The organism is Gardnerella sp. DNF00476 (genome assembly GCF_049262735.1).
In the GTDB taxonomy this organism is placed as follows: Bacteria; Actinomycetota; Actinomycetes; order Actinomycetales; family Bifidobacteriaceae; genus Bifidobacterium; species Bifidobacterium vaginale.
Genome location: NZ_CP058401.1, coordinates 1,384,114 through 1,441,784 on the forward strand (window position 1 = coordinate 1,384,114; position 57,671 = coordinate 1,441,784).

The window sequence follows — 57,671 nt, forward strand, 5'->3', positions numbered from 1 at the left end:
AACTAGAAAGTTTCGGCTTAAAAGTAGAGCCGTGGCAGATTATAACTTCTTCTGTTGTTGCAGCAAGAATGGTTGCTCGCTACGTTCCGAGAAATTCTAATGTTTTAGTGCTTGGAGCCGATCATCTCGTACAAGAGGTTCGTAGTGCTGGTCTTAATCCAGTAAAGTCTTGTAAAGACAATCCAAAAGCTGTTATCCAAGGCTGGTATCCGCAAATGACTTGGCAAGAAATGGCACAAGTCGCTTTCGCAGTAGAGCATGGAGCTAAGTATTTTGTTACTAATCGCGATTTAACAATTCCACGTGAGTTCGGTATAGCTCCTGGATGCGGTTCTATGATTCAAGCTGTAGTAAATGCAACTGGAGTTGAGCCTATTGCTTCTGCTGGAAAACCCGAGTGCGCAATGTATGACGAAGCGAGATTGTTGGTTGCTGCAAATGCAAATCACAATGATGAAGATGTTAAAGAATATGCAGAAAAAGATGAGTTTGGGAATCCTGTAATAAGTATTTCGCGCTCGCTAGCCGTAGGAGACCGATTGGATACAGACATCGAAGCTGGTACCAGAGGGGGATATGAGTCTCTTCTAGTGCTTACTGGTGTCACCAATCCGCGTATGTTGCTTGAGGCTCCAAAACACTTGCGACCAAGCTTTGTTTCTAAGGATTTAAGAGGACTAAACGAGGCTCATGAGTCTCCAAAGCGTGTTGACGACGTTACATTTGTATGCGGAACTTCTAGAGCACAAATTGTTTGTAACTCTATTGAAGTAAACAATCCTAATGATTGCAACGCTTTACGTGCTGCTTGTGCGCTCGCTTGGTGTTTAAAGGATAGTGGAAAATCGCTTGAAGACTACATTCTTCCAGAGTTTTCTTTATGAATATATGAGTTTGCATATGTGTGTATGAGGATTTTTCAATGTCTGACGGAGATGATTTAGTTCAGCGATTAGATTGTGAACTTGTAAATCGCGGATTAGTGAAAAGTAGAACGACAGCTCAGCGTTTAATTAAGTCTGGGTTAGTAAAAGTAGATAATCGAATTGTTTATAAATCATCATTTTTAGTGGAAAAAGCGCAAGAAATAAGTTTTGATGAATCAAAAAAAGAAAATTCTTGTCTTAAATATGTTTCTAGAGGAGCACTCAAATTAGAAGGTGCGTTCTCTTTATTTGAAGATTTAGGATTAAAAGTTTATTCAAATACTAAAGCGCTAGATATTGGTGCTTCAACTGGCGGTTTTTGCGATTATTTGTTGCAAAATGGCGTTAATCGCGTTATTGCTTTAGACGTTGGACACGGTCAATTGCACCCAAAGATCGTAAGCGATCCGCGCGTTATCGAAATGAGTGGCGTAAATATTAGAAATGTTTACGCGCAAGATCTGCCTTACAAGCCTAATCTTATAGTCTCAGATGTTTCTTTTATATCTCTTACTTTTGTTATTCCAGTAATCGCGCGTATTGCGCAAAACAACGCGAATATTGTTCTTCTTGTAAAGCCACAATTTGAAGTTGGTAAAGGAAATCTTGGAAAAGGCGGAATTGTAACAGATAAAGACCTAAGACTTAAAGCATTAGAAAATATTAAAGAATGCGCTAAAAATAGTGGTTTAAAAGTTGTTTCAACTCATGAATCTCCTATAGAAGGAACTCATGGAAATATTGAATATCTTCTTTATGCGCAATTTAATAGTTAAAAATAATTATTTGATAAATATTTTTTACATAAGCAGTACAATGCGCAATATGTAGTGCAACAATTACAATATTTATTGTTATTTGCAAAACCACAAAGGGGCTGTGTTATGCCAGAACTTTTAGTAGATGATGATGCTTCTTATGCTCGTCGCGCTCTGGTAGTTACGCATGCGCGTCTTGATAGTCACAGTGCCGTTGTAAATCAAGTTACCACGCAGCTTAGTAGTGCTGGTTTTCATGTAGATGTGTTTCATAGTGCTGCCGTATCTGATTTTGCGCAAAAAACAGCACATGTTATTGATGAAAACACAGAGATTGTTGTTGTGCTTGGTGGAGATGGCACAATGCTTCAAGCTGCAGAATTGGTGCATTGCACTCCTGTTCCAATCATAGGTATAAATCTTGGTCATGTTGGATTTTTGGCGGAATTTGAAAGCTTCCAAATAGATGAGGCTATTAGAAGAATTGCTCAAAAAGATTACTTTTTAGAGCATAGGATGGAAGCTCATGTAGATGTTTGGCTTCCTGGAGCGAGTGAGCCTTTAAGTGATTGGGCGCTTAACGATATTACTTTAGATAGGGCAGATCGCGGTAGAATGGTGGAGCTTTCGATTCGCGTTGATAATGTTGAAATGTCGTCTTTTGGCTGCGATGGTGTTATTGTTTCTACTCCTACTGGTTCTACTGCGTACGCATTTTCGGCAGGAGGTCCAATCATGTGGCCAAACGTTGAGGCTTTGCAACTGGTTCCTTTGGCTGCACACGCGCTTTTTTCTAGACCATTGATTATCGGAGCAGGTTCAACTTTTACTATTGATATTTTGGAAGATTCAGCTTCTGGTGGTTGGATTTGTTGTGATGGTAGGCGTCAAAGGGCTTTACCGCAAGGCTCTAGGATTCAAATTCGTCAGTCCAAAGATGAGCTGTTTTTAGCGCGTCTTTCTGGTGTTCCATTTACGCAAAGATTAGTTACTAAGTTTGATTTGCCTGTAGTTGGTTGGCGCGAAAATCGTCGTAAAAAGTCTTCCAAACCTAAGGAATATGAGGCTAATCTGCATAATGAAACCGATAGGAATTATGAAGATGTTCCAAATGTCTCAAATAACTACCATAACCCTAATAGCTTAAACTCGTAGGGGGCATCCTTGCTTGAAGAATTAGAAATTCGTAATTTAGGACCAATCTCTCACGCGGTTATTACTCCCTCATATGGAATGACTGCTATTACTGGAGAAACAGGGGCTGGAAAATCTATGCTTCTAAGCGCTATAAGACTTATATCTGGAGGAAAAGCTGATTCTTCTAGAATTGCATCTTTTGCGTCAGAATCATGGGCGCAAGGCGTTTTTTCTGTTTCAAAGTCAGGAATTGTTTCTAATCTTTTGCAAGAATCTGGGATAGATGTTGAAGAATCTGAAGGCGATGATTCTAAAATAGATGTTTATGTATCTCGTACTGTTCCAAAATCTGGTAGGTCTAGGGCGGTAGTATCTGGTTGTTCTGTTCCTAAGACTTTGCTGGATAAAATTTGTTCGCAAACAATAACAATTCATGGGCAAAGTGATCAGTTGCGTATAGCAACAAGTGCAAAACAGCGTGAGTTCTTGGACTCAATTTCTTGTGATTCAAAAGAATTACAAGAATATTCTGTGGCATTTAAAGAATGGCAGGATTCTGTTGAATCTTATAACAGGCTTATAAATCAAGAATCTTCTTCTAGGCAGCGTGCAGATTATTTGCGAGAATCGCTAGAAAAAATTCGCCAAATCGATCCAAAACGGAATGAAGATGAAGAGCTTAAAGCTAAAAGAGATCGCATAGAAAACGCTGCTCAAATCGTTGGAGCTATTAGCGAAGCAATTTCTTCGTTAGACGCAAGTCAAATTGACTACGGCGCAATAGATTCCGTTGACGCATTACATTTGGTTGACAATGCATCTAAGGCAATTCGCTCGATTCGAGTTGATGGAGATTATAGCGCGATTGCAAATCAACTTGACAATATTTCTTCCCAAATTTCCGACATTGTTATGCAGCTCGCTCAGCAATTAGATGTTGATGAGAGTCAGGAAGATTTAGACGCTATTAACAATCGTATTCACGATTTAAGCGATTTAACACGCAGATGGGGTCCACAGATCGACGATGTTTTAGAGTGGGCTAAAAAGGCACAATTTGAGCTTGAAGATTTAGATGATTCACCTGAGGCTATTGATCGCGCTAAAAAAGCCTGTGATAAGTATTATTCTAATGCCAAAAATTTAGCAGATAAACTTTATGATTTGCGCAAAAGTGCAGCAGAAAAGTTTAGTTTTGAAGTTAGTAAAGAGCTTGAATCTTTGGCTATGCAAGATGCTCAGCTTTTAATCAAAGTTAATAGGCGTAAAGTAGATGAAACTGGAGTAGTTGACTTAGATTCTCATGGTTTAGACAACGTTGAGTTTCTTTTTAAGCCTTTCCCGTCGTCTGATTATTTGCCAATGGGTAGCAGTGCTTCAGGTGGAGAGTTAAGTAGACTTATGTTAGCTATGGAGTTGGTTGCGGCAAAATTCAATAACAGCGACTCTCATTCTATGACTTTTATTTTCGACGAGGTTGATGCGGGAGTTGGAGGAGTTGCAGCAGTGGAATTAGGCAAACGCTTAGCTCAACTTGCTAAAAGTTCTCAGGTGATTGTTGTAACGCATTTGGCTCAAGTTGCTTCTTTTGCTGATGTTCAATTTGTGGTTAGAAAAAGTTTTAGTGATTCATCGGTTTCTGGTGATTCTTCTAATGATTTTAACTCTTCATTAGTCGTAGATACTACTGTTACTAAGTTGGATGATTCACAGCGTGAGCAGGAAATAGCCAGAATGCTTTCTGGAAGTCAGTCGCAAGCTTCTTTAGAGCATGCTAGAGAATTGTTAAAAACAAGCAAAATTTAATCTAAAATCTGAATCTAATTCAAAGTAATTTTTATAAAACAGGATTAATATCAGGATTAATAATATGAGCGAAAATGTGTTAGTTGATAATTCAAATTGTGCAGCAATTTTTGATTTTGATGGTACTTTGCTTTACTCTTTACATGTTTGGGATGATATAGACGAAAAGAGTTTTGCTAAACGCGGTATTAAAGTGCCTGATGATTTTGCTGATTCCACTGCAACAATGACTCCTCGAGAAGTGGCTGATTATGTTATTGCACGTTTTGGTTTTACGGATTCTCCCGAAGATTTAATGCAGGAATGGAATGATATGGCTAATGAAGCTTATTCTAATCAACTGCTTCTTAGAAAAGGTGCAAAAATTTACGTGGATTATTTGCATAAAACAGGTGCAAAATTAGTTCTTATGACTACTCTTTCTAAATCTTTATGCGAATCATCTTTAAAGCGAACAGAATTATGGCAATATTTTGATTTGATGATTTTTGGTGAAGATTTACAATCAGATGGGAAAAATAGTCCTCAAACTTATTTAGATTTGTCCAATAGAATAGGTGTAAAACCAGAGTATTGCACTGTTTTTGAGGATTCAGCTATAGCTTTAAAGTCGGCTCGTTTGGCTGGAATGAAAACTTGTGGTGTAGCGGATTTAGATAATAGTGATTTAAATCCAGAATTTAATAATTGTTGCACAGTTTTTTGTGATTTTGATTTCGCTCCAAAAGTGTTATGCAAAAAACTAAGTGAAAATCAAAATTAAGTTGAGGTTTCACATACCCCGGGTTTTGTCGCGTGCAAAATGCACACGGATGACCATCCATCTCGATTTGACGTTACCGCCAAACTCTAGCAGTCTACCCGAAGACTTAGGCGAGCAGCCCTTAAACACCTTCTACTTGACCTTGCTCCCAATGAGGCTTGCCATGCGGCTAACTGTTACCAGAAGCCCGGTGGTCTCTTACACCGCCGTTTCACCCTTACCTAAACAAAAGTTTAGGCGGTCTATTCTCTGTTGCGCTATCTCTCAGGTTGCCCTGGGCGGACGTTATCCGCCATTGTGCTCTACGGAGCCCGGAAGTTCCTCAGCTACTCCGAATGAACATTGCAGCCGCGGTCATCGTGAAACCTCAACCTTCCCAATTATAACAGACGTTTTAATTTTGCGCATATTTTGCGACTCGCTAGAAAATGGCGGCTTTTAGCGGATATAATGGATGTATCAGCGGCGCTGGTGCCGTTGACGTGTACACAAACCGATTTATATCGGATTACTTAAGGAGGTTCGCATGGAAATCGTCATCACCGGACGTCATACGCAGATTAAGCAAAGATTCCGTGACGTTGTGGAAAGCAAGATGAATCGTGTGACCGCCATTGCTCCAGATGCGCAGCGCATTCAGATTGTGCTTAACACTGAGGGCAATCCAAGGCAGGCAGATACTGCAAAAAGAGTTGAAATTACTGTAGTTGCAGGAAGTACGGTTATTCGCGCAGAAGCATCTAGCACAGACCAATACAGTGCATTGGATATGGCTCTTGATAAGTTGACGCTTCGTTTGCGCAGAACTCGCGATCGTCGTAAGGACCATCGTCGTGGATATGAGCAAATGGTTCCAGTTGATTTGGGTGTTGTAGAGCCAGAAGTTGAAACAACTGTTGAAGAAGTTGCACAAGAAGATGGAACGAATAGTGCAGATGCTGCGGTTGCTTCCGACTTGGGTCCTGGTGAATCAGTAGAGGTGAGTGTTGGAGATACTCCTATTGTGATTCGTCGCAAGCTTCATATTGCTGAGCCAATGAGCATTGACGAAGCGTTGTATGAAATGGAACTTATTGGTCATGATTTCTTCCTGTTCGTAAATAAGGAAACAATGAGACCTTCGGTTGTGTATCGTAGGCATGGATGGAGTTATGGTGTGTTTGAAATTGATACTCCAGAAAACGTTTCTAAAAAGAAGTAATAAAGAAGTAATAAAGCAAATAAGGGTAAAACATTATTAAATAGAAATTAACTCATATGAGTCAATGCCCGTCTAGTAAAAGTCTAGGCGGGCATTTTATGCGTAGTGTCAGACTCGCTATCTTATAAAAATCGCAGCCGTCGCGTAATATAGGCACAGTTTACGTCTATATTGGCTAGCCGAATAATAGACACGACCTAAGGGAGCTAAACGTGGTAGATATCGTCGATAAAGCCTTGCGCATGGGTGAAGGCCGTCAATTGAAGCGCCTTGAGAATGTTGCAAAGGCTGTGAATGCGCTAGAAGATGAGATTTCTGCGCTTTCCGATGAAGAGCTTAAAGGGCAAACGGCAAAATTCAAGCAGAAGTTAGACAATGGTGCAAAACTTGATGATTTAATGCCAGAAGCATTTGCTACAGTAAGAGAGGTTTCAAGGCGTACTCTTGGTCAGCGTCATTTTGACGTTCAGCTCATGGGCGGTGCAGCATTGCATTGGGGCAATATTGCAGAAATGAAGACTGGTGAAGGTAAAACACTTGTTGCAACACTGCCTAGCTATTTGAACGCTTTGGAAGGTAAGGGCGTTCATGTTGTTACTGTTAACGACTATCTTGCTAGCTATCAAAGTGAGCTTATGGGTCGTATTTACAGGTTCCTTGGCATGAGCGTTGGATGCATTATTACAGATCAGCAGCCTCCAGAGCGCAGGAAGCAATACAACGCAGATATTACTTACGGCACAAACAACGAGTTTGGTTTCGACTATTTGCGAGACAACATGGCTTGGGAAAAGGGCGATCTTGTTCAGCGTGGTCATCACTATGCAATCGTCGATGAGGTTGATTCCATTCTTATTGATGAGGCTCGTACGCCACTTATTATCTCGGGACCTGCCGAAGGTGATGTTACGCGTTGGTATCGCGAGTTTGCAAAGCTTGTTCTAAAGCTTGATCGCGATGTTGATTACAAAATTGATGAGAAGCGCAAGACTGCTGGTATTTTGGATCCAGGCATTGCAAAGATTGAAGATTATTTAGGTATTGATAATCTTTACGAGCCAAGCAACACTGCTTTGATTGGCTACTTGAACAATGCTTTGAAAGCTAAGGAATTGTTCCTTCTTGATCGCGATTATGTTGTTACTAATGGCGAAGTTTTGATTGTTGACGAGCACACTGGCCGTGTTCTTCCAGGTCGTCGTTATAGCGAAGGCTTGCATCAGGCGATTGAAGCTAAAGAGAATGTTGAAGTAAAAGCAGAAAATCAGACTTTTGCAACTATTACTTTGCAAAATTACTTCCGCATGTACGACAAGCTTGCTGGCATGACTGGTACTGCAGAAACGGAAGCTGCCGAGTTTATGGGAACATACAAGCTTGGCGTTCTTCCAATTCCTTCTAACCGTCCAGTTATTCGTATGGATAAGGATGATTTGATCTTCCGCACTAAGAAGGAAAAGCTTGCTGCGATTGTTCGAGACGTAGCTCAGCGTCATGCAAAGGGTCAGCCTGTTTTGCTTGGTACTGCATCGGTTGAATCTTCCGAAATCGTTTCTTCGCTTTTGGATGTTGCTCGTATTCCTCATCAAGTGTTGAATGCTAAGCAAAACGCTAAGGAAGCAGCTGTTGTTGCTGTTGCAGGTCGTAAGGGTGCTGTGACTGTTGCTACAAACATGGCAGGTCGTGGTACAGATATTATGCTTGGCGGAAACGTTGAGTTTTTGGCAGATGCAAAGCTTAAAGCAGAAGGCTATTCTCCAGACGATACTCCAGAGGAGTACGAGAAGCGTTGGCCAGGTGTTTTGGCAGAAGTTAAGGAACAAGTTAAAGACGAGCACGAAGAAGTTAAGAAGCTTGGTGGCTTATATGTTTTAGGCACTGAGCGCCACGAATCTCGTCGTATTGATAATCAGCTTAGAGGTCGTTCTGGCCGTCAGGGTGATCCTGGCGAATCGCGCTTCTACTTAAGCTTGGAAGATGACTTAATGCGTTTGTTCAACACTCAGCTTGTTGCGCGTGTTATGGCTAAGGGCTTGCCAGAAGGTGAACCAATCGAATCTAAGTATGTTTCTAATGGCGTGCGCACGGCTCAAAAGACTGTTGAGGCGCGTAACTTTGAAATGCGTAAGAACGTTTTGAAGTACGATGATGTTATGAATAAGCAGCGTACTGTTATTTATTCAGAACGTCAGATTGTTCTTAAAGGTGAAGATATTCATGAAGATATCTTGAAGTTTATTAAAGATACTGCCGATAGCTATGTTCGCGGAGCTATGAACGGTTCTGATAAGCCAAAGAACTGGGATTGGGAAGGTCTTAAAGACGCTGTTAATGCTGTTATGCCAATTATTTTGGATTGGGATCAGCTTCGCCTGCAGATTGAGTCTCTTAAGGGAGAAAAAGCTGTTGAAGCTTTGCGAGACACTATAGTGGATGGCGTTACTACTATTTACGCTGTGTTTGAAGAAAGAATGGGTTCTGATAACTTGCGCCAGTTTGAGCGTAGAGTTGTTCTTGCTGTTCTTGATCGAAAGTGGCGTGAACATCTTTATGAGATGGATTATTTGAAGGATGGTATTGGTTTGCGCGGTATGGGTCAGCGTGACCCTCTGGTTGAATATCAGCGTGAAGGTTTCCAGATGTATAACTCAATGATTGAGGCAATTAAGGAAGAGTCTATTCAGCTTCTATTCCGTATGAATCTCGAGCAGATTGTTGCGGAAACTGAAAACCAAGATGATTCTTATGTTGATGCCGATATTCAGCAAGCAGAACAAGAAGAAGATGAGCATTCTGGAATCGTTGGTCCTGCTCCTATGAGCCATGCTGATGGTGAAGTGCCATTGAGTAAGCGTCCAAAGGTTGAAGAATGGAAGACTCCTTGGGCTGATGGTCGTACCTTCCCAGGAACGAACAAAAATGATGAGTGCCCATGTGGCTCTGGCAGAAAGTACAAGTTATGCCATGGTCAGAATGAGGATTAAAATAATTTTAGTTTAAACGAAGATTAAATTTTAAGTTGTAATCTTTAAAAAATGAGGCTGGTGCTTTAACATCAGCCTCATTCTTTTGTATAAATGCACTTAAACTCGTGCGCCTTTTCCGTAGTCGTTGTAATCTTCACTAGAAGTATAATTTTTCTTTCTACTCATAAGTAAGCCTGCAGATCCAACAAGAAACAGAAAAGCGCTTATAGTACCTGAGTATGCTGCGAAATATGGCACTAAGACGCTAAGAATTACGCCCAAAATACCCAGAATAAGAATAGTCCATAAAACTATGAGGGTAATAGAAATATTCTTAAAATGTGGGTTTGGTGGAACAAAATCGTCTCCGTAAGAATCCATTGTTTCATCAACATCTAACCAACTGGTCTTAACGTTATCTCTTGGACCAGCATTATTGTATGACGCTATTTTAGTAAGTGGTTTTGTCGCCTGACTAATACGTTTTTTAAAGATTTTCGCACTTTTAGATTTCTCTATTTCTTTAAAATCTTCTGCATGATCTCTAATAAAATCAGACCAATTCTCATTAAAAGAATTATCGCCAAAAGAATCGTCATTATTGTTGTTTGAGTTTTTGTCCTCAGGGTGAGGGGAGTTGGTATTCTTAGAAGAAGTCATAAATTATACTGTAGCAAGTCTGCTTGATTGCGTAATGATTCGCTTTTAGTAACTCTTGCTAGAAGGGGTTTTTAGAATGTTGTATTGGTTCTTTGTAAAGGGGTTTGGATTTATTGCGCGTTTACGGATTAATCCTATTGCTCAAGGCGTTAACAACATTCCTAAAAAAGGTGGGGCTATTATTGCCGCAAATCATCTTGCCGTGATTGACGATGCACTTTTGCCTCTCACATGCCCTAGGATGATTCATTTTATGGGTAAAGCCGAGTATTTTGAAGGCAAAGGATTAAAGGGTCGCTTTAAAAAATGGTGGTTTACGTCCGTTGGCGTATTCCCAGTGGATCGTTCTGGAGGTTCTAAATCTCTTGGGGCATTGAATCATGCTCGTGCGATATTAGAAAATGGACAGCTTTTTGGAATTCATATTGAAGGAACTAGAAGTCCTGATGGAAGATTGTATAAGGGACATACTGGTGCAGCTCGCTTAGCTTTGGAAACAGGATGCCCGATTATTCCAGTTGCGATTATTGGTACTAGGGAATTGCAAAGGCATGGTCAGGTTATGCCTGCAAAGGGCTATACAAAGGCTATTTATGGCGAGCCTATTGAAGTTGAAAAAATGAATCCAGAAGATATTACGCACGATATTCTTCGTGAGCTTACCGATAGAGTAACCAAGACAATTCAAAAAATGAGCGGTCAAGAATATGTTGACGAATATGCTCAAACCGTTAAAAAGCGTATTATGGCAGAATCAGCGAAATAAGCTGATAAATTGTTTGTTGTAGATTATTTGAGTAAAAATATTTTGATTCAAACAACCTACAACATAACTCACAACATTTCATACAACATTTCATACAATGTGTGTGTAGCATTACCTACGTTATTTGTATAAATCAAATAACGGTTAATGTAACAACTGTTGGGTTTCCTCTTTCATCAAGAACACGAACTTGCGTACCAGGAGCTACAGACTGGAATCTTACCGTGTGCATAAAGTCTCCAAGCGGAGCGGAAACATTTACTTTTAGTCCTAGGGCTTCAAGAGCTTTTCGAGCGTCGTTAGCATTTTTATTGCGAACATCTGGCATAGTAACAGTTCTTGGACCTTTAGAAACAACGACATTGAGTTTATCTCCCCAATGAAGTTGCGCTCCTTTTTCTACAGATGTGCTAATAATTTTGCCTTTTTCAACGGTATCATTGAACTCTTCACTGTATGTTGGAACAAGTTTTGCGTCGTTAAATGCTTTATCCGCATCTTCTTTTGTTCGGTTAACAACATCTGGCATAGAAACAGGCATAGGACCTTTAGATAATACAACAGTAATGTTCTTATTGTGATTCATTTGCATTCCTGGTGTTGGAGAAATTTCTACAACACAGCCTTTAGGAACATCTAATGAATAAACGTCGTTGCTTTCTTTGTGATTAATAGAAGTAAAACCAGCTTTGCGTAAAGCTTTTATAGGATTCTTACCAGTTGTTGATGTTGGATCGATAATATCTTCAGGAATTGTAGATTGTCGTATTCCTTTTGACACAATAACATGAACTTTATTATTTCCGTGTTTAGATACATAACCGCCACTGAAATCAGGATTAGTGGAAATAATGTTTCCAGAAGGTATATTATCGCTAAATTCTTTTTGAACAGAATAAGGAATATTGGATATTTTAAGAGTTTGCTCGTAATCAAACCATGGAATATTTGTGATTTTGCAAGCTTCTTGTGTTTTGCATGACTGCGTATTTGGTTTCGGCAAAGACCAGTAGCTTCCAGGTCCTAGATAATACCAGTAAGAACCAAATGCGATTGCTGCTGCAACAACTGCCGCGCTGCTAACAGCTATAATAACAACTTTATTGTGTAATTTTTTATGATTAGAGTTTTGACTTTTACCGTCAGTACTTAAATCATTCTTATTAAATTGAGGAGCACGCATAGCAATAGTTAGCATATTGCTATCATTAAAATCTTCAAGTTGATTCACACTGTTTGAAGAATTTTGACTATTGGAATAGTTAAAATCAGTGTTACTGTTTTTTTGAACTATTGTCATAGTTGCATCAATATCAGTTGTTTTATCAATATCAGTTGTTTTATCAAGGTCTTTAGTTTTAGACAAGACCTCATTTCCAATATTGTTAGGATTAGAACTACTCTGATTTACATTCTCTTTACTAACTTTATCAGCATTATTCGCATCGTTCGCATTAGGAGGAAGAGGTATGTTAGAGTAATTTCTTTTATCGAATTTATCTGAATCAGACATTCTATTTTCAGTTTTGATTGCGTCTAAAGTCGTATTTAAAAGTTGATCTTCATTATCGTAATTTGGATTAAACTTATATTGCCAATCTTCTTTAGGCATATTAGCGCAAATTTGTCTAAGCATACTAAGTGCTTTAGAAGCGTCACTCGGTCTTTTTTCCATTTCTCGAGCAGTAATAGATGCAAGAAAATCAGCTATAGAAGAGTTGATATCGCTACAAATTGTTTTTATAGATGGAGTGTCTTCATGAACATGCTTAAAAACAAGCGTAACAGGATTATCTGCGCTAAATGGAACACGTCCAGCAAGCATTTCCCAAGCCATCATTCCAGCAGAGTATAAGTCTCCTTGAGGAGTGGCAAGATTTTTTTCAATCATTTCTGGAGCTAGGTATGCGGCGGTTCCAAGAAGAAGACCAGTAGAAGAAAGTGTAGCTTGCGATATAGCGCGAGCAAGACCAAAATCAGTTATTTGCACGTGACCGCGGTCGTTAATAAGAATATTTTCTGGTTTAATATCCCTGTGTACAACACCAGCAAGGTGTGCGGATGCAAGACCATCTAAAGTTTCCGCGAGAACTCGAAGAGTGTCTTTTAGGCTAAATGTGCCATATTTGTTCATTTCGTATCTAAGATTTACTCCATGAACATATTCCATCACCAAGTAGTCAAGCCCTTCAAATTCGCCAGTATCGTAAACCTGAACAATATGAGGATTCGCTATTGCAGCGGCAGATGTAGCTTCACGCCTAAATCTTGCAATAAATTGCTCTCTATGTATTCCTTGAGCTAGTTGAGTATGCATGATTTTAAGCGCAACTGGGCGATTAAGACGCTCATCTTGCGCTTGATAAACGGTAGCCATGCCGCCTTCTGCTATCTTCCGCATTATGCGATAGCGATTCTCAATACACATTCCTGGTTGCGCTTGAACTTCACTCATGTAGTAAATCCCTTATACGCGTATTAAACCAACTACCTAAAAGTGTACAGGCAATACAGTATCCACTAAATATTTAGTATATCAGTGATTTTACTGCCATTCTCTAGGAATGAATTTGCTAGAAACCTCGTTCAATATGGATTTTCCAAATTCAGATAATGTACTGTTATCTATTTTTTCTTGCGATTCAACCCAAAGATTGTGAATGCGCTTTTTAGACTTACTTATAGCACCACTCTGATTGAAAATGTTAATAATCCTATTAACATCATCTTCATTGCGATTATTAGAGTTATAAGCATCTATCAAAAATAGACGGTCTTCGCTTGAAGAAAGATCTAGAGCATCAGCCAAAAGGACAGTGCGTTTACCTTCTCGAATATCGCCTCCAATAGGCTTTCCAGTGTGAGCAGAATCTGAAACAATATCAATAAGATCATCTGCAATCTGAAAAGCAATTCCCAATGGTTCACCAATATCATTCGCCAACTTAATAGCGTAATTTTTATTAAGTCCAGCAGATAAAAATCCGAGCGCAAGTGGAGCTATAGTTGTGTAACTTGCAGTTTTCCAACGAAAAACATTTATTGAGGATTCTGCTAGTTTCTTTGGATTTTTAAGGCTCATCATTTCTATGGAAAGATCTAAAACTTGACCAATACCAACATTTCTTTGCATATTTGCAAACTCGCCTAAAACTTCTTGAGGATTGCGCAAATTAGTACATGCTTTTCTAGTTATGTCAAAGCTTTGAGTTGCTAAAATATCTCCAAGCATTAATCCAAGTCCAATGCCGATATGCTTGCTATTGCATGCTTTGCTCAATGCGCAATATGCGCTTGGTCTTCCTCGTCTTAAAGCAGATTCGTCGATTATATCGTCATGTACAAGTGCTGCAGTTTGAAAGACTTCTAAAGCACATGCAACATCTAGCATTGCGCAATATGCAGTGTCTTTAGAGCAGTTACAGCGTACTGCATCGAAAGCTTCTAAAGCTAAGTAAGCTCTGAGTCTTTTGCCGCCTTCACTAGAAGAAATTGCTTGTTTCACTACATCTTTAAGTGTTTTATCACAACTAGAAATAAGGTTTTTACAAGCTAAAGAATTAAATTGGTCATAAATTAATTCGCTTATACGCGTCTCTATACATGACTTTTGCGAATCTAAACTCATATTAAGAGTTATCCACATGCCTTAGACATTACAAAATGAGTATTTTTCTAGTATTTTCTAGGATTTTATAGCCTTTAACCACATTGCGTTATTTTTATTGCACTAATTTGTTTCTGCTGCAAAACTCTTATTACCAAGTTAAAAACAGTATAAAAACACAACAAAATAAGGAGGAATTATGCAAATAAAAAGTGAATTGAAAAACAAGCAAGTTTTTGAAGATAATGATCATGAATATTCAACTTTGAAAGAATTAACAAATTTATATGCTGCAGGTACGTTTTGCGGAATATCTGAAGAGTACTTTGCTATGACTTGTGTTGCTGGAAATAGTATAGAAAAAGTGAATATCAGTAATGTTCCAAAAGAATGTATGACAGTTTTAGATATTCCTAAAGATTATATTAACAAACATCATAATTATGAAGATTATTGGATTAAATGTCTTAGAGATTTAACGCCAGATCTTTTTGAAAAATACATAGGCATAGATTATATGAGCAAAAATTTGAATGTTAAAAAAGAGGAAGCTGTATTTTCAAGTTATGATATTTTTGTTACACAATCTATACGAAACTGGCATAACATGGTTTCTAAAAAAGACGGCAATATTGTGGGTTATGACTTAATAATGTTGCCGATTGCAATGCTAAATAACATTAATGTTCGAGATACTCTGCTTGTGTCTTTACTAGACAGTAAAGGCGAGTATTACAACATAAATGATCTACTCGTGCTAGCTTTAGCTCCACGAGAAAAAGAAAGATCTAAGGAATTAAGAGATTTTCTAGAAGAAAAATTTAACGAAGAATATGAGTTGCCTGATATTTGTAAAGCGCTAGACGTTGTTAACTTGCTAAAAGCTATGACTTATGTTGTAGATAATAATCCTAAATTAAAAGTACAAGTTTACGCATTAATGTCTTATATAAGCTGGTGGTTTAAGCTAGGAGATGTTGAAAGATACGTTTCAATGGCGCTAGAAATTGATCCTGATTGTTCTATGGCTATGATTGTGGATAATGCATACAAAAGTCATGTTGAGCCAGCATGGTGTAGAAAATTCGCCACGCCGCAAGTAGGGAAGCAGAAAAAATCGTCCTTAGAAGATGATTTACTTCTTAAGTAAAAGTTGCCCTTGCCATAACTATGCCTTTGTGGTATAGTGAGATGCCTTTAAAGGGCATAGCAAGGTATGATGAATGCCTTAATATGGCGGATTACTTTGCACATAGCAGGGAATCTACAGGAGGAAAAGTTTGGCGAGCGAAGATACATCTATTGTCGATTCCAAGATGGGCAAGGAAGAAAATCAGGAATTTAAAATGTCAGAAGATGTTGATGATCAAGATGTAGATGTTGACGTTGATGCAGACATGGATACAGATGAAGAACATATGGATTTAGAAGATTTTGATGAAATCCATGATGATCTTGATGTAGACGATGTTGACAATTTAGATGACGTTGACGATATAAATAATCTGGATGACATTCCAGATGATGAAGATTCCGAAGATTCTGAAGATAATAAAGAAGAGGCGCCACAAGTTCCACAAGCAAAAGGTGCTTTTATTGTTCGAGATGATGATGACGACGATAATCTTACGCCTTCTGGAAATCCTAAGCGTCGAGTAATCGCCACTGGCGCTACAGCGGATCCTGTTAAGGATTATTTAAAGCAGATTGGTCGCGTGAGCCTGCTTAACGCAGAGCAGGAAGTTGATTTGTCAGAGCGTATTGAGGCTGGTCTGTATGCTCAGCATTTGCTTGATACGCAAATTGACCAAATGGAGTTTAAGCGTAAGCGTGAGCTTAAGTGGGCTGCAGCAGACGGTAAGAAAGCTAAAGATCATCTTCTTGAAGCAAACTTGCGTCTTGTGGTTTCTCTTGCAAAGCGTTATACAGGTAGAGGCATGCTTTTCCTTGATTTGATTCAGGAAGGTAATCTTGGTTTAATTCGCGCAGTAGAAAAGTTCGATTGGAAGAAGGGCTTTAAGTTCTCAACCTATGCTACTTGGTGGATTCGCCAGGCTATTACTCGTGCTATGGCAGATCAGGCTCGTACTATTCGAGTTCCAGTGCATATGGTTGAAGTTATTAATAAGCTTTCTAGAGTCCAGCGCCAGATGCTTCAAGATTTGGGTCGCGAACCTACGCCAGATGAGCTTGCGCGCGAGCTTGATATGCCTGTTGAAAAGGTGCAAGAAGTACAGAAGTATGGTCGTGAGCCAATTTCTTTGCACACTCCTTTGGGTGAAGATGGTGATTCTGAGTTTGGCGATTTGATTGAAGATACTGACGCAATCGCTCCATCGGACGCTGTAGCATTCTCGCTTCTTCAGGAACAATTTAGACAAGTTCTTGAAACTTTGTCTCCTAGGGAAGCTGGCGTTATTAAAATGCGCTACGGTTTGGAAGATGGTCAGCCAAAGACTTTAGACGATATTGGTCGAGTATATGGTGTTACTCGTGAGCGTATTCGTCAGATTGAGTCTAAGACAATGTCTAAGTTGCGTCATCCTTCCAGATCGCAAACTTTGCGTGACTTCTTAGATCAGTGATTTTAGAATAATTAACAAGTAAAGTGTCGTATTGTTGCTTTGTTTAGCAGGGATGCGACACTTATTGCTTAGTGGTTGCTTAATATTCGTGTTGTACAAGGGGTAGAAGTGGTCTCTAATAAAGATCGAGAACAGTATGATGCCGACAGTTTGACTGTGCTTGAAGGCTTGGATGCTGTACGAAAGCGCCCAGGCATGTATATTGGCACCACTGATAGTCAAGGTTTAATGCATTGCCTTTGGGAAATCATTGATAATGCTGTTGATGAGGCTTTAGCTGGGGCTTGTGACCATATTATCGTCACTCTTCACGATGATGGTTCTATTGAAGTTGCAGATAATGGACGTGGTATTCCAGTAGATGTAGAGCCTAAAACAAAACTTACAGGTGTTGAAGTTGTTTTAACTAAGCTTCACGCTGGAGCTAAGTTTGGTAATGCTTCGTACAATGCTGCAGGTGGTTTGCATGGCGTTGGATCTTCTGTTGTAAATGCGTTGAGCTTGCGATTGGATGTTGAAGTTGATCGTGATGGTAAAACGCATCACATGGCTTTCCATCAGGGTCATCCTGGAGTTTATAGTGACGCAGATCCAATGCATCCGTCTCCAGCTTCTCCGTTTAAGCGCACTCGCAAGAACAAGCCTACTGAGCTTGAGATTATTGGTACTGTTTCGCCAAAAACTACAGGTACTCGAGTTCGCTATTGGGCTGATCCTGAGATTTTTAACTCAACAGCTCGCTTTAGTTATGAACAGTTAATTGATCGAGTTCGTCAAACTAGTTTTTTGGTTCCAGGCTTGCGCATTACTGTTATTGACGAACACGTGCTAGAAGGCGAATTTAGCGATATTCAAGAGATTGATGTTAGCGCTAGTGATGATGCGAATGCTAATACTAGTGATTTAACAGATGATTTGGCTTTTAAGGATGAATCGCAAGCAACCGTAGATAATGAATCTAATGAGCTAAATCAATCTGAATATGAATCAGAAGAATCCGAATCTGATGGCGAATCAGAAGAAACCACTGCGCAATCTGTTGCAAATAGTGAGTCTTCTAGAGAATTGCAAAATAAGCATCATCCTCGAGTGGTTGAATTTTTGCATAACGGCGGAGTAAAAGATTTCGTTGATTTTCTTTCAAAGGGTCAAGCAGTCTCAGATATTTGGCGTATTTCTGGCGAAGATACGTATGTAGAGGAGACACAAGCTGTTGATTCTGCTGGAGATTTACATGCTCAGCAAGTGACGCGTAAGTGTGGCGTTGACATTGCAATGCGCTGGGTAAATGGCTACGATTCAACGATTATTAGTTTCGTAAACGTTGTTGAAACTCCTGGCGGAGGCATGCACGTAGACGGATTCTTGCAAGGATTGACTAAGCAAATTCGTAAAGCTGTTGAAGATAATGCCAGAAAGCTTAAAGTCAATCTTAAAGATTCAAACACTAAGATTGAGCGAGACGATATTCTAGCTGGAATGGTGGCTGTTGTAACAGTTCGCATTGCTGAACCTCAATTCCAAGGTCAAACTAAGGATGTTCTTGGAACTGCTCAAGTTAAGCCAATCGTTACAAAAATGACTGACGCTCAATTTGGGGAAATGATTAGCGGATCCAAGCGAGGATTCAAAGAGCAGTCTGCCAGAGTTTTGGAGAAAATTGTTTCCGAAATGCATGCGCGTATTCAAGCGCGTAAAACTAAGGAAGTTACTCGTAGAAAGAATGCACTTGAGTCTGCTTCAATGCCACCAAAACTTTCTGATTGCCAGCCTGGAAACGATGATGTTGCAGAACTTTTCATCGTCGAGGGTGATTCTGCACTTGGTACGGCAAAAGCTGCTCGAAATTCTGCTTTCCAAGCGCTTTTGCCAATTCGCGGTAAAATTTTGAACGTTCAAAAAGCAAGCCTTGCACAAATGCTTTCAAACAAAGAGTGCGCTGCAATTATTCAGGTTGTTGGAGCAGGATCGGGAGCAAGTTTTGATATTTCGCAAGCGCGTTATAACAAGATTGTTATGATGACAGATGCTGATGTTGACGGCGCGCATATTCGTATTTTGTTGCTAACGCTGTTCTACCGTTATATGCGTCCGCTTATTGAGTACGGTCACGTTTATGCTGCAGTGCCTCCGCTTCACAGAATTGCGCTCGCTGGAAAGCACAAAGGCGAGTATATTTACACGTATTCCGATGACGAATTGGCTGGAAAACTTGATGATTTGCAAGCTAAGGGCATTGATTTTAACAGCGATATTCAGCGCTACAAGGGCTTGGGTGAGATGGATGCGGATCAGCTTGCAGACACCACTATGGACCCTAGAACGCGAATGCTAAGAAGGATTCGTATGGAAGATGCTCAGCAGGCGAGCGAAGTATTCGATTTGCTTATGGGTGATGATGTTCCTCCGCGCAAGCAGTTTATTGTTGATAACGCTGACGACTTCGATCGTTCCAAAATCGATACCTGATTTTGTTTTACTTGTGCGTTAAGTTATTTAATTTGTAATTTTCTTCGCATTATATAATGTGTATTACAAATTTTGAATTGTAATTACATTATGACATTTAGTTAAGTTATAATGATTTTATGATATAATTGCGAATGCAGGTTTGCTTCAATAGTGGAAGTGAATCTGGGATTTTGCATTTATTGATTTTCTTAGAATTTGTTTTATAAGAGGGAAAAATGAACAAGAAAACTGTGATTTTATTATCGACTACGATGATGAGTATTGCTACTGCTGCTTGCGCTTTTTGCATGGCTCAAACTGCAAATGCTGCTGATACTTACGTGGATTCTGGCACTTCAACTGCAAAAGTTACTACCCCCCCCCCAATTGAAAATAGCTCTTCTCAAAAAACTGGTACTTTTGATAAGAGTGTAATAAAGTCTTCTGATTCTTCTGATAAAGATAATATAAAACCTGAAACGAATTCGAAACCAAATTCTAATACAAAAACTGAATCCAAGCTTGAAGCTAAGAGCGATGTAAAGTCTAGTATCAAGCTTTCTGCAAATACTAATGTAAATTCTGTAGTTGATACTACTGCTAAATCTAATGCAGATTCTGTTGTAAATACTGATACAAAGACTGAATTAAATATTGATTCAAAGTCTAAGGGTGAGGAAGATCCAGTTTCACCAACAATTTTTAATCAAGCGCTTTTTGCTAGTGGTAAGCCAGCTCCTAATCAAACTCCTAAACCTCAAACACAAACAACCGAGCTTAAAGTAAGTCTTTGCTGGGAAACTATGAACAAGGATAATAAAAATGCATTTATTAAGGGTGATAGTGATTTTGGTCAATTGAATTTTGAGAGTTGGGACTTTGGTTCCACGCTGGACTCAACTAGACAAGACGTAAAGGATGCATTTAAGAAGATTCAGTTTAAGATAAAAGATACAACTGATAACAAGGTAGTAGCAACAACTACTGGAACTTATGATCCTGATACTGCTACTAGTGCAACCAAAAGCTTGGGTAGTTATGATTCAAGCCATACTTATGAAGTGTCAGTGGTAAACAGCACAGTTCCAAGCCCGTATTATGTGACGTATAACAATGTTGCCACAGATGAATCACAATCGTTTGAACCTGATGTCACGCACTTTACGTGGAATCCATCTAAAGGGTCTAATAAAAACTATCAAAATAAATATTTTCGTCTAAATGCCTTGGAGATTGTTTATGCCAAGGATGAGTCTGTGGCAGCTAAGTGTTTCTCGTACTCGCAGCCTCAAAACTCTAATAAGGAGTATCAATCTGACGGAAACTGGAAGTTCACGTATAACAAGGATAATATTTTTGAGCGTATTCGTGTAAAAGATAATGCTATTCAGTTCCCAACGGATGAAAAAGGTAAACCTAAGGTTCCTGTTAAAGTAGGTTACAAGTTTGTTGGCTGGCAGTTCTATGTTGCAAAAAAGACAAATAATCGTCCATATACATCATATGACCGTATGGATGACGATGATAAGAAAATCATAAATAGCGCAACCGTTGCGTACGTACCATTTAACGATCAAACTACTACCTACCCATATTTATTTGCTGTACTTAGAGACAACAAGGGCGTTAATACGTTTGGCAGTAAACTCGGTACGCAATATTGCTCTACAAATCACACATTTGTTGTATTCCCTAAGTGGGAGGTTGCTGGTCATACAGTTACTTTTATGGATGGAGATACTCAATATGCACAAGTAAAAGTGCAAGACAATAAGTCTATTAGTGGTGATGAATGGACTGACCAGTCTATGCCTGCTAATCCTACTAAAGCTGGTTTTACTTTTAATGGTTGGTATCAGGATAAAAATGGAACTGGTGATGCGTTTACTGGTGATACTGTTGTAGCTAATAGTGATATGACTGTATATGCGTCGTATGTAAAAGAAACATCTCCTACACCATCTCCAACTCCTGAACCAACACCAACGCCGACTCCTATGCCTGAGCCAGATGTGACTCCTGAACCTGAGCCAATACCAGTTCCTGACGTTCCTGATGTTCCTTATGTGCCTGATGATTCGTGGATTCCTGTTCCTGAGATTGTTCCTGAGAATCCAGAGTATTCTGTTGTTGAGCAGCCTGTGTTGAATCCTGTTCGTACTGCAGATAAGCCAGTGGAGCATCCTGTTGAGCAGCGTTTTAAGTCTGTTGATGCTGGTGAAGCTTATAATGCTAAGGCTCCTGCTAAGCATTTGCCTGATACTGGTGTTTCACTGGTTATGTCTATAAGTGCTTTGTTTGTGTCTTTGTTTGCTGGCTTTGGTTTGTCTATGTTCAAGTCTCGCCGCAAGCATTAAACGCAAATATCGCATATAATCGCGTATAAACGCGTATAAGAATTAAAAAATATTGGAATAAGGCTTCTGAGTAAATGTTTTATAACATAAAGTCAGAAGCCTTATTTTATATGCGATTTTTGATGTAAACTGTATTAAAGGTTTGTTTTAAGAATTATTACTTTGTAAGTCAGTGTTCTATTGTGCTTTATCTTAAAAAGGAGGGTTTATGATTGGTAATAAGCAAGAAGTCTTTGACAAAGATAAGCTTGATTTTGCAATATTTTGTATTGAAAATGTTGCAAATAAGCTTAATCAAAACCCTCGAGATACGTATGATGCTTTGACTAAGAAAAGTAATATTCTTATGTCTTATATTGTTCCATCTTATGATGTTTTGCATACTCAAGGCAAAGAGTATATTACAAATGACATTATTTCCTTTATGCGTGAAAAAGGTGTGGCAAGTTTTAGGGGAGTGATGGATTTTGAAGGCGAATCCTATTTTGTTGCAAAAGAGTATGCTAGGGTTGTAAGTTTGTTAGCTGAGCGTGCTGGGTTGAGTTATGAGCAGGCGCTTGACGTATTTTACCATTCCGTCACTTATGATTTGATGCGTAATGGTATTTCGGATATGCATTGTATGAGCGACGGATATTTGGTTCAAGATCTGCTTGATGAGATGCATAATTCTAAAATATGTGTTAATGCATGACTTTTGTAATAAATTAAACGATCGCGTGATATATCATGCTTGCATTAGTATTTCGACTATAAAGCGTACAATGTGTGTATGTTTTTACATTATTGCGTTATATATCTTTAAGAGGAAAAATGGGTAAGAGAACTAATATAATTTTGACTAGCGCTATGATGGGTATTGCTACTGCTGCTTGTGCTTTTTGTGTAGCGCAAAGTGCGAATGCTGCTGAAACTTCAGCTGCTTCTTCTGGTGTTAATACGTCTGTAAATTCTTCTGCCGCAACTTCTAATACACCGGGGGGGGGGCTTTAGATAGCACTTCCTCAGAACATGCTAAATCTGTTGATGAAGATAGAAGTGCTCCTGAGGAAACGCCTGTATTTGATACTGCTGCTAACTATAAGAAAGTTGGCGAAGATGATGACCAAATTAAGTACACTTATGTGAATAATACTACTAAAAAAATCACAAATCCATTTCCAGATGTAATTTCAGATGACGAGATTGAAAAAGCGTTTAAGAATAAAGAAACTTCTGTAGAAAAAATTTATTTTAAGCCTGCTGCCACTTCAGATAATCCTAATCCCAAAAGTGAGATTGTTAAAAATAGATTCTTAAAGAATGTTGATGGAGAATATATTGTTTACAAAGTATATAAAAATGATTATGTTTCTGGCAAAAATGAGTCACAGATTACTTCATCTCAGGGTGTGTCTGTAAATGGTTCTATATCAAAAGATGGTAGTATTTATGCAGGCTCTGAACAAACAATTACAGCTTCTGCTGAACCAGTTGATTTTGAATTAAATGGTTATACTGTTGCAAAGAATTGTAAAAAGTCTATTGATATTCGCTCTGAGTATGCTTTCAAAAATTACTTATACCTAAAACTCACGTATAAGTATAAGTTTAATTTTGAAAGATTTAAATTTGTGTATGTTTATTGTCATCATGCTGGGTGCAATACAAGTTATAATCGTTATTTTTCTGCAGCAGATGCGCAGTTCCATTTTGTGGATGATTTGCAATATAGATCTAAGAATCCAAATGGGGTAGATAAAGATGGTAAGTTAAAGCAGCGAGGAAATTCTGACACTCATCCATCTTTAACTGATGCAGACAAGAAGAAGGGTACTCTAATATCGTCGGTTCCATTTTACGAAATTGCGGGATTGGCGGATATTTCTGGTACTTCTGCTGTAATAACTGATAAAGCAGCCTTCTATCGAACAGATAGTGGTGACGGTAAGACATCTATTTTGTCTTTTGATAAAGATCCAGATATAAAATATGCGAAGCGTCCTATACTTACTGATCTTACTGGTAAGAATATTCCAGGATACGTGTATTGGGATAATGACATTGATAAGCCTCAGAACAAGAATCATGAGTTTGCGAACGATAAGGATACTAAGGAAGATCCTGGTAATCACTATCTTTCCTTTGCTTATGAAATGAAGGATGGCAAGCCTGTTAAGCGTCTTACACGTAAACATTATTATGTTACTTTTAGAGCAATTCCTACGCAGTTGGTCGTTAAGTATAAGAAGTCTGATGGAACATTTGAATCAAATGCAAAGTACGAGCTTTTAGATTCTGGTAATGCGAAAATTGGCAATGAATTTGCTGCTGCGAGTGGTGATATTGTTGCCAGCAGTATAAACGATCTAGTGACTATGATGAAGTCAACTGACACTACTCTTCTTAAAGGTTTTACTGGTTACTTATCTAACGGTGCTGTGTATTTGACTCCAGGAAACTATACTGTAAAACCTACAGCTCAAGCGCCTGAAGGGTACGATTGGGTTGTAGATTCAAATAAGCAGGATTCCAAAACTAGTGCAGATATTAATATCGGACTTCAAACTGGAAAGACTACTGCTATACAATTTATTACTTTTGTATTGAAGAAGAAGCCAACTCCTCCTATTCCTACGCCATCTCCAACTCCTGAAACTACACCAACTCCGACTCCAGCTCCTGAGACAGATGTGACTCCTGAACTTGAGCCAATACCAGTTCCTGACGTTCCTGATGTTCCTGATGATTCGTGGATTCCTCTTCCTGAGGTTGTTCCTGAGAATCCAGAGTATTCTGTTGTTGAGCAGCCTGTGTTGAATCCTGTTCGTACTGCAGATAAGCCAGTGGAGCGTTCTGTTGAGCAGCGTTTTAAGGCTGTTGATGCTGGTGAAGCTTATAATGCTAAGTCTCCTGCTAAGCATTTGCCTGATACTGGTGTTTCACTGGTTATGTCTATAAGTGCTTTGTTTGTGTCTTTGTTTGCTGGCTTTGGTTTGTCTATGTTCAAGTCTCGCCGCAAGCATTAAATATGCATGTAGTAGGTTGATTTTATGTAAGAATCTAGTTATGTTGTGTTGATATTGTGATTCAAGAATTCCCCCTGTTGTGTAACTTGTATGGTTGTTTGCAGGGGGAATTTGATTTTATTGTGTTTTGTTTCTGTTTCGCTTTATTTACTGGCAAACATATCTTTCGCATACTGGCGAATATCATCTGGATTTATCATATTGTATTTTTCTTTTATTTTTGTGAAGTATTCGCCAATTATCTTTTTGCTGATTATTTTATTTGATGAATCATTAGTTTTTAGATTTCCGCGAGTAAGTATCCAAGGCTCCTCATGATGCGTAAATCGTTCAAGTTCTTTACCGCTGTAGCAGCAAAGATTATCAATAACGCTATCGCATACTGCTTTTTCGGTAGCTGATAGTGTGGTTGTTAGTTCTGATGTAAATAATGTCACATCACTTTTTTGAACATGTTTGTAATCCGCTAATTTTTCTGATGATTTAATTCCTGATATTTCTGTTGTCGGTGAATCTATTGGAGTAAAAGTGTAGTCTTTATAACGCAAATAGACGTCTTTATATACAGGTCCATGAATCCATGCTTGACAATCATCGGTAAATATGAATGATTTATAAAAAGCGAAATAAAAACCCTGAATGTAGTATAAGGATTTTTGCAAGGCTAGGGTAGTTATATCCTCACACTTTATAAGCAAGTATTGTATTACATTGTTTATTTTGTCACTCGACTTATTGCCATCAAAGTTATTGTTTGCAAAGTTATTTTGTAATTCGCGTATTAGTTTTTGTGTTGCTTTATAACTTTTTTCGTAACTAATTGCAGATTTCAGATTATCCTTATTGCTGATTAATAATTGCAAGTAATATTCCGGATCATTATAAATGCGTAGCAAAATATCAGAATATTGTTTTGAAGGAATGTCTCCGTCTGCAAATCTAGAAAACGTTTGTTCACCCCAACCGAGAAGCAGTGAAAGTGGACGCTTGCCTATTGAGTATTTAGCAGGTATTTCGTTGATTTTGTCAAGCGGAATAATATTGTTTTCTTTACGATACTCGTCATACAATGCTCGAAGATTCGCGTCAATAATTTCGGGTACATATACAGCAGAGCCGCATTCTTTGCAGTGTGCTTCTGTGCCAGTGTAGGAATATTGTTTTCCTTTGATAGATGCAGTCATTGGAACGGATTTTGTTGAGTACTCAACGTCATTCCTGCATTCTTCACAAAATGTCTTATTATCTTTCATTATGAGCCTTTTATTGAAAATTAGCAGATTTATTATCTTTTTGAGTTGTTTATTAGATTATTTAAATAAATAATCTATCTGTTTATTTGCTTTATGGAATGAAATAACAACTGTTCTATTTTGCTGAGAAATAGTAATGATATTAAACTTCGTGTAAATGTTTACCATCTCACATTTACCTACGTGTGATAGTTTTACGCGTGGTGCGAATACGTAAAGCGTTTCATATTCATAGCCTCTTTTTTTGTTTTTTAACGAATGACAAAAATCTTCCACTTCTATGTTGAGAAGTATATTTTTCTGAATATCTGATCGTATGTTGTATTCTCGAATGAAGTTTATGTTTTCTTGACGATTTTCGTTTAATGAGATGGTAAAACGGTCATTCCTTATGCAGTCTTTTATCTTTGCAAGTATTGCTGAAATTTCTTCTTTTGTGTAATTCTGGTTATAGTTCTTGTTCATACATCACCTCTAGTCGTATGATACAAAAAATAGGTGCATTTATCAAGAAAAATGCATCTATTGATGCATAAATAATTTCTAAGCATTCTAGAATAAAATTTATTAGCCTTATTAATGTATTTGGCTTGTTTTTATCCTTTAAGATTATCTTCAATAAAATGTAAATTTGAAACTTTTATTTAGTTTAAATAAGACGTTGAACTCATTTGGTCACTTACAGTATTGCTTATGCTGTTGAATATTGTATCATTTTTATTGTTGCTAATTTTTGTCTTTCCTAGTAACACATATTTGCAGTAGGAGTGTTGCATGACTGATTTAGATGCTATTTTTGATCTCTCTACAACAGATTGTGCTCTTTGCAAGAAATATAATATTCCCAATTCTGATACGCTTGCTGCATTTGAAGAAGCTAAGCAAATGAAATATGATCCTAATGCGAAAACTTATAACTAGTTTTATGAATTAATATGTGAATATGATTAATCTTCTTCTTGCAATTATTTATCTAGCATTTATCAGTTTGGGTTTGCCTGATGCTCTTTTAGGATCTGCTTGGCCGACTATGAGTCACGATATTGGCGCGCAAATTTCTTGGGCTGGCGGAATATCAATGGTTATTTCTGCAGGAACTATTGTTTCTGCTCTACTGAGTGACAGGATGACTAAGCGTTTTGGTGCAGGCAAAGTTACGTTTGTGTCTGTTGCTTTAACTGCATTGGCATTGTTGGGTTTTTCTTTTGCGCCGAATTATATTGTGCTTATTTTGTTAGCAATCCCGTACGGGCTAGGTGCTGGAGGGGTAGACGCTGCTCTTAATAATTATGTTGCTTTGCACTACGAAAGCCGTCATATGAGCTGGCTTCACTGCATGTGGGGTATTGGAGCTTCAGCTGGACCTTACGTTATGGGTTTTGCGCTTTCTCACGGATTTGGATGGTCTGCAGGATATCAGTATATTGCGATTGTTCAAGTGATATTAACTGTAATATTGTTTATAAGTTTGCCATTGTGGAATAATCGTAAAGCACATGAATTACAGAAATCTATTCAGATATCTAAAGAATATTCTAAAACGCTATCTTTTGCGGAAGTTTTGCGCATTCCTGGAGCTAAAAATATTCTTATAATGTTCTTCTGCTACTGTGCTATTGAACAGACTGCAGGATTATGGGCTAGTAGTTACATGGTTTTGTATGGGTCCGTTAGTCGTGTTGTTGCAGCGGGATGGGCAAGTTTATTTTATGTTGGTATTACAGCAGGACGATTTATAAGCGGATTTTTGACAATGCGTTTTAATGACGAAAACATGATTCGTCTTGGACAACTAGTGATGATTCTAGGCATTCTTGTGTTGTTATTGCCATTGCCAAATCATATAGCATTAGTTGCAGGATTTGTGATTATTGGTTTAGGGTGTGCGCCTATTTATCCATGTGTTATTCACTCTACACCGCATTATTTTGGAGCTGATAAATCACAAGCGATTGTTGGCATGCAAATGGCTAGCGCGTATATTGGATCAATGTTGATGCCTGCAATCTTTGGGTTTATTGGTCAAAACGTGTCTATGTCTTTGCTTCCAGCATATTTGATTATTTTGCTATCTATAATGGCGTTTATGCATATGCAATTGCTTCGGACTTGCAAAAGTTGAGTATGAGAATGTTTTTGTGTGATTGTTGGCTTAATGGTTGTTTGTTTAAGATTTATTAAGCTTATTGTGAGTTTGGTTACATTTTGTTGAGATTGAAGTTGTAAGTTGTAGAATGTCTGAAGATTCAATGCTGTTAAATGCCTGTATTATACTTGTTTTGGTGTTGATTCCGTTATTTTGGTAATTATTCTAGAAAATTTGGTTTTGCGGGAGGAAAAATGAGTAAGAGAACTAACATAATTTTGACTAGCACTATGATGGGTATTGCTACTGCTGCGTGTGCTTTTTGTGTAGCACAAAGTGCAAATGCTGCCGATACCTCAGTGAGTGATGGTATTAATACAACTGTAAATTCTTCTAACGCAAACTCTTATGCTACAAATCCTAGTAAAAACCAGCATGGGGGGGGCTTTAGATAGCACTTCCGTAAAATCCTCTGAAAATATCAATTCCTCCAATTCTAATGAAGCTGCAAAAATTACCGAAACTGCAAAAACTGATAATGATGTTGTTAAATCTTCTAAACCTGTAGACGCTACTGAAAATTTTGAAACTACTAAACTTACTCAAACTCTTATTGATGTAAGCAATACTAATCTTCAAACAAATAATCGTGAAGATAGAAGCGTAACTGCATATGAAGAATCCAGAGCAGCTTCAACTGATTCAAGTAGCACAAATGATGAATCTTTAACTTGGACGCGTGACGACTTTAATATCACCCCTGACGGCAAACAGATTGGGTACAGGAAAGATATTACTGTTACTGATCATGATGGAAAACCAGCTGGTACAGAAAATGTTATTGTTCCAGGACTTAATGAAAAAGGCCTTGCAAAGCTTAAGAAAAATCCGCATATTGTAATTCCAGAAGGTATAGAAGTAATTGGAGAAGTTGCTTTTACAGGTAAAGCGAAACAAGTTGGCAAAAATCATGAGCATATCGAGGGTGAACATTATATAGAAAGTGTCACTCTTCCGCAATCTCTTAAAATCATCGAATACGGTGCGTTCGGCTGGAACAAAATTAAGGGAACTGTTACTATTCCGAAAAGTGTAATTTCAATACATAATGGTGCTTTTGTAGCTAATGAAATTGAAAAAGTTGTGTTTGAAGGCGTAATTGATGACAAGGGCAAAGAGCACGATTCAGACTCTAAGCCGTATTATCTTTCTGGAATTGGTAGCGATGCTTTCCAAGGTAATAAAATTACTGAAATTGATGTAAAAGATAATTTGGCTAAGTATCAATTATTCCCATCTAATAATCCACAGAAGGGCGATTCTGTGTTCGATAACCAGAATCCTGGAACTTTCACTATTGAAGTAGGAGACGAATATAAAAGTCCTATTAAAATTACGAAAGAAGGTGTCAATCAGAGTATTAATGTAGTGGAAGGATTCAAAGAAGATGGTACTCCAGTACAGATTGAAAATTCATCTTATTTTGAGAAGAATAAAGAAGGCAAATATATAGCAGTAAAATCTGGCAAGCTTGAAGGTCAGTGCCTGTTTTACGATATTATCAAAAGACAATTTAGGATAATTGGTATTTCGCACTTTACCTACAACATTGTTCCTAAACCTAAGATCTACAAAGTTACTTTTGTTAATGATAGCAATAAAAATTATGCTTCTGTGCAAGTTAAGGAAGGCAAGAGCATAAGTGAAAACAGTGTTGCAGGTCAGATGATGCCATCGGCACCATCTAAAGAAGGTTATACTTTTGTAGAGTGGAATGCTGATTCTACAGGTAAGGATAAAAGCAAAGTATTTACTGCTCAAACTCCAGTAAAAAGTGACATGACGGTTTATGCTATTTATACACCTACGCCATCTCCAACTCCTGAACCAACACCAACACCAACACCAGAGCCAGCGCCTGAGCCAGATGTAACTCCTGAACCTGAGCCAATACCAGTTCCTGACGTTCCTGATGTTCCTTATGTGCCTGATGATTCGTGGATTCCTGTTCCTGAGATTGTTCCTGAGAATCCAGAGTATTCTGTTGTTGAGCAGCCTGTGTTGAATCCTGTTCATTCTTCGGATAAGCCAGTGGAGCGTTCTGTTGAGCAGCGTTTTAAAGCTGTTGATGCTGGTGAGGATTACAATGTTAAGGCTCCTGCTAAGCATTTGCCTGATACTGGTGTTTCACTGGTTATGTCTATAAGTGCTTTGTTTGTGTCTTTGTTTGCTGGTTTTGGTTTGTCTATGTTCAAGTCTCGCCGCAAGCATTAAATATGCATGTAGTAGGTTGATTTTATGTAAGAATCTAAGTTATGTTGTGTTGATATTGTGATTCAAGAATTCCCCCTGTTGTGTAACTTGTATGGTTGTTTGCAGGGGGAATTTGATTTTATTGTGTTTTTGCTGATTATTTTATTTGATGAATCATTAGTTTTTAGATTGCCGAGAGTAAGTATCCAAGGCTCCTCATGATGCGTAAATCGTTCAAGTTCTTTACCACTGTAGCAACAAAATCGCAACTATAGCAGTAAAGAGATTACCCAATATGCGCAATTGGGGAAACTAACTCGGTTCCTGAAGCGTCTCTTCGCATATCTGGCTTAGGTAGCTCTACGTTCGCTCCACGTTGTGTAGTCGCGTAAAGCGGATAGTTTCCAACGTATGCTGCCAAAATCGTGTTTTGCCCCTTAAGGAATCGCTGTGATCGCACGCCTCCGGTGCCGCGACCCTTTGTAGGGTACATTTCTAGCGGCGTAATCTTTGCAGCTCCGTTTTCTGTTCCAGCAAGCGCGTCGCTATCTCCAGCAAGAGTGAATACTACGCTTCCAGAAGCAGAAAATAGACCATTTTCGCCCTCTTCGTAATTCCATTCAACATCATTTTTAGCAACTACAGCAAAAGCAGAAACAGTGCATCCTTCATTAAGCCTAATTCCTGCCATTCCTGCAGAGCTTCGCCCCTGAGGTCTAACTTGTTTTGCGTCGAATGTAAGAAGAGAAGAATCGCTGCTTATAAACACAAGCCTATCTTCATCATTAGCAAGTGCTGCATTAATTACTGAATCGTTGTCTTTTAAGTCAATAATGCTCCAAGAATCCATTGTTGTTGGTGATTCAAAATTCCATCGTTTTACAACGCCATTCTTTGTTCCGATTGCGAGAGGAGTTTTAGAATCAGATTCGCTCAACGCAATAGCAGCTACGACTTTCTCTCCTCTAATTGGGTCTGTGCTTTGAGTAGAAGTTAATAATTCGCTTGCTTTAACACCATTGGAAAGAGATTCCGAAACGTTTTCATCTCCTTGATTTAAATGTGGCAAGTCTGCAACATGCGCTATTACTAATCGCCCTGCGGATGTTATTAAAGCGTATGTTGCTCGCGTAGTAGTAGTAAACACGTTTAAGCATGGAGTGTCAAAGATATTTGAAGAATGTGATTGCCATCTATTGAATGTTTCAACACTAGTTCTTGCTATAAGCCCAGATGTGCTCAAAGCTACGGCACACGGTTCGTCGCTTAATTGCAAAGCCGCTGAGGTTGCGTCAGTGTCTCCAGACTTACGAGCGGCGCTTGCGGCTGCTGCAACATCTGCCTGGGCATTTGTCAATTGATTTGCTGCAATAACTGCGTCCATAGCTGAATCAGAATTAACTTCTTTACTGTTTTTAGTGCAAACAGGCGTAAAGCTGCCGTCTTCTTGTTCGTCTAAAAGAATAGTTCTGCGCGGAGTATCCCACTGTTTTACAGCGTAATCCATTTCTGCAATCACAACTTTGTCTAGCTGGCTTGCGGAGCTTAGAATCTCGTTAAGTTCATCTATTTTTTGCAATAAGTCGTTTTTTTCGCCTTCTAGCTCGATTCGACTCATTTTTGTAAGTCTTCTAAGTCTTAAGTCAAGAATGTATTGCGCTTGAATCTCGTCTAAATCAAATACGCTAATAAGCTTTGATTTTGCGGTTTCTGCATCTTCGGAAGACCTAATTACTTGAATTACTTCGTCAATGTCTAGCATTGCAAGAAGCAATCCTTCTACAAGGTGCAGTCTCTCTTTGGCTTTGTTTAGTCTAAATTCGCTGCGCCTTCTAATAACGGTTCTTCTGTGCAAAATCCACACGTCTAGAAGCTCTCGAAGACCCATTGTGTGAGGTCTTCCATCAACTAGTGCAACGTTGTTAATCGTAAAGCTTTCTTGCAGCGGAGTGTGCTTAAAAAGTTGCGCAAGAACCGCGTTTGGGTCGAATCCTGTTTTTATTTCGATTACGATTCGCGTTCCGTTATGTCTATCTGTTAAGTCTATTGCTCCAGATATTCCGTCTAGTTTGCGCGCTTTTATGCCTTGAGATATGCGTTCGAGCACGCGCTCTGGTCCAACCATAAATGGTAATTCGGTAACAATAATCGCCTTTTTGCGCGCTGTAACGTTTTCAATATGCGTTTTCGATCTAGTTGTAAAAGCGCCTCTTCCAGTTTCGTACGCTTCGCGGATTCCACTTCGCCCAATAATTATGCCGCCGCCAGGCCAGTCTGGTCCTGGAACTATTTGCATTAAATCGTCTAGAGTAGCATTTGGATGCTTCATAACGTATTTTGCTGCAGCTACGACTTCGCCAAGATTGTGAGTAGCCATATTTGTGGCCATTCCAACTGCGATTCCAGAAGCTCCGTTTACAAGCAAGTTTGGTATAGCGGCAGGCAGAACAGTTGGTTCTTTTAGCTTATTGTCATAGTTTGGAGCAAAGTCAACAGTGTCTTCGTTTATATCTGCATTCATTCCAAGTGCTGCTGGAGCTAGTCGCGCTTCCGTGTACCTAGATGCTGCAGGACCGTCGTCTAAGGAACCAAAGTTTCCATGACCGTCAACCAGAGGGAGTCTAAGAGAAAATGGCTGAGCCAAACGCACCATTGCCTCGTAAATTGCGGAATCTCCATGCGGATGCAGTTTTCCCATAACTTCGCCTACAACGCGAGCAGACTTCATGTATGCGTGTTCTGGGGTAAGGTTCATGTTTCCCATTTGATACACGATTCGGCGCTGTACAGGCTTCATTCCGTCTCTAGCGTCTGGCAATGCGCGCGCGTAAATCACCGAGTATGCGTATTCGAGGAATGATTTGCTCATTTCTTCGTTAAGCGGCGTTTCAACAATGTTTTCCTTAACCTTTCTAGGGTCGAAGGTTTGTTTTGCTGATTTGCTGCGTGAAGGCATGGTTTTGAACTCCTTGAAGTGATTTACAAGCCTTTATAATACCAATTTATGTGCACAAAACTTTATTAAATGCTTATTTTCTTGCCATTTTAGTGGTGATTTTTCTTGCGATTTTTCTTGCGTTATTTCTTATGATTTGAATCTAACTTTAGCGCTAACTCGAATTTAACTTTAATGTAGTCTTTTTTAACTACAATGTAGCTTATGACTATTGAGATTCCACAATTGGATGACTTGTTGAAGTTTGTTGAAAGTAGCAAAATCCGTGACGCGTACAATAATCCTAAATCTGCTCTTCATCTATCTTCGATTCTTCCAGCTCTTAGTGCTTCTATAGGATCGCCAATTTGCACACAAATCCATAAAAATCCTGATTCTTTGCGAGATTTGTTTGGGTTTCCTAAAGTAAAAAGTGCTGTTGTTGTGCTTGTAGACGGACTTGGCTATTGGAATCTTGCTATTAGAAAAGGTCATGCTCCTTATTTGCGCTATCTTCTTAACGATTGCGCAAATCAGCGTCCAATAAAGACTTGTATTCCGAGTACTACGGTTGCAGCAATGGCAACTTTTGGCACTGGAACATGCCCTGGTCTTACTGCAATGACGGGATACACGCAAAAAAATCCTAAAACGGTGGCATTATGTCAATTAATCCAATTTAGGGATGCTCCAGATCCATTAGATTTGCAACGCCAGCCTACAATATTTGAGTCGCTTTCTAATTTAGGTGTTAGAGCGAATCATGTAAGTCTTTCAAAATTTGAGGATTCTCCTCTAACTCAAGCAGCTTTTAGGGGAGCTAAATTCATAAGTGGATCAACTCCTAGAGCAAGAATTATGAATGCTGCAAATAGTACTAAAACGCCTGGTTTAACGTATTTGTACCTTAGAGATATTGATAAAGTTGGTCACAATTATGGTTGGAAATCTGAGAATTGGGTTTCAGCTTTTGAGCAGATAGACGCGCAACTGAGTCTTTTAAAAAAGAATTGTCAAAAAGGCACTTTGATTGTTATTACTGCAGACCATGGAATGATTGAATCAAATCCAGATTTGAAAATAGATATTGCAAAAGATAGTCGTCTTACTAAAGGAGTTAAGCTTGTTGGGGGAGAGCCTAGGTCTGTTATGCTTTACGCGGAAGATGGCGAAAATCCAGATGACATTGCGTTAAGATGGTCTAACGTTTTGCAAGATAAAGCGCGTGTAAGAACTAAAGAGCAAGCTGTTAAAGATGGTGTTTTTGGGAAAGTCAGCCCGTTAGCATTAAGCGTTATAGGAGATGTTCTTGTTCAAGCAAAGTCTTCCGTAACCATAGTGGATTCTAGGATAGAAACAGAAAAAGCCATGAGCTTACCAAGCGTTCATGGCTCTATGAGTCACATGGAAATGGATATTCCATGCTTAGTTGATATAGCTTGATTTATGATAAATTAAGCCTCTCCAAAAAGAATCTCATCCCAACTAGGAACAGCAGCTCTCGTGCTCTTCTTAGCCCTAGTATGCTCGTTCATATGCTGTTTTGGTTCAGTTTTTGGAGTTTCTATAGCAACTGTTTTATCTGCTTGAACATGCGCATCTTCAGAATCTGATCCAAAAGTGTTTGATTTAGAATTTGCATATTTGCTTTTTGCAGAAGCAGAATTGGAAGAATCGACTACCGCATTTTCACTAGAATTATCTTGTGAAATGTTTGCGCTCGCATTTTCGCTACTATCTTCATTTTCTGAATTTTCTTTAGACTTATAGATTCCAGAATTAGAAGAAGAGTTTGCAATATTTGCAGCAGTTTCTGCGGCTTCTATGTTTTTTACGTTTGCAGAAGACTGTTCTGTATTATCTGGATTGTTAGATGGAGTAGAGTTTGATACCAAATCGCTTAGAATTGGATTTTCTGTATAACCATCTAAAGAATTATTAGTATTGTTGCTGTTTTGTTCTTTTTGTGCAGCCTCTGTTTGAATAGCAACATTTGCAAGATTAACGCTATTCCTTGATTCCCACTGACTCACAGCACGTTCTATTCTTGCAGAACGAATCGAATTTCCTGGAAGCTCATCATTTGCGAATGGGAAGTTTATGCTTACTGTGTCTCTATAAGCTCCTCCAAACTGTGATTTTTTAGAAGAAGAATCATTGTTCATGACTTCTTCGCCAAGCAACAATCTAGATGAAGGGTTTGCGCATGTAATAGAGTTGTCGTGCATATTCCAAGTCCACTCTGCTTTTATTGTTCGAGTAGCAGTGTTGAACTCTGCTGTTATAAGCCATGGTTCAAGTCCGCGTCTTGTGGCACGCCATTTTACAGTTTCCATTCCAATGTGTGCTTTTGCGAGAGTTCGTTCAATCAAATCTGAAATAGTTCTCATATTGCTTTGTTTTGGAGCTGGAACTGTTAAGAATTGCTCAATAGCATACTGTTTTTCTGTTTCAACGCCACTAGAGAATCTTTTAACTTGAGATTCGCTTACGTTATATCGCTTTGCAACATGCTCTGGATCGACACCAGCACGTATCAGTGCTTGTATCTGAGATATAGGTAGTGTTGCCGTGGTAGCAGCTGGCGAATCATCAGATTTACCAATAGAATTAACTGTGTTTTGATTATCGCCACCAACATTTGTTAGTTTTTTTGATTCGGCAATCGCGCGCTCCAGCGTGTCGTCAACATGAATTTTTAACGGCGTGTTTTCAAAAATAAAAATTAAATCGCCATTATTATCCACATGATCGAAACTCGCCTCTTTTGGCGGATTTTCAAGCATTGTGCACCACTTTCCTCGCTTTTAACGCTACTTATAACATACTTTAGTCCATAGTCTGCCTTCTTTGCCATTTTCTATGAATAAAAAAGCGAGTATTCTATGCGGGGTAGCTTTCATGTATGCTATGCGCGTAGGTAGCTTTTATTAGATAGCTAAAAGTATAAAAGTAGATTTAGTAAGTAGTTTTAAAAACGAAAGGACCATAATGGCACAGGATTATGATTCTCCTCGTAGTAAAGACGAAGACGAGGAGTCATTGGAAGCGTTGAGTAAGGGTTCACAAAGCTCTGCTAACGATATAGACGATGATGAGAATGCTATTGCAGAAGATTACGAGTTGCCGGGTGCAGATTTAAGTAATGAAGACGCGTCTGTTACAGTAATACCAATGCAGGGTGATGAATTTATTTGCTCAGAGTGCTTCCTAGTAAAGCATCGTAGTCAGCTTGCGCAAATGTCTCAAGACGGTCAGCCAGTTTGCAAGGAGTGCGCAGCCTAATGTCTTATGACGAGACCTACACTGGTCCAGAACAGGTAGAAGTTCTTATCAAGTATTTAGATAATTTGGATGATACTGATAGTAATCAGCCTGCTATGGAACATATTTCTTACGCTCATGCTGGCGATGCTGGGGCGGATTTGCGAACTACGCAAGATGTGACTTTGCGCCCGTTTGAACGTGCTCTGGTTCCAACTGGTGTTGCTATAGCTTTGCCGGCTGGATACGTTGCTCTAGTTCATCCGCGTTCTGGTCTCGCTGTAAAACAAGGTGTTACAGTTCTTAATGCGCCAGGAACCGTTGATGCTGGGTATCGCGGTGAAATTAAGGTTCCGTTGATAAATATGGATCCGAACAATGCTGTGCAGTTCCATCGTGGAGATCGTATAGCTCAACTAGTTATTCAACGTTATGTTGAAGCTAATTTTATTGAGGCAAATCAGCTTCCAGGATCGGATAGATCTACAAAAGGATTTGGATCTACTGGAGTGCAATAAATTACATAAATCCGGCCAGAGCTAAGTTTATTAGACTGAGTCGGATTTATTGTATTTAATATTAAGTTTATTGTGTTTAATATTAGACATGTAGATTATTGTATGATTTAGCTTGTTTTACAAGGTAGGATAGTAACTATAGATCGGGAGGTGATATTCGATGGGTGAAAATCAAGAAGACATTAAGGGCGCTAACATGCTCGGATGTGAAATTAGCGAAGATATGCGAGACCCATTGTGCCCAATATTGCGAATGTGTAAGTGGCATCATCCCGATGAGAATATGGAGATTTTGCACAAAGCTTATGCTAGAGCCGTAAAACAGCATACTGGTCAAAGGCGTAAATCCGGCGAACCATATATTATTCATCCTCTTGCTGTTGCTCAGATTTTAGCTGACCTAGGAATGGGTCCTATAGTTGTTGCTGCAGGATTATTGCACGATACTGTTGAAGATACTGATTATACGCTAGAAGAGTGTAGGGCTGATTTTGGTGATACTGTTGCAGGATTAGTCGACGGTGTTACAAAAATATCAAAAATGGAATATGGAGAAAGCGCTCAGGCGGAAACAATCAGAAAAATGGTTGTTGCAATGAGCCGAGATGTGCGAGTGTTGGTGGTAAAACTTGCAGATCGTTTGCATAACGCTCGTACATGGAGATACGTTAAGCCATCTAGCTCACATAAAAAGGCTCGTGAAACTCTAGATGTTTACGCTCCTCTTGCAAATCGACTCGGCATGAACGCAATTAAAACAGAGCTTGAAGAGCTAAGCTTTAAAGTTTTATATCCAAAAATTTATAACGAAATAGTAGTTTTAGTTGCTCGTAGAGCTGGTCAACGTGAAGTTTATTTGCGTCAAATTCTAGAAGAAATCAATGAAGATTTAAACCAGCAACATGTAAAAGCTTCTGTTAAGGGGCGTCCAAAAGATTATTTTTCAATCTATCAAAAGATGATTGTTCGCGGTCATGATTTTGAAAATATTTACGATCTTGTAGGTGTGCGAATAATCGTTGATTCTATTCGGGACTGTTATGCTGCATTAGGTGCAGTTCATGCGCGCTGGAGTCCTGTTCCTGGACGTTTTAAGGACTATATAGCAACGCCTAAGCTAAATATGTATCAAAGCTTGCACACTACTGTTGTAGGTCCTGGTGGAAAGCCTGTGGAGATTCAGATTCGCACATGGGACATGCATAGGCGTGCTGAATTTGGTATTGCTGCTCACTGGAAGTATAAGGCAAATGGACAAGCTGGTCGCGCTTTAAGTAAGCCAGATAAAGGTGATGTTAAGCGTGAACAAGAAGAAAACAAAGAGCTTAGCGAATTAGATAATTTAAAGTGGATTCAGCAGCTTGCAGATTGGACCAGTGAAACGCCAGATTCTGACGAATTCTTGGGTTCCTTAAAGCAAGATCTTGGAGCTTCGGAAGTCTACGTGTTTACTCCAAAGGGAAGTATTGTTGCTCTTCCGCAAGATGCAACTCCAGTTGACTTTGCTTATTCTGTGCATACTGAGGTTGGTCACAGAATGATGGGCGCTCGCGTAAATGGAAAGCTTGTGCCACTTGACACTAAGCTTAACAATGGCGATACTGTAGAAGTTCTTACATCAAAGTCTGATACTGCTGGTCCTTCAAGAGATTGGCTCAGCTTTGTAAAAAGCCCTAGAGCTAGAAATAAGATTCGTCAATGGTTTAGCAAGGAACGCCGTTCGGAGGCGATTGAAGAGGGTAAAGACGAGCTTACGCGAGCTATGCGTAAACGTAATTTGCCTTTATCTACTTTACTTACTCCACAAGCGTTAATAGGTGTTGCAGAAGAGCTTAATATAACTGCTAATGTAGAAGCTGTTTACGCTGCAATTGGCGAAGGTCAAGTTTCCACTCAAAACGTTATTTCTCGTCTTGTTAAAGATGCTGGTAGTGAAGAAGTAGCTGAAGAAGCTCAGGAAGAAGCACTTCCGCTTAGGAGAGTTGAGCGTAATCGCAAATCTAATGGTGTTCTTGGTGTTTCCGTAAAGGGCGTTGGAGATGTGTGGGTTAAACTTGCTCGCTGTTGCATGCCTGTTCCTGGAGATGACATTGTTGGTTTTATAACTAGAAATCAGGGTGTTTCTGTTCATAGAACGGATTGCCAGAATATGATTGATTTGCAAAAGTCACAGTCGGAGCGTGTTATTCCTGTTCAATGGACTAGCGATAAAGGCTTGTTCCTTGTTAAAGTTCAAGTAGAAGCTTTGGATCGTCAGCATTTGCTTTCGGATGTTACGCGAGTTCTTTCGGATCATGGTGTAAACATTCTTTCGGGAACGATTGCTACTGGAGATGACCGCGTTGCTACAAGTCAATTTACGTTTGAAATGGCAGATCCTCAGCATTTGAACACTCTTCTTGCTGCAATTCGTAAGATTGATGGCGTTTTTGACGTTTATAGAATTACGGGCGCAAAAGATAGTGCGGAACCGCGACTCAGAAAAATGGAACGCGACTAAACAAGAAAACCTAAACAATAAAACTTCCAGTCAAATAATGTTTTGGCTGGAAGTTTTATTATTGCAATTTTATATTATTTATGCTTTATTTTAATTAATGTTATTACTTAATAACCTCAATAGATATAATTCCAACTGGCTCTAGTGGGGCATCAGACCTATCTGTTGGAACAGATTCGAGCTTATCTACAACAGCTTTAGATTCATCATCCACGACTTCTCCAAAAATGGTGTGATGACCATCAAGCCAAGGAGTTGGCACGGTAGTTATAAAGAACTGAGATCCATTCGTGCCGTGTAAGCGTCCGTCTCGTCCGCGCTGTTTTCCAGCATTTGCCATTGCAAGAAGATACGGTTTATCAAACTTTAAGGATGGGTCAATCTCATCGTCAAATTCGTAGCCAGGACCACCCATTCCGTTTCCAAGAGGGCATCCGCCTTGAATCATAAAGTCTTTGATAATACGATGGAATGTTAAGCCGTCATAGAATGGTTCGCTGGATTTTTCTCCCGTAAAAGGATTCATCCACTCTTTTGAGCCAGTTGCCAAGTCAACGAAATTTTTTACTGTAATAGGCGCTTTATCGTCAAAAAGATTAATCTTTATATCGCCTTCGGACGTATGCATATTGATAAGTGTCATAATGCGATTTTCCCATATATTAAAGACTGTTCAAAACTGTTGCAAATAAAACTGTTGCAAATAAAAAATAAGGCGAGTTAATGCAAGATTAATCCTACTCAAACTCGCCTTATTTTCGTAATATCAAAGCTTTAAAAACATAGATACTCTACGCTTTAGCGCTTTGATACAACGTTGAACCAGATTCCTGGAACTTTTTACTCATCTCTTTCATACCCTCGGCAATAGCCTGACTGCGGGCTTCTTCAACAAGTTGTTCTTGTTGAGCTGTGCCACCGAAACGCTTACGAATATTCTGAGAAATAGCCATTGAGCAGAATTTTGGTCCACACATGGAACAGAAGTGAGCCATTTTTGCTGGCTCTGCTGGAAGCGTTTCGTCATGGAAAGCGATAGCGGTATCTGGATCGTAGCTTAAATTAAACTGATCCAGCCAGCGAAACTCGAAACGAGCCTTGCTTATAGCGTTATCTCTATCCATGGCATGCGGATGATGCTTAGCAAGATCCGCAGCGTGACAAGCAATTTTATAAGCAATAACACCTTGTTTAACGTCGTCCTTATTAGGAAGTCCTAAATGCTCTTTAGGAGTGACGTAGCAAAGCATTGCCGTGCCATAACGAGCGATTTCAACGCCGCCGATAGCGGAAGTAATGTGATCATATCCTGGTGCAGTATCGGTTGTTAAAGGACCAAGAGTATAGAATGGAGCATTCTGACAAATTGCTTTTTCCATTTCAATATTCATGCGTACCGTATCAAATGGTACGTGTCCTGGGCCTTCAATCATAACCTGAACATCGTGTTGCCAAGCAATCTTAGTAAGCTCACCAAGCGTCATAAGCTCGGAAAGCTGAGCAGCATCGTTTGCATCAGCCAAGCTTCCTGGTCGTAAACCATCTCCCAAAGAGAATGCGACATCGTACTTGGCAAAAATCTCACATAATTCTTCGAAGTGAGTGTATAAGAAGCTTTCTTGATGGTGTTGCAAGCACCATTCAGCCATAATGGAACCGCCTCGAGAAACAATACCAGTTACGCGGTTTGCAGTAAGAGGCACGTAGCGAAGAAGTACGCCTGCGTGAATAGTCATGTAGTCAACGCCTTGCTCGCACTGTTCAATAACAGTGTCGCGGAAAAGCTCCCAGCTGAGCTTAGAAGCATCATCCTCAACTTTTTCCAAAGCTTGATACATTGGCACGGTACCAATCGGAACAGGGGAGTTACGCAAAATCCACTCGCGAGTTGTGTGAATATCGTTACCTGTGGAAAGATCCATAACGGTATCTGCACCCCATTTAGTAGCCCACGTAAGTTTTTCTACTTCTTCGTCAATAGAAGATGTTACAGCAGAATTACCCATGTTTGCGTTTAGCTTAGTTAAGAAGCGAGAACCAATAATCATAGGTTCTGCTTCAGGGTGGTTGATATTGCAAGGAATAACAGCGCGACCAGCTGCAACTTCAGAGCGAACAAGTTCCACATCGCAGTTTTCACGAGTTGCAACATATTGCATTTCTGGAGTTACAATATTATGCCTTGCATACCACATCTGTGTAATAGGATGATTTACAGCCTTCATCGGCTTATGAGTGCGACCACGCCATTCTTTAGAAGCTTTTCCTCGCTTAATAGCTCGCTTACCGTCATCTTGAAGATTTCGACTACGACCTTCATATTCAACAACATCGCCACGATCTCTAATCCAATCAAGACGAAGAGGAGCCAAGCCCTCCTTAGGATCGCACTTAGGACCTTCTGTGTTGTAATCCTTAAATGGTGGGTTAGGGCCAACGCCTGGAGTATCAGAAAGCTTAATTTCTGTATAAGGAACTTCCAAATCGTAAGAACCATATTCATATTCAAAGTGAACTGGCGTAGTTTTACGAATATGAGCTTTGTCCCTCTGAGTACATCCGCGAGAAGTAATATCAACGCGCTGTTGCTTTGCTAATTTTGCAGCATCTTTTGCTTCTTTAGCATTAATGAACTTTGGCGTATTGTTAGCTTTCTCATCAGCTTTTTCCTGAATTATAACGCGTTTTGCATAACCGTGCTTTTGATTGCCGCGAATTTGCGTAAAGCGTTCCACGAATTCACTCATTGTGGATTCTGGTGTTTCGCTTGCGTACAATGCTTCAGATACAAACAATCCTGCAGCCTTACTGCGAGCAATCATTTCAACATCTTCTAAAGATGTTCTTCCTCCAACAAGTACTGGAAAATTGCTTGCTGAGCAAATAGTATTAATCTTTGCTTCATCTAAAATAGTGTGATTTGGTTCTAATTCGTAAGTTGGAGTAGTGTTTTCGCAACCATCTTCTGGATTATGCATTGCTGTTACACAAATATAATCAATGCAGCCGTCAGGAAGTTCATTAATAATCTTAACAAGACTTTCTGTTTCAACAGATAAGCCGATTATTGTGTCTTCTCCTAAAAGTGCTCGTGCTTCTTTTGGTTCCATGTCGCTTTGTGCAAGATGAACTCCATCGACTTTAATTCCTTGATTTCTTGCTTGCCAGACAACGTCAACTCTTCCGTCTATTACGAAAGTTACTGAATCACATTTATCGTTATCTTCTATGATTTGTGCAATATCTCGTGCGATTGATGTGATTTCTTTTGCGCTTTCATCCGCACAATTAAGCCTTATAAATGTTGATCCTGCGCGTAAAGAGTCGTCAACTATATCCGTGAGTGCGCGACTTTTGCATAGTTTAGGATCTGCAATAAAACATGTGTTTAGGTTGAACTGGTCACGCATTGATGCGTATGGATAGTTTGAGGTCATACTTAATCGTTGCTCCCTACGTTGTATTAACTAACAGGTTCGAAGGGTCAGGTTTTCGCCTATCTCAGCCTTCTTTAAAAAGAAAGCACCCCTGCAAAATGTTGTGACGCAGACATTCTACATTATTTAGTAGCTTTTTAATAAATCGTAGGCATGTTGAATGGTTGATCATTTGATAAATAGAAAATCCTAGAAGCGATTAATAGATTTTACTGTATCTTACGCTACTAGGATTTTATTTGTGACTTTTTTATTTGTGACTTTTTATTGAATATTATCAACGTTCATGATGGTTGATTTTATTGGATATTAAATCTCCAACAGTTTGTACTACTTGCACAAGAAGAATACAGAAAATAACAGCAACACTCATAACATCGTATTGGTAACGCTGATATCCGTAGCGAATTGCAATATCTCCTAGACCGCCTGCGCCAACAGTTCCAGCCATTGCAGAGAATCCAAAAAGTGTAATGAAAGTCAATGCCGCTCCACGAATTAATGAAGGCAAGCTTTCAAAAAGCAATACTTTGAATACTATTTGCGTATTGCTTGCGCCAAAACTTTGTGCAGCTTCTATAAGACTTCCATCAACTTCTGCAAGAGATTGCTCAACAATTCGTGCTACGAATGGTGCAGCTGTTAGAACAAGAGGAACAATAGCACCAGAAACGCCCAAAGACGTTCCAACAATAAGCCTAGTGAGTGGAATTATTGCAACAAGTAGGATTATAAACGGTATTGAGCGAACAATATTTACAATCCAACCTAAAACCGCATTCAAACATGAATTAGGGCGTATTCCTTGTTTTGCGCTTGTTATAAGAAGAACTCCTATTGGTAATCCTATTACGTATGCGAATAGTGTAGATATTGAAGTCATAGATATTGTATCTTTTGTGCCTTCAATAAGTAGTTCTCCATATTCGTCTATAAATTGTGAAATATTTTCTGGCATTTTTATTTCACCCCATTGTTTGTTGCGCTATTAGTGGTTATTCCATTTTCGGAATTACTATTATTGGATTTAGTTCCCCTATGGTTTTCAACATGTTCGTCTGCAATAAGCGTTTTTAAAATATTGCTTTGAGGATTTTTGAAAAGTGTTGAAGTGTCACCGATTTCTACGATTTTTCCGCCGTCAATCATAGCAACCCTATCGCAAATATTTCTTGCTACTGCTAACGAGTGAGTAATAATAACCAGTGTTACGTTAAGATCTCGGTTGATTCTTCTAAGCAAGTCAAGTATTTGTGCTGTAGTTGTTGAATCCAAGGCGCTTGTTGCTTCGTCACAAAGCATTATAGAAGGATTATTAGCAAGTGCTCTCGCTATTGCAACTCTTTGTTGTTGTCCGCCAGAAAGCTGAACAGGGTAGCGGTTTGCTAAATCTTTTAATCCAACTAAATCGAGTAAATACTTTGCTCGTTCTTCTCTTTTTTCTTTAGGAGTGTTGTTTAGTTCCAAAGGAAAAGTCACATTTTGTAATACAGTTCGCTGTTGAAAAAGACTAAAGTTTTGGAAAATCATTCCAATATTCGATCTTATTTTAGATAAATCTCTATTTTTGGCGTCCGTAATATCTTTTCCGTCTATTAGCACTCTTCCAGATGTTGGACGTTCTAACAAGTTTATGCATCTGACTAATGATGATTTTCCAGCTCCAGAAGATCCCAAAATACCAAACACTTCGCCTGATTCAATAGTTAAATTAATATCGTTAAGTGCTTCATGCGATTGCTTACCACTTGAGTAAGTTTTATAAAGATGCTCAATTTGAATCATATTATCTCTCACTGATTTTGAAAAACAAGCATGAGGCATGCGTCTCTATGCTTTTGTGAGGCACATGTCTCATACTTGTTTATGGTTAGAACACTGTAATCATCTTAGAAAACTGGCAAAACAGCGCCGTTGTAGTTTTTCTTTATAAAATCACGAACCGTATCTGTTTTTAACGCTTTTACAAGAGCCTTGATTTTAGCAAGCTTTTCGGAGCCCTTCTTAACAGCAATAATGTTTTCGTATGTTTTAGCGGCAACGCCTCCAACTTTTTCGCTTGTAAGAGGATCTTTAGTTGGGTTAAATCCAGCTTGAATAGCGTAGTTTCCGTTTAGAGCAGCTAAATCAACGTCTTTAACAACTGTTGGAACCAAAGCGGCGTCTATTTCCTTAAACTTTAGATTCTTTGGATTAGAAACAATATCTTTCTTTGTTGCATTAACATCCTTTGGATTCTTTAGCTTAAGAAGACCTGCGTCCTGCAAAAGAAGAAGTGCGCGAGCTTCGTTGGTTGGGTCGCTAGGAACCGCAACTGTTGCGCCATCTTTTAAGTCTTTAATTGTCTTAGTCTTTCCTGGGTAAAGTCCAAATGGTTCAAAGTGGATTCCAGCAATAGAAATAATATGCGTTCCTCTTTCTTTATTAAAGTTATCTAAGTATGGCAAATGCTGATGGTAGTTTGCGTCTGCTTCGCCTTCTTCTACAGCAGTATTTGGTTGCACGTAGTCAGTAAATTCCTTAACAACCAACTTATAGCCTTGTTTTTGCAAAATTGGCTTAACTACTTTGTTCAAGATATCGCTGTGAGGAGTTGGGGAAGCTGCAACCTTAATCACCTTATCGTCTTTAGTTGCTCCATTTGCAGAAGATCCGCATGCGCTTAGTGAAAGCCCCAAAATCGCAGTTAGTGCTGTAAAAGCTGCAATAATCTTTGTGTTCTTCTTTGTGATTTTCATATTTTTCCCCTTGTCCTTTAATGTTTTTTGTTCGTTGATTTTTTGTTTCTTAGCAACGGAATATCAATATATGCGATTTTGTATCTTCTTCGCTACCTATTTTCTATTTGTATAATTTATGACGAGTTAGCAATACTAATGAAATCAGGCAGATAGGTGACAATTAATTTTTTATACTTGCGATTGATTTTTTGTTTTTTCGCTTGTTTTTTTATGATTGGCGTTTTGCGATTTTTCTGTTTAATGGATGCTTTTATTGCAATATGACTTTATACAATGCGGCTTATGCAACATGGATTATAATAAAAACATGACTTCTTTGCGTTTAGCTTTAGCTCAAATTGACACTTGCGTTGGAAACATAAGCAAAAATACGGATGAAATATTGCGATTTTGCAAAGACGCAAGTAAGGGAGACGCCGATATTGTTGTGTTTCCAGAAATGACACTAACAGGGTATCCAATCGAAGACCTTGCTTTGCGTGCAACATTTAGAAAAGCAGCTAGCGACGCTGCTTACAGTCTTGCAAAAAGCTTAAAAGATAGCGGATTAGGTGACTTATACGTTGTTGTTGGAACAGTTGGTGTAGACGATGAATTAGGTAAGCCAAGAAATCGTTTACTTGTTATTCATGATGGAAAAGTGGAGCTTGTTTATGACAAGCATTTTTTGCCAAATTATGGCGTTTTTGACGAATTTAGAATTTTCTCGTCTGGAAATGATTGCGGAATTCTAAACGTTAAAGGCGCAAAATTAGGATTTGCGATTTGCGAAGACATCTGGCAAGATGGCGGCCCAGTTGCGCGTCTTTCTAAAGAGGGGATTGATGTTTTAGTAACAATCAACGGTTCTCCGTACGAAGAAGGCAAAACAGATATTCGCTTAAAGCTGGCGCAAAAGCGTGCAAAAGAGGTTAATGCTCCTCTTGTTTACGTAAATCAAGTTGGTGCTCAAGATGATCTTGTTTTTGATGGCGGCAGTTTTGTAGTAAACGCAGATGGATCCCTGATCGAGCGTTCTAAAATGTTTGATCAAGACTTAAGTTTTGTTGATTTTAATACAGATTTAGATGCACAAAAATGCTCAACGATTGCTCAAAAATTAGACCCAGACGAAGAAGTTTATTGCGCATGTGTATTGGGACTTAGAGATTACATGCGCAAAAACGGATTTAAGGGCGTTTGCTTAGGACTTTCTGGCGGAATTGACTCGGCTCTAGTTGCAACTATGGCGGCAGATGCTTGCGGTGGACAAAACGTTTGGGGAATCTCAATGCCAAGCATGTATTCTTCGCTTGGTTCTAAAGACGACGCTTGCGATTTAGCTAAGCGACTTGGAGCACACTACGATATTCAGCCCATTGAGCCACTTTTTAAGTCATTCCAAAATCAGCTTGATTTACAAGGCGTTGCTGCAGAAAATTTGCAAGCGCGAGTTAGAGGCGTGATTGTTATGGCGTACTCTAATTCAAAAGGTTTGCTGGCTTTAGCTACTGGCAATAAGTCGGAGCTTGCATGCGGTTATTCTACGATTTATGGAGATGCGGTAGGAGGGTATGCTCCTATTAAAGATTTGTTTAAGACTCGCGTTTGGGCGCTTTCTAGATGGCGAAATCGTGCTGCTCAAAATGGAGTAGGTCTTGGAATGTTGCCTATTGCTGGTAGTGAAGATTTTCCTAAAGACAATGCTCCAAAAGATGGCATTCTTATACCTGTAAACTCGATTATTAAGCCTCCAAGTGCAGAGCTAAGACCAGGGCAAAAGGATTCTGATTCTTTGCCGGAATACGATTTGCTAGATAAAGTGTTGGAAGCTCATATTGAGCTTGCTCACGGGCGAGCGGATTTGCTTGCAGATGGTTTTGATGAGCGCACAGTTGATACAGTTATTAGGCTTGTAGACCGCGCAGAATGGAAGCGTAGGCAGTATCCGTTAGGGCCAAAAGTTAGTGCGATTGCGTTTGGAAGAGATAGGCGAATTCCAGTAACAACCGCGTTTAGAGAGTAGACGAAATCTTGGATACGTCTTGGGAAAAGTCGCAAGCATCCGTTGATTAACTACATATTGCATATGCGCTAGTTTGAGTATTCAAACTAGCGTTTTTTACTAAATTGAATACATAAAAGCATAAAATGTGAGGTAACTCACTTTAAAATAGTAAAAAATCGACGTGTACTGTTTAAACATTGCTTTAACATAGTAGAGAAGACGGCGTGAAGAAGCGTCGTGGATACGAAAGGAGTCAAATATGGCATCAGTGGATGCATCCGTTCTCACCGAAGAGGATCTTCGTGCAAAAGCGTGGGATGGATTTACAAGCGGCAATTGGGAAAAAGATATTGACGTACGCGACTTTATTTTAAAGAACTACACCCCATACGAAGGCGACGAATCCTTCTTGGCGAATGCTACCGAGAAAACGAAGCATATGTGGAAGTATCTCGATGACAATTACTTGGCAGTTGAGCGTGAGCGCCGCGTATACGACGTTGAAACTCATATTCCAGCAGGCATTGACGCAATGCCAGCAGGCTACATTGAAAGCCCAGAAGTAGATAACGTAATCGTTGGTTTGCAAACTGACGAACCTTGCAAGCGCGCTATGATGCCAAACGGTGGTTGGCGAATGGTTGAGCAGGCTATTAAGGAAGCCGGCAAGGAAGTAGATCCAGAAATTAAGAAGATTTTCACCGTTTATCGCAAGACTCATAACGATGGCGTGTTTGGTGTTTACACCAAGAATATTAAGATTGCTCGCCACAATAAGATTTTGACTGGTTTGCCAGACGCTTATGGTCGTGGTCGTATTATCGGTGATTATCGTCGCGTGGCTCTTTACGGCGTAAATATGCTTATTGAGTTCAAGAAGCGCGATAAGGATTCGATTCCATACCGCAACGACTTTACTGAGACCGAGATTGAGCATTGGATTCGCTTCCGCGAAGAGCATGATGAGCAAATCAAGGCTTTGAAGCAGCTTATTAACCTGGGTAACGAGTATGGCTTGGATTTGAGCCGACCAGCTCAAACCGCTAAGGAAGCTGTTCAGTGGACTTACATGGGCTATCTTGCTTCTGTTAAGAGCCAGGATGGTGCTGCAATGAGCTTCGGTCGTGTTTCCGCATTCTTCGATTGCTACTTTGAGCGTGATTTGAAGGCTGGATTAATCAACGAAACCGATGCTCAGGAAATCATTGATGCTTTGGTTATGAAGCTTCGTATTGTTCGCTTCTTGCGTACTAAGGATTACGACGCAATCTTCTCTGGAGATCCATATTGGGCAACTTGGTCCGATGCTGGCTTCAGCGATGATGGTCGCACATTTGTTACTAAGACTTCGTTCCGTTTGCTCAACACTTTGACTCTTGAGCATCTTGGGCCGGGTCCTGAGCCAAACATCACTATTTTCTGGGATCCAAAGCTTCCAGAAGCCTACAAGCGTTTCTGCGCACAAATCTCTATCGACACTTCTGCAATTCAGTACGAGTCCGATAAAGATATTCGTGAGCACTGGGGCGATGACGCTGCTATTGCTTGCTGCGTTTCCCCAATGCGCGTTGGTAAGCAAATGCAGTTCTTCGCTGCACGCGTTAACTCCGCAAAGGCATTGCTTTACGCGATTAACGGTGGCCGCGATGAAATGACTGGCATGCAGGTTATTGATAAGGGTGTTATTGACCCAATCAAGCCAGAAGCCGACGGAACTCTTGACTACGAGAAGGTTAAGGCCAATTACGAGAAGGCTTTGGAATGGCTTTCCGAAACCTACATTGAGGCTTTGAACATCATCCACTACATGCATGATAAGTACGCGTACGAGTCCATTGAGATGGCTTTGCACGATAGGGAAGTCTATCGTACACTCGGCTGCGGTATGTCTGGCTTGTCTATTGCTGCAGATTCCTTGGCTGCTTTGAAGTATGCAAAGGTTTACCCAATTTACAACAAGGATGCTAAGACCACTGAAGGTCATGAGTATGAGTACATCGAAGGCGCAGAAGACGACTTAATCGTTGGCTACAAGACGGTTGGAGAGTTCCCAATCTACGGTAACGATGACGATCGTGCTGATGACTTGGCAAAGTGGGTTGTAAGCACTGTTATGGGTCAGGTAAAGCGTTTGCCTGTGTACCGTAATGCTGTTCCAACTCAGTCTATCTTGACTATTACTTCTAACGTTGAATACGGCAAGAACACTGGTTCCTTCCCATCTGGTCACAAGAAGGGTACTCCTTACGCTCCAGGCGCAAACCCAGAAAATGGTATGGATTCTCACGGTATGCTTCCATCCATGTTCTCCGTTGGCAAGATTGACTATGATGATGCTCTCGATGGTATTTCTTTGACCAACACCATTACGCCAGATGGTTTGGGAAGAGATGAAGACGAGCGTATAACGAATTTGGTTGGTATTTTGGACGCTGGCAACGGTCACGGCTTGTACCACGCAAACATCAACGTTTTGCGCAAGGAACAGCTTGAAGACGCTGTTGAGCACCCAGAAAAGTACCCACACCTTACGGTTCGCGTTTCTGGCTACGCAGTGAACTTCGTAAAGCTCACTAAGGAGCAGCAGCTCGACGTTATTTCTCGTACATTCCACCAGGGTTCAGTTACTGACTGATTCTGATTGATTGCGAATGCCGCCGGGAGTGAGTAGGTTTTGCTCCTGGCGGCTTTTAAAATAAACGTAGTTTTTAAAATCGAATAAATTAAACCAAAGACGGTTATAGGAGGGCATATAGATGGTTGAAAACACAGCATTTCGTACCACGACTCAGCACATGTTAAAGGAGTCAAAAGAGTATGCCCGACAAACTTTAATGGGTGGTCTTTCTGGTTTTGAATCTCCAATTGGATTAGACAGAAAAGACCGCTTAGTTGCTCTTAAAACTGGCGATATTGGATTTGTGCATTCTTGGGATATTAATACTTCTGTTGATGGCCCTGGCACTCGTATGACTGTTTTTATGAGCGGCTGCCCACTTCGCTGCCAATATTGCCAAAATCCAGATACTTGGAAAATGCGCGATGGCAAGCCAGTCTACTTAGATGCAATGATTAAAAAAGTAGACCGTTATCAAAGTCTTTTTAAGGCAACTGGTGGCGGAATCACATTTTCTGGCGGCGAATCCATGATGCAACCAGCTTTTGTATCTAGAGTATTTCGTGCAGCAAAAGAAATGGGCGTGCATACTTGCTTAGATACTTCGGGCTTTTTGAATCGCAATTATACAGACGAAATGATTGACGACATTGATCTTTGCTTGCTAGATGTTAAATCTGGTATTGAAGAAACGTATAAAAAAGTAACTGGCGGCTTGCTTCAGCCAACTATTGACTTTGGTCAGCGCTTAGCGAAGGCTGGTAAGAAGATTTGGGTGCGTTTTGTGCTCGTTCCAGGTCTTACAGACAGTGAAGAAAATGTTGAAAAAGTTGCTGAGATTTGCGATTCGTTTGGAGATGCTGTTGAGCATATTGACGTGCTTGGATTCCATCAACTAGGCCGTCCAAAGTGGCATGAGCTTAGGATTCCGTACCCACTTGAGAATCAAAAAGGACCTTCTAGAGCATTAAAAGAGCGAGTTGTAAATCAGTTCAAAGACCACGGTTTTGTAGTGTATTAGACTGAACCTCGATGCGTTTTAGGCAATCTTTGTGTATTGTATTTTTTTGAAGGATTTTGTATAATTATACAAATACCCTTTTTAGAGAAAGGATACGCAATGAAGCGCAGAATAGGTTGTTGGATTGCATTAGCTTTTGCATTAGCGTTAGCTATTTTTGCACGGTGTAACGATCAGTTTGGCTTTGGCACAGCGCTTATTATTTTAATTGTTTTGCCGATAATTTTGTTGCCGATAAATATCGTTGCGGCTTTCGATAAGAAACCTCTTATTGAAGTGCCGATAATATCTATTGCTATAACTATTGCTACGGAACTTGCCACTTTCCCAATAAGAGATTTAGGTTTACATGCTCTCTACGTTATCCCAACAGTTTTAGTTTCGGCAGTCGCATTTACTCTTACTAGATTCCTTAAAACTAAACTTGTTAAGCGCATAAATGGAGAAATAGTAAATAATAAAACAGATTGATTATCTAAATGATTATTTAATTGATTATTTATTTTGATTAGTCGTAGTTGTGTGCGAAAGTTGAAGCCGTGTTAAAAGATGCACAATCTATAACACGGCTTAAATATTTTTTACGGATATTTTGCAAAAAATTGCAAGGCAAGATGCAAAAAGCGTAAGACTTTGGCTAGAGCATGCAAATCGGGAGGCGTTCTTGAATAAGGAACCAAAGCTCTTAAAAGAGCCTAGAGAAGGAGTTCCAGAAGTCATTGATACGCTTGAAGCATATAAAGAATATTGTAATTTGTTAGCAGCAGGGTCGGGGCCTTTGGCTGCAGACGCAGAGCGCGCATCTGGTTTTAGATATGGTCACGAAGATTGGCTGATTCAGTTCAAACGCAAAGGTGCAGGAATTGGATTGCTGGACCCAATAGCTTTAGGAAAACTTGGCGTTGATTGGCATGAATTTAACAAGGCAGTAGGAGACGCGCCTTGGATTATTCACGATTCTATGCAAGATTTGCCAGGATTTTTCGATATTGGTTTGCGTCCGCGTGCTTTATTTGATACAGAAATCGCAGCTAAATTGCTTGGTAGAAAGCGATTTGGATTAAGCTCTGTAACTGAATATTATTTGGGGCTTACTCTTGCAAAAGAACATTCTGCAGCGGATTGGTCATATAGACCTCTTCCTAGAGATTGGCGAAATTACGCGGCTTTAGACGTTGAATTGCTAATCGAATTAGAAGAAGTAATGAGTGGCGAGTTAAAAAAGCAAGGCAAGCTTTTATGGGCAAATCAAGAGTTTTCACACTTATTAAGTAAAGGTGCTCAAAAGAAGTCTCCTCACCCAAATCCTTGGCTTAGAATATCTCATATAAGCGTTCTTATGCACGATAAAGTCGGCTTAATGATTGCAAAAGAGCTTTGGCAAAAGCGAGATGAGCTTGCTTGTCAATACGATATTGCGCCAACTCTATTGCTTTCGGATGCTGCGATTATTGAAGCAGGAAAGCGAAAACCAAGTAATTCTAGGGAGTTTCGCTCAATTCGCATTCTTAACGAACGCGTTAGGATTCACACGGGCAGCGAGCAAGACAAGATGTTTGAACGTTATGCTCCGATTCAGCGCAAAATCAAGCCAAATGTGTGGAAAGTTGTTATAGAAGACGCGATTAGTCGCGCTAAAAGTGGGGAAGTTGCTATTGTTTCTAAGCTTGATGATTCAAGTAGTAAATATGGCAATTACAACGATTCTGGCGATTCTGACAATTCTGCGGATGCTGGCGATTCTGCGGATTCTAGCGACGCACAAGAATCGCAAGCAGCTCCACGATCTATGAAGTATTGGCGTGATCATCATCCCAAAAGATATGAGCGCTTACAAAATGTAAAGCAGTCTTTAATCAAGATTGCAGAAGATACGCATACTCCTACAGAAATCATTATTAAACCGCAAATTATTCGCAATCTTTGTTGGCAAGATAATATTGAGCATATTAACGTTAAGGAGTTTCTTGTAGAGCAGGGCGCAAGAACGTGGCAAAGCGATTTAATTGCAGAGTCCGTAACTCGCGCTATTATGTAACGGTTGTGCCATATGGCAGAAGCTAGAAAACGTAATTTCAGGAGCATGAAGCGTGAAAATCAGCGTCAGGAATCTTGAGCCAACTAAGGTTAAGCTCACCATTACCGCAGATCTCGAAGATTTTGAGCCATTTATGGATCAGGCTCGTAAAGAGATCGCAAAGCAAATCAACGTGCCAGGTTTCCGTAAGGGACACGTACCAGGCAAGATTGTCGATCAGCGAGTTGGCTTCGGAGCTGTTGCCGGTGAAGCTGTAAATTCTGCTGTTCCAGAGCTTTATTCTAAGGCTTTGGAAGAAAAGAAGATTCGCCCAATGGATCAGCCAGAATTTGATGTTCAGGAAGTCCCAGAATCTGCTAAAGACGAGGTTAAGCTTAAGTTTGTTGCAACTGTTGAGCGTCGTCCAGAGTTCAAGCTTAACAAGTTCAAGGGTGTAGAAATCGAAGTAGAAAAGCCAGAAGTTACAGACGATGATGTTAATGCTCGTCTTGAGGCTTTGCGTCAGCGCTTCGGTACTCTTGTTGGTGTTGATCGCCCAGCTAAGAAGGGTGATTTTGCTAACATTGATTTGGAAGCTCGAATCGACGATGAGGTTGCTGATTCTCAGAATGGCGTGAGCTATGAGCTTGGTTCCAACACCATGCTTGATGGTTTGGATGAAGCTTTGGAAGGTCTTTCCGCTGGCGAAGAGACCACTTTTGAAGGCACTCTTGAGGCTGGAAAGAACCAGGGTAAAAAAGCTCAGGTTAAGGTGAAGGTTAACTCTGTTAAGACTCAGGAATTGCCAGAGCTTAATGATGACTTCGCTCAGGAAGCTTCTGAGTTTGATACTTTCGAAGAGCTTAAAGCTGATGTTCGTAAGTCTTGCGAGCAGGCAAATGAGGGTCGTCAGGCTACTATGGCTCGCGATGCCTTTATTGCTAAGATTCAGGAAGAGGTTGAGATTCCTGTACCAAAGGGTGTTAAAGAAAAGGCTGTTGCTGAACATCTTAAGGGTATGACTCCAGATCCTGAAAAGGCTACTAAAGAGCAGAAGGAAGAAGCTGAGAAGGCTGCAGAAAAGGAGCTTCGTGACCAAATGGTTCTCGACGCTTTGGCAGAAAGCCTCGATGTTTCTGTTTCTCAAGCAGACGTTACAAACTTCTTGGTTTCTGTTGCTCAGCAGTACGGAATGGATCCAAGCCAGTTTATTAACGCTATTGTTCGTAATGGTCAGCTTGGTTCCGCTGTTCAGGAAGTTGCTCGTTCTAAGGGCTTGCTTGCTGGTATGCGTGCTGTGAAGTTCGTAGCTGGTGGAGAGGCTATAGACTTGAGTGCTTTCTTAACGGAAGAAGAGGAGCCAGAAGACGAAAGCGTTAAAGCTGCTTCCGCTGCTGCAGCTGTTGCTGATGAGCTTACCTCTGAAAAGTAAGTTAGTATCTTCTATTAGATTTTAATCTAAGACCTAGTGGAGTTTAGCTCCACTGGGTCTTACTTATATCTAATTAAATAATTACGATTATTATAGGAAAATCTTAAGAATTGCGAGACATTATGGATAATAGTGCTAAAACTAAGCATGAAGCTTGTTGCAGATTTTGCAGATTCGGTAAATCTTGCAAGTTATTTAGTTTTGCAATTCGTCTAGCGTGTTTTATTGCAGTCTCTGTTGCCCTTGGCGTTCTTATTGGCCTAGGAGCTACAGTTCTTACGCTTATTTTTTACGCTGTACAATACCTTGCTTTTGGCTCAATTGAATCTGCTAAAAACACTGTATTTTCAGCTCTTCCTTGGTATCGATACGTGCTACCTGGCACAATTGCTATGACTATTGCTGCACTGGCTTGGTATTTTTTGCGAAAAAGAGAAAATCCTCCTCGAATCGTTACTATTCCACAAGCCGTTAGTGGCAGTAGAATGCCAATTTTTTCTACTATTGCACATGTTTTATTGCAAATCGGCATTGTTGGCTCTGGAATTTCAATCGGAAGGGAAGTAGCTCCTAGAGAATTAGCTGCAATGATTGCTCAGCGTTGCAGCAGTATTTTTCATATGTCTGTTAAAACTCAGCGCATACTTGTTGCGTCTGCTGCAGGCGCTGGCTTGGCTGCAGTGTACCACGCGCCTTTAGCTGGCACCGTGCTTTCTTTAGGTTTGCTTAGTAAAACTCAAGGTTTTGGTTTTTATGCGTGGCTAAATCGCGAGAATGGCTCGCTAATAGATAATGCAGCTAAAAATATTGCGCGCTCGGAGCGTTTGCATTGCTTGCCTTTTGCTCTTGTTATGAATTATGTTGCTGCGTTTGTTGTTGAATTTTTATTGCATCATTCTAGATACTACAATATTTCGCAATTTTCTTGCGTGATTTCTTGGCAAATTTGCGTTTTAACTGTTGTTGTTGGTGCAGCGTGCGGCTTAGTTGGTTACGTTTTTCGCTTGGGTATTATTTGGTGTAGAACTCATGCTTTGCGTGGCATACAAATGCTGTGTTTTATGCCTGTAGCTGGCTTAGTTATTGGTGTTGCGGCTTGTTGGTTTCCGCATATTATGGGGAATGGTAGGTCGCTTTCTCAGCTTGCTTTTTCTGTAGCTAGTTTTCCGTATTTGGCAGAAAGTTCACATATTGTGACTATTTTATTGCTTCTTGCAATGATGAAAATGCTTGCGACTTTGTTGGTTTTGCGTTACGGTGCCTCTGGAGGCGTTTTGCAGCCGAGTATTTCGACTGGCGCTTGCTTTGGTGTGATTTTATACGCTATTTTTTCAACGTCTGCGCTTTCGCAAGTTTTTGACATTTCGCAAGTTTCTGCAATTTCTGTATCTATTATTGGCGCTGTTTCTTTACTTGCATCTTCCAGAAAAGCTCCAATTATGGCTTGGCTTTTAGTTGCTGAATTAGTAAATGCGCCGTTTGCATTACTTTTTCTTATGCTATTTGCTGCAATTGTGTCCAATTGCGTAGCTAATTGTGTTGAGCGATTTATTTCGCATTTTTTTGCGGTCACACGCACACGATAGTCTAGATATATTCAAAATGTTTGTAAGGAGATAAGGTGACTGAGCTGTTTACGGCTTCTCCCATTATGCAAGAAGGGGAGCCACAAAATCCAATGGATTCGATTTTTAATCAACTTTTAAAGGATCGTATTATTTGGCTTGGTTCTGAAGTCAAGGATGAAAATGCTAATATCATCTGTGCACAGATGCTTATGCTAGCTGCGCAAGATCCTAAAAAAGATATTTGGCTTTATATAAATTCGCCTGGAGGGTCTATTACGGCAGGAATGGCGATTTATGATACTATGCAGCTTATTGAGCCAGATGTGGCTACTATTGCTGTGGGAATGGCTGCTTCTATGGGTCAGTTCTTACTGAGTTCTGGTACTCCTGGTAAGCGTTTTATTACATCTCATGCACGTGTTCTTATGCACCAGCCTTCTGGTGGCGTTGGCGGTACTGCAACTGATGTGCGTATTAATGCTGAGTTAATTATGGATATGAAGAAGACTCTTTCTGAGCTTACTGCGCAGCAGACTGGTCATACAGTTGAAGAAATTTACCGTGACAATGAGTATGATCATTGGTTTACTGCGCAGCAGGCTTTGGAGTATGGTTTTGTGGATAAGATTGTCACCACTCCAGCTTCTATGCGTGGGGAGGAGTGATTTTATATGGCAAGTGAAGAAGCAAAGTTTGTTGCACGCGCCCAGCGCTTGGGTGGATTTGGTCAAACCAGTGGTGTGTTTACGAATCGTTATGTTTTGCCTCAATTTGGCGAGCAGACTCCTTATGGTATGAAAACTCAAGATCCGTACACTAAGCTTTTTGAAGATCGTATTATTTTCATGGGTGTACAAGTTGATGACACTTCTGCTGATGACATTATGGCTCAGCTCTTGGTTCTAGAAAGCATGGATCCAAATAGGGATGTAATGATGTACATTAACTCTCCAGGCGGTTCTATGACAGCTATGACGGCAATTTACGACACTATGCAGTATATTAAGCCAGATGTTCAAACGGTGTGTTTAGGGCAAGCTGCTTCGGCTGC

General features: G+C 39.7%; 43 protein-coding genes, 1 other RNA gene, 1 pseudogene and 1 riboswitch (2 of these 46 only partly in view). Of the genes and pseudogenes, 32 read left to right on the forward strand and 13 right to left on the reverse strand.

Annotated features, from left to right (window positions below; all coding sequences use genetic code 11):
- From HXT25_RS05545 to HXT25_RS05565, 5 genes are all read left to right on the forward strand, one after another.
- Positions 1-884 carry the 3' portion of an HAD-IIA family hydrolase gene (locus HXT25_RS05545; RefSeq protein WP_422118783.1) on the forward strand. Its footprint begins 214 nt before the window's first position, so 884 of the gene's 1,098 nt are visible here — the last part of the coding sequence; its start codon lies beyond the left edge, outside the window; it ends in the stop codon at positions 882-884.
- Between the two features lie 38 nt (positions 885-922).
- Complete coding sequence (locus HXT25_RS05550; protein ID WP_248911974.1) at positions 923-1,702, forward strand: TlyA family RNA methyltransferase; 780 nt, start codon at positions 923-925, stop codon at positions 1,700-1,702.
- Positions 1,703-1,810: 108 nt separating this feature from the next.
- Complete coding sequence (locus HXT25_RS05555) at positions 1,811-2,839, forward strand: NAD kinase (RefSeq protein ID WP_004112543.1); 1,029 nt, start codon at positions 1,811-1,813, stop codon at positions 2,837-2,839.
- A 9-nt stretch (positions 2,840-2,848) separates the two neighbouring features.
- Positions 2,849-4,627 carry a DNA repair protein RecN gene (recN, locus tag HXT25_RS05560; protein ID WP_064623569.1) on the forward strand — a complete coding sequence of 593 codons (1,779 nt, stop codon included), beginning with the start codon at positions 2,849-2,851 and terminating at the stop codon, positions 4,625-4,627.
- Positions 4,628-4,691: 64 nt separating this feature from the next.
- Positions 4,692-5,390 (forward strand): HAD family hydrolase, encoded by a 699-nt coding sequence (locus HXT25_RS05565; RefSeq protein WP_020760152.1) that lies wholly within the window; start codon positions 4,692-4,694, stop codon positions 5,388-5,390.
- Here HXT25_RS05565 and rnpB read toward each other — a convergent pair.
- Positions 5,389-5,760: RNase P RNA component class A (rnpB, locus tag HXT25_RS05570), an RNA gene on the reverse strand. The two genes, HXT25_RS05565 and rnpB, sit on opposite strands and share 2 nt — an antisense overlap.
- A gap of 156 nt (positions 5,761-5,916) precedes the next feature.
- Between rnpB and hpf the strand changes: the two genes are divergently transcribed.
- Both hpf and secA read left to right on the forward strand, forming a co-directional pair.
- Positions 5,917-6,591, forward strand: a complete 675-nt coding sequence (gene hpf / locus HXT25_RS05575; protein ID WP_004112546.1) for a ribosome hibernation-promoting factor, HPF/YfiA family — start codon at positions 5,917-5,919, stop codon at positions 6,589-6,591.
- A 212-nt stretch (positions 6,592-6,803) separates the two neighbouring features.
- Positions 6,804-9,575: a preprotein translocase subunit SecA gene (gene secA, locus HXT25_RS05580; protein WP_004115494.1), complete on the forward strand. Its 2,772-nt coding sequence runs from the start codon at positions 6,804-6,806 to the stop codon at positions 9,573-9,575.
- Between the two features lie 99 nt (positions 9,576-9,674).
- On the opposite strand, the gene HXT25_RS05585 is transcribed toward secA, so the two are convergent.
- A complete protein-coding gene (locus HXT25_RS05585; RefSeq protein ID WP_004112548.1) occupies positions 9,675-10,217 on the reverse strand; it encodes a hypothetical protein in 543 nt (180 codons plus the stop codon).
- 76 nt (positions 10,218-10,293) lie between these two features.
- On the opposite strand from HXT25_RS05585, the gene HXT25_RS05590 reads away from it, so the two are divergent.
- Positions 10,294-10,983 (forward strand): lysophospholipid acyltransferase family protein, encoded by a 690-nt coding sequence (locus tag HXT25_RS05590; protein WP_101887854.1) that lies wholly within the window; start codon positions 10,294-10,296, stop codon positions 10,981-10,983.
- Positions 10,984-11,116: 133 nt separating this feature from the next.
- Here the strand turns inward: HXT25_RS05590 and HXT25_RS05595 are convergent, their stop codons facing one another.
- Positions 11,117-13,438, reverse strand: a complete 2,322-nt coding sequence (locus HXT25_RS05595) for a protein kinase domain-containing protein (protein ID WP_422118784.1) — start codon at positions 13,436-13,438, stop codon at positions 11,117-11,119.
- A 90-nt stretch (positions 13,439-13,528) separates the two neighbouring features.
- Entirely contained in the window at positions 13,529-14,611 is a 1,083-nt protein-coding gene (locus tag HXT25_RS05600; protein WP_048730343.1) for a polyprenyl synthetase family protein, read from the reverse strand.
- A 178-nt stretch (positions 14,612-14,789) separates the two neighbouring features.
- Here HXT25_RS05600 and HXT25_RS05605 point away from each other — a divergent pair, with 178 nt between their 5' ends.
- The 7 genes and pseudogenes from HXT25_RS05605 to HXT25_RS05635 all read left to right on the forward strand — a co-directional run bounded on the left by HXT25_RS05605 (position 14,790) and on the right by HXT25_RS05635 (position 24,991).
- Entirely contained in the window at positions 14,790-15,740 is a 951-nt protein-coding gene (locus HXT25_RS05605) for a hypothetical protein (RefSeq protein ID WP_004112552.1), read from the forward strand.
- Positions 15,741-15,870: 130 nt separating this feature from the next.
- Entirely contained in the window at positions 15,871-17,175 is a 1,305-nt protein-coding gene (locus HXT25_RS05610) for an RNA polymerase sigma factor (protein WP_004118236.1), read from the forward strand.
- A 108-nt stretch (positions 17,176-17,283) separates the two neighbouring features.
- On the forward strand, positions 17,284-19,644 hold the full coding sequence (locus HXT25_RS05615) for a DNA gyrase/topoisomerase IV subunit B (RefSeq protein WP_422118785.1): 2,361 nt from the start codon (positions 17,284-17,286) through the stop codon (positions 19,642-19,644).
- A gap of 218 nt (positions 19,645-19,862) precedes the next feature.
- The gene (locus tag HXT25_RS05620; protein ID WP_422118786.1) at positions 19,863-21,983 is read left to right on the forward strand and encodes an InlB B-repeat-containing protein; all 2,121 of its coding nucleotides are present in this window, start codon (positions 19,863-19,865) and stop codon (positions 21,981-21,983) included.
- Between the two features lie 208 nt (positions 21,984-22,191).
- Positions 22,192-22,425 (forward strand): annotated as a pseudogene (locus HXT25_RS05625) (DUF3791 domain-containing protein); the annotation flags it as partial.
- A gap of 371 nt (positions 22,426-22,796) precedes the next feature.
- Positions 22,797-22,976: a hypothetical protein gene (locus HXT25_RS05630; protein ID WP_004115478.1), complete on the forward strand. Its 180-nt coding sequence runs from the start codon at positions 22,797-22,799 to the stop codon at positions 22,974-22,976.
- 131 nt (positions 22,977-23,107) lie between these two features.
- Entirely contained in the window at positions 23,108-24,991 is a 1,884-nt protein-coding gene (locus HXT25_RS05635) for a cell surface protein (RefSeq protein ID WP_422118787.1), read from the forward strand.
- 143 nt (positions 24,992-25,134) lie between these two features.
- Here the strand turns inward: HXT25_RS05635 and HXT25_RS05640 are convergent, their stop codons facing one another.
- On the reverse strand, positions 25,135-26,244 hold the full coding sequence (locus HXT25_RS05640) for a type II TA system antitoxin MqsA family protein (RefSeq protein WP_101890158.1): 1,110 nt from the start codon (positions 26,242-26,244) through the stop codon (positions 25,135-25,137).
- A 57-nt stretch (positions 26,245-26,301) separates the two neighbouring features.
- Positions 26,302-26,709, reverse strand: a complete 408-nt coding sequence (locus HXT25_RS05645) for a hypothetical protein (RefSeq protein ID WP_004112566.1) — start codon at positions 26,707-26,709, stop codon at positions 26,302-26,304.
- Positions 26,710-27,018: 309 nt separating this feature from the next.
- Between HXT25_RS05645 and HXT25_RS05650 the strand changes: the two genes are divergently transcribed.
- From HXT25_RS05650 to HXT25_RS05665, 4 genes are all read left to right on the forward strand, one after another.
- Complete coding sequence (locus HXT25_RS05650) at positions 27,019-27,165, forward strand: hypothetical protein (RefSeq protein WP_101891890.1); 147 nt, start codon at positions 27,019-27,021, stop codon at positions 27,163-27,165.
- A gap of 22 nt (positions 27,166-27,187) precedes the next feature.
- Positions 27,188-28,366 (forward strand): MFS transporter, encoded by a 1,179-nt coding sequence (locus tag HXT25_RS05655; protein WP_101891891.1) that lies wholly within the window; start codon positions 27,188-27,190, stop codon positions 28,364-28,366.
- Positions 28,367-28,584: 218 nt separating this feature from the next.
- Positions 28,585-28,785, forward strand: a complete 201-nt coding sequence (locus HXT25_RS05660) for a hypothetical protein (RefSeq protein ID WP_422118788.1) — start codon at positions 28,585-28,587, stop codon at positions 28,783-28,785.
- Positions 28,766-30,604, forward strand: coding sequence for an InlB B-repeat-containing protein (locus HXT25_RS05665; protein ID WP_422118789.1), 1,839 nt, complete (start codon positions 28,766-28,768; stop codon positions 30,602-30,604). The genes HXT25_RS05660 and HXT25_RS05665 overlap by 20 nt, the downstream gene beginning before the upstream one ends.
- A gap of 265 nt (positions 30,605-30,869) precedes the next feature.
- Here HXT25_RS05665 and HXT25_RS05670 read toward each other — a convergent pair whose 3' ends face one another.
- Complete coding sequence (locus HXT25_RS05670) at positions 30,870-33,539, reverse strand: DNA gyrase/topoisomerase IV subunit A (protein ID WP_422118790.1); 2,670 nt, start codon at positions 33,537-33,539, stop codon at positions 30,870-30,872.
- A 204-nt stretch (positions 33,540-33,743) separates the two neighbouring features.
- Between HXT25_RS05670 and HXT25_RS05675 the strand changes: the two genes are divergently transcribed.
- Complete coding sequence (locus HXT25_RS05675) at positions 33,744-34,961, forward strand: alkaline phosphatase family protein (protein WP_422118791.1); 1,218 nt, start codon at positions 33,744-33,746, stop codon at positions 34,959-34,961.
- Between the two features lie 11 nt (positions 34,962-34,972).
- Here HXT25_RS05675 and sepH read toward each other — a convergent pair whose 3' ends face one another.
- A complete protein-coding gene (gene sepH, locus HXT25_RS05680; RefSeq protein WP_004112578.1) occupies positions 34,973-36,304 on the reverse strand; it encodes a septation protein SepH in 1,332 nt (443 codons plus the stop codon).
- 205 nt (positions 36,305-36,509) lie between these two features.
- Between sepH and HXT25_RS05685 the strand changes: the two genes are divergently transcribed.
- The 3 genes from HXT25_RS05685 to HXT25_RS05695 all read left to right on the forward strand — a co-directional run bounded on the left by HXT25_RS05685 (position 36,510) and on the right by HXT25_RS05695 (position 39,800).
- Positions 36,510-36,803 carry a DUF4193 domain-containing protein gene (locus HXT25_RS05685; RefSeq protein WP_004112589.1) on the forward strand — a complete coding sequence of 98 codons (294 nt, stop codon included), beginning with the start codon at positions 36,510-36,512 and terminating at the stop codon, positions 36,801-36,803.
- Positions 36,803-37,300 (forward strand): dUTP diphosphatase, encoded by a 498-nt coding sequence (dut, locus tag HXT25_RS05690; RefSeq protein WP_004112590.1) that lies wholly within the window; start codon positions 36,803-36,805, stop codon positions 37,298-37,300. The genes HXT25_RS05685 and dut overlap by 1 nt, the downstream gene beginning before the upstream one ends.
- 160 nt (positions 37,301-37,460) lie before the next feature.
- Positions 37,461-39,800 (forward strand): RelA/SpoT family protein, encoded by a 2,340-nt coding sequence (locus HXT25_RS05695; protein ID WP_410309922.1) that lies wholly within the window; start codon positions 37,461-37,463, stop codon positions 39,798-39,800.
- Positions 39,801-39,903: 103 nt separating this feature from the next.
- Here the strand turns inward: HXT25_RS05695 and HXT25_RS05700 are convergent, their stop codons facing one another.
- The 5 genes from HXT25_RS05700 to HXT25_RS05720 form a co-directional block, all read right to left on the reverse strand.
- Positions 39,904-40,443 (reverse strand): peptidylprolyl isomerase, encoded by a 540-nt coding sequence (locus HXT25_RS05700; RefSeq protein ID WP_020760232.1) that lies wholly within the window; start codon positions 40,441-40,443, stop codon positions 39,904-39,906.
- Between the two features lie 148 nt (positions 40,444-40,591).
- Entirely contained in the window at positions 40,592-43,237 is a 2,646-nt protein-coding gene (gene thiC / locus HXT25_RS05705) for a phosphomethylpyrimidine synthase ThiC (RefSeq protein ID WP_422118792.1), read from the reverse strand.
- Positions 43,234-43,340, reverse strand: a riboswitch (TPP riboswitch). (Overlaps the previous gene by 4 nt.)
- A 174-nt stretch (positions 43,341-43,514) precedes the next feature.
- A complete protein-coding gene (locus tag HXT25_RS05710; RefSeq protein WP_410309924.1) occupies positions 43,515-44,195 on the reverse strand; it encodes a methionine ABC transporter permease in 681 nt (226 codons plus the stop codon).
- A 2-nt stretch (positions 44,196-44,197) separates the two neighbouring features.
- Complete coding sequence (locus tag HXT25_RS05715; RefSeq protein WP_410309925.1) at positions 44,198-45,022, reverse strand: methionine ABC transporter ATP-binding protein; 825 nt, start codon at positions 45,020-45,022, stop codon at positions 44,198-44,200.
- Between the two features lie 104 nt (positions 45,023-45,126).
- On the reverse strand, positions 45,127-45,975 hold the full coding sequence (locus HXT25_RS05720; protein WP_004125099.1) for a MetQ/NlpA family ABC transporter substrate-binding protein: 849 nt from the start codon (positions 45,973-45,975) through the stop codon (positions 45,127-45,129).
- A 310-nt stretch (positions 45,976-46,285) separates the two neighbouring features.
- Between HXT25_RS05720 and HXT25_RS05725 the strand changes: the two genes are divergently transcribed.
- The 9 genes from HXT25_RS05725 to HXT25_RS05765 form a co-directional block, all read left to right on the forward strand.
- Positions 46,286-47,983, forward strand: a complete 1,698-nt coding sequence (locus HXT25_RS05725) for an NAD+ synthase (RefSeq protein WP_422118841.1) — start codon at positions 46,286-46,288, stop codon at positions 47,981-47,983.
- Positions 47,984-48,224: 241 nt separating this feature from the next.
- Positions 48,225-50,600, forward strand: coding sequence for a formate C-acetyltransferase (pflB, locus tag HXT25_RS05730; RefSeq protein ID WP_004112605.1), 2,376 nt, complete (start codon positions 48,225-48,227; stop codon positions 50,598-50,600).
- A 121-nt stretch (positions 50,601-50,721) separates the two neighbouring features.
- A complete protein-coding gene (pflA, locus tag HXT25_RS05735) occupies positions 50,722-51,603 on the forward strand; it encodes a pyruvate formate-lyase-activating protein (protein WP_004112608.1) in 882 nt (293 codons plus the stop codon).
- A 99-nt stretch (positions 51,604-51,702) separates the two neighbouring features.
- Entirely contained in the window at positions 51,703-52,074 is a 372-nt protein-coding gene (locus HXT25_RS05740) for a hypothetical protein (RefSeq protein ID WP_004115434.1), read from the forward strand.
- A 193-nt stretch (positions 52,075-52,267) separates the two neighbouring features.
- On the forward strand, positions 52,268-53,641 hold the full coding sequence (locus HXT25_RS05745) for an HRDC domain-containing protein (RefSeq protein WP_032837391.1): 1,374 nt from the start codon (positions 52,268-52,270) through the stop codon (positions 53,639-53,641).
- A gap of 52 nt (positions 53,642-53,693) precedes the next feature.
- Complete coding sequence (gene tig, locus HXT25_RS05750) at positions 53,694-55,052, forward strand: trigger factor (RefSeq protein ID WP_004115416.1); 1,359 nt, start codon at positions 53,694-53,696, stop codon at positions 55,050-55,052.
- 122 nt (positions 55,053-55,174) lie between these two features.
- A complete protein-coding gene (locus tag HXT25_RS05755; RefSeq protein WP_246979123.1) occupies positions 55,175-56,638 on the forward strand; it encodes a chloride channel protein in 1,464 nt (487 codons plus the stop codon).
- Between the two features lie 35 nt (positions 56,639-56,673).
- Complete coding sequence (locus HXT25_RS05760; RefSeq protein WP_004112615.1) at positions 56,674-57,285, forward strand: ATP-dependent Clp protease proteolytic subunit; 612 nt, start codon at positions 56,674-56,676, stop codon at positions 57,283-57,285.
- Between the two features lie 6 nt (positions 57,286-57,291).
- On the forward strand, positions 57,292-57,671 hold the 5' portion of the coding sequence (locus HXT25_RS05765; RefSeq protein ID WP_004112616.1) for an ATP-dependent Clp protease proteolytic subunit. It continues 289 nt past the right edge of the window; 380 of the gene's 669 nt are visible here — the first part of the coding sequence; the start codon lies at positions 57,292-57,294; the stop codon falls past the right edge of the window.

What these genes read in the sequence shown, in the direction of transcription:
- HXT25_RS05590 (WP_101887854.1), top strand. Translation starts at nt 10,294, where the DNA reads ATGTTGTATTGGTTCTTTGTAAAGGGGTTTGGATTTATTGCGCGTTTA.
- hpf (WP_004112546.1), top strand. Translation starts at nt 5,917, where the DNA reads ATGGAAATCGTCATCACCGGACGTCATACGCAGATTAAGCAAAGATTC.
- HXT25_RS05715 (WP_410309925.1), bottom strand. Translation starts at nt 45,022, where the DNA reads ATGATTCAAATTGAGCATCTTTATAAAACTTACTCAAGTGGTAAGCAA.
- HXT25_RS05725 (WP_422118841.1), top strand. Translation starts at nt 46,286, where the DNA reads ATGACTTCTTTGCGTTTAGCTTTAGCTCAAATTGACACTTGCGTTGGA.
- pflB (WP_004112605.1), top strand. Translation starts at nt 48,225, where the DNA reads ATGGCATCAGTGGATGCATCCGTTCTCACCGAAGAGGATCTTCGTGCA.
- HXT25_RS05740 (WP_004115434.1), top strand. Translation starts at nt 51,703, where the DNA reads ATGAAGCGCAGAATAGGTTGTTGGATTGCATTAGCTTTTGCATTAGCG.
- HXT25_RS05645 (WP_004112566.1), bottom strand. Translation starts at nt 26,709, where the DNA reads ATGAACAAGAACTATAACCAGAATTACACAAAAGAAGAAATTTCAGCA.
- HXT25_RS05685 (WP_004112589.1), top strand. Translation starts at nt 36,510, where the DNA reads ATGGCACAGGATTATGATTCTCCTCGTAGTAAAGACGAAGACGAGGAG.
- HXT25_RS05710 (WP_410309924.1), bottom strand. Translation starts at nt 44,195, where the DNA reads ATGCCAGAAAATATTTCACAATTTATAGACGAATATGGAGAACTACTT.
- HXT25_RS05670 (WP_422118790.1), bottom strand. Translation starts at nt 33,539, where the DNA reads ATGCCTTCACGCAGCAAATCAGCAAAACAAACCTTCGACCCTAGAAAG.
- HXT25_RS05720 (WP_004125099.1), bottom strand. Translation starts at nt 45,975, where the DNA reads ATGAAAATCACAAAGAAGAACACAAAGATTATTGCAGCTTTTACAGCA.
- HXT25_RS05660 (WP_422118788.1), top strand. Translation starts at nt 28,585, where the DNA reads ATGAGTAAGAGAACTAACATAATTTTGACTAGCACTATGATGGGTATT.
- HXT25_RS05695 (WP_410309922.1), top strand. Translation starts at nt 37,461, where the DNA reads ATGGGTGAAAATCAAGAAGACATTAAGGGCGCTAACATGCTCGGATGT.
- HXT25_RS05605 (WP_004112552.1), top strand. Translation starts at nt 14,790, where the DNA reads ATGCAAATAAAAAGTGAATTGAAAAACAAGCAAGTTTTTGAAGATAAT.
- HXT25_RS05555 (WP_004112543.1), top strand. Translation starts at nt 1,811, where the DNA reads ATGCCAGAACTTTTAGTAGATGATGATGCTTCTTATGCTCGTCGCGCT.
- HXT25_RS05630 (WP_004115478.1), top strand. Translation starts at nt 22,797, where the DNA reads ATGGGTAAGAGAACTAATATAATTTTGACTAGCGCTATGATGGGTATT.
- HXT25_RS05650 (WP_101891890.1), top strand. Translation starts at nt 27,019, where the DNA reads ATGACTGATTTAGATGCTATTTTTGATCTCTCTACAACAGATTGTGCT.
- HXT25_RS05665 (WP_422118789.1), top strand. Translation starts at nt 28,766, where the DNA reads ATGGGGGGGGCTTTAGATAGCACTTCCGTAAAATCCTCTGAAAATATC.
- sepH (WP_004112578.1), bottom strand. Translation starts at nt 36,304, where the DNA reads ATGCTTGAAAATCCGCCAAAAGAGGCGAGTTTCGATCATGTGGATAAT.
- HXT25_RS05565 (WP_020760152.1), top strand. Translation starts at nt 4,692, where the DNA reads ATGAGCGAAAATGTGTTAGTTGATAATTCAAATTGTGCAGCAATTTTT.
- HXT25_RS05620 (WP_422118786.1), top strand. Translation starts at nt 19,863, where the DNA reads ATGAACAAGAAAACTGTGATTTTATTATCGACTACGATGATGAGTATT.
- dut (WP_004112590.1), top strand. Translation starts at nt 36,803, where the DNA reads ATGTCTTATGACGAGACCTACACTGGTCCAGAACAGGTAGAAGTTCTT.
- HXT25_RS05675 (WP_422118791.1), top strand. Translation starts at nt 33,744, where the DNA reads ATGACTATTGAGATTCCACAATTGGATGACTTGTTGAAGTTTGTTGAA.
- HXT25_RS05655 (WP_101891891.1), top strand. Translation starts at nt 27,188, where the DNA reads ATGATTAATCTTCTTCTTGCAATTATTTATCTAGCATTTATCAGTTTG.
- HXT25_RS05595 (WP_422118784.1), bottom strand. Translation starts at nt 13,438, where the DNA reads ATGAGTGAAGTTCAAGCGCAACCAGGAATGTGTATTGAGAATCGCTAT.
- HXT25_RS05600 (WP_048730343.1), bottom strand. Translation starts at nt 14,611, where the DNA reads ATGAGTTTAGATTCGCAAAAGTCATGTATAGAGACGCGTATAAGCGAA.
- HXT25_RS05550 (WP_248911974.1), top strand. Translation starts at nt 923, where the DNA reads ATGTCTGACGGAGATGATTTAGTTCAGCGATTAGATTGTGAACTTGTA.
- HXT25_RS05700 (WP_020760232.1), bottom strand. Translation starts at nt 40,443, where the DNA reads ATGACACTTATCAATATGCATACGTCCGAAGGCGATATAAAGATTAAT.
- pflA (WP_004112608.1), top strand. Translation starts at nt 50,722, where the DNA reads ATGGTTGAAAACACAGCATTTCGTACCACGACTCAGCACATGTTAAAG.
- thiC (WP_422118792.1), bottom strand. Translation starts at nt 43,237, where the DNA reads ATGACCTCAAACTATCCATACGCATCAATGCGTGACCAGTTCAACCTA.
- HXT25_RS05585 (WP_004112548.1), bottom strand. Translation starts at nt 10,217, where the DNA reads ATGACTTCTTCTAAGAATACCAACTCCCCTCACCCTGAGGACAAAAAC.
- HXT25_RS05640 (WP_101890158.1), bottom strand. Translation starts at nt 26,244, where the DNA reads ATGAAAGATAATAAGACATTTTGTGAAGAATGCAGGAATGACGTTGAG.
- HXT25_RS05755 (WP_246979123.1), top strand. Translation starts at nt 55,175, where the DNA reads ATGGATAATAGTGCTAAAACTAAGCATGAAGCTTGTTGCAGATTTTGC.